The sequence below is a fragment of the Pseudomonas sp. RW409 genome (assembly GCF_003184125.1).
Lineage (GTDB): Bacteria > Pseudomonadota > Gammaproteobacteria > Pseudomonadales > Pseudomonadaceae > Aquipseudomonas > Aquipseudomonas chlororaphis_I.
On the sequence record NZ_QHHP01000002.1, the window covers coordinates 97,676 to 154,875 of the forward strand.

Genomic DNA, 57,200 nt, shown 5'->3' on the forward strand with positions numbered 1-57,200 from the left:
GCCGCCAGGATAACGCGGTGTGCCAGGAATAACGCTTCGCGGGTAAGCCTCGCGCCTACAGAGGCATGAGCCTTTCGGTCGGGTATAAAAAAGGGAGCCCTTTGCAGGGCTCCCTTTTTATGACCGCTCGAATCGCCGTTACAGGCTGGAGATCCGTGCGTGCTGCTCGGCCAGCTTGCCCAGAGCCTGTTCGGCTTCGGCCAGTTTGGCGCGTTCCTTGTCGATCACTTCGGCCGGGGCCTTGTCGACGAAGGCGGCGTTGGACAGCTTGCCGCCGACCCGCTGCACTTCGCCTTGCAGGCGCTGGATTTCCTTGTCCAGGCGCGCCAGTTCGGCACCCTTGTCGATCAGGCCGGCCATCGGCACCAGCACTTCCATCTCGCCGACCAGGGCGGTGGCGGACAGCGGTGCTTCGTCGCCGGCTTGCAGCACGGTGATCGATTCGAGTTTGGCCAGCTTCCTCAGCAGGGTCTCGTTTTCGCTCAGGCGGCGCTGGTCTTCGGCGCTGGCGTTCTTCAGGAACAATGCCAGTGGCTTGCCTGGGCCGATGTTCATTTCGGCACGGATGTTACGGGTGCCGAGCATCAGGCCCTTGAGCCATTCGATGTCGTCTTCGGCGGCCTGGTCGATGCGCGCTTCAACGGCCACCGGCCAGGGTTGCAGCATGATGGTCTTGCCCTGGATGCCGGCCAGCGGCGCCAGGCGCTGCCAGATTTCTTCGGTGATGAACGGCATGAATGGGTGGGCCAGGCGCAGCGCCACTTCCAGTACGCGCACCAGGGTGCGACGGGTGCCGCGCTGGCGCTCGACCGGCGCGTTTTCGTCCCACAGCACCGGCTTGGACAACTCCAGGTACCAGTCGCAGTACTGGTTCCAGATGAACTCGTACAGCGCCTGGGCCGCCAGGTCGAAGCGGAACTGGTCCAGCTGGCGGGTCACTTCGGCTTCGGTGCGCTGCAGCTGGGAGATGATCCAGCGATCGGCCAGCGACAGCTCGTAGGCTTCGCCGTTCTGACCGCAGTCCTCGCCCTTGTCCAGCACGTAGCGCGCGGCGTTCCAGATCTTGTTGCAGAAGTTGCGATAGCCTTCGACGCGGCCCATATCGAACTTGATGTCGCGGCCGGTGGACGCCAGCGAGCAGAAGGTGAAGCGCAGGGCGTCGGTGCCGTAGCTGGCGATGCCGTCGGCGAACTCCTGGCGGGTCTGCTTCTCGATCTTCTTCGCCAGTTGCGGCTGCATCATGCCGGTGGTGCGTTTCTGCACCAGGGCTTCGAGCTCGATGCCGTCGATGATGTCCAGCGGGTCCAGGACGTTGCCCTTGGACTTGGACATCTTCTGGCCCTGGCCGTCGCGTACCAGGCCGTGTACGTACACGGTCTTGAACGGAACCTGCGGTGTGCCGTCTTCGTTCTTCACCAGGTGCATGGTGAGCATGATCATCCGGGCGACCCAGAAGAAAATGATGTCGAAACCGGTCACCAGCACGTCGGTCGGGTGGAAGGTCTTGAGGAACTCGGTCTGCTCCGGCCAGCCCAGGGTGGAGAAGGTCCACAGGCCCGAACTGAACCAGGTGTCGAGGACGTCGTTGTCCTGTTGCAGTGCAACCTCAGGCCCGAGGTTGTGCTTGGCGCGCACTTCGGCTTCGTCGCGGCCGACATAGACCTTGCCCGATTCGTCGTACCAGGCCGGGATGCGGTGGCCCCACCACAGCTGGCGGCTGATGCACCAGTCCTGGATATCGCGCATCCAGGAGAAGTACATGTTTTCGTACTGTTTCGGCACGAAGGCGATGCGGCCGTCTTCCACGGCGGCAATGGCCGGCTCGGCCAGCGGCTTGGTGGAGACGTACCACTGGTCGGTCAGCCACGGCTCGATGATGGTGCCGGAGCGGTCGCCTTTCGGCACTTTCAGGGCGTGGTCGTCGACGCTGACCAGCAGGCCGGCGGCGTCGAACGCGGCGACGATTTCCTTGCGCGCCTGGAAACGGTTGAGACCGGCGAATTCGGCCGGGATCTTGCCGTCGATGCTTTCGTTCAGCGTGCCGTCCAGGTTGAACACCTGGGCAGCCGGCAGCACTTCGGCGTTCTTGTCGAAGATGTTCAGCAGCGGCAGGTTGTGGCGCTTGCCGACTTCGTAGTCGTTGAAGTCGTGGGCCGGGGTGATCTTCACGCAGCCGGTGCCGAATTCAGGGTCGCAGTAGTCGTCGCCGATGATCGGGATGCGACGGCCCACCAGCGGCAGTTCGACGAACTTGCCGATCAGCGCCTTGTAGCGTTCGTCGTTCGGGTTAACGGCCACGGCGGAGTCGCCGAGCATGGTTTCCGGACGGGTGGTGGCGACGATCAGGTAGTCCAGGCCTTCGGCGGTCTTGGCGCCGTCGGCCAGCGGGTAGCGCAGGTTCCACAGCGAACCTTTCTCGTCGTGGTTCTCCACTTCGAGGTCGGAGATCGCGGTGTGCAGCTTGGTGTCCCAGTTGACCAGACGCTTGCCGCGGTAGATCAGGCCGTCTTCGTGCAGGCGCACGAAGGCTTCTTTAACGGCTTCGGAAAGACCGTCGTCCATGGTGAAGCGCTCGCGGCTCCAGTCCACGGACGAGCCCAGGCGGCGGATCTGGCGGCTGATGTTGCCGCCGGACTGATCCTTCCACTCCCAGACTTTCTCGAGGAATTTTTCCCGGCCCAGATCGTGACGATTCTGGCCCTGGGCTTCGATCTGACGCTCCACCAGCATCTGGGTGGCGATACCGGCGTGGTCGGTACCCGGCTGCCACAGGGTGTTGCGGCCCTGCATGCGGCGGAAGCGGATCAAGGCATCCATGATCGCGTTGTTGAAGCCATGGCCCATGTGCAGGCTGCCAGTGACGTTCGGTGGTGGAATCATGATGGTGTACGAGTCGCCCGCGCCTTGCGGGGCGAAGTAATTCTCTGACTCCCAGGTCTGGTACCAGGAAGTTTCAATGGCGTGCGGCTGGTAGGTCTTATCCATGCGCGGCGGGACCCTATTGGCATTTATTCAGGAAAAGCCGGGAAGTATAGCGGAGGGGGGTAGCTGCAAGCCACAAGCGGCAAGTTCCAAGTGACAAGATCGCCATACCCGGCTTTTGCTTGCAGCTTGCGACTTATGGCTTGCCGCTTGTCGCTGCGGCGAGCAGGCGATCCATGCGCGCGTCGAGGCGGCGCTTGATCTCGGTTTCGATGTGCGGGGCGAAGTCGTCGATCACGTCTTGCATGATCAGTTGCGCGGCGGCGCGCAGTTCGCTGTCCAGGTGCAGCAGGGCATCCTGGCTCTTGGGCGCTGGCGCGGGTTTTGGTGTCGGTGCTGGTGCAGGGGCTGGAGCGGCCGCTACAGGAGCAGGTGGCGGTTCGACCACCGGAGCGGGGGCCGGTTGTGGTTCTGCCGGCGCCTCTTCGAGGGTTTCGACGGCAGGCTTGCCGCCGACCATATCGAACAGCAGTGGAATCTGCACTTCGCCGTCGACGGTCTCGGTCAGCAGCGGAGGTTGCAGGTCGTCATCGCCGAGCAGTTGGCGGATGGACTCGAGGTCATCCAGCAGGTGCGCGGACTTTTGCAGCGGTTTGGGAGTGTCCATCGATGGCTCAGAGTCGCTGTAAACGGTGATCTTGCAGAGGATAGCCCTGTTCGCGGTAGAAACGGAAACTCTCGCGAGCAGCCTGGCGGATAGTCGGGTCTTCCACCACCACTTCGGCGATGCGGGCAAACCGCTGGGCAAATGCCGGGACTTTCAGGTCCAGGTTGACCAGCAGGTCATGGTGCTCGCCGGGGTCGTCGCCCAGGCCGAGAACGATCAGGCCATCCGGCTCGCTTTCGGCGGGGCCGTGGGGCACGAAGGTTTCGCCCTTGAAGCGCCACAACCGGGCGTCGAGCTCATCGCGCTGGGCCGCGTCGCTGCAATGCAGGTAGATGCGGTGCCCCATGCGCCAGGCCTTGTCGGTGAGCTTGCAGGCGAAGTCCAGGCGCGCCGAAGGATCCGCGCTGGGAAGGATATAGAAGTCGACTTTGGTCATTGCGGTTCCTGAGCCCGGGAGTGCGCCGCGTGTGGGCGGCGCACCCCGAGGTCATAGGTTTCAGGCTTTGGCGCGGTCCAGCAGGTACTGGGTCAGCAGGGGCACCGGACGGCCAGTGGCGCCCTTGTCCTTGCCGCCGCTGGTCCAGGCGGTTCCGGCGATATCCAGGTGCGCCCAGTTGTACTGCTTGGTGAAGCGCGACAGGAAGCAGGCAGCGGTGATGGTGCCGGCTTTCGGGCCGCCGATGTTGGCGATGTCGGCGAACGGGCTGTCCAGCTGTTCCTGGTACTCGTCGAACAGCGGCAGTTGCCAGGCACGGTCGTCAGCCTGAACGCCGGCGCTCAGCAACTGGCCGATCAACTCGTCGTTGTTGCCCAGGAGGCCCGAGGTATGGGAGCCGAGGGCGACCACGCAGGCACCGGTCAGGGTGGCGATGTCGATCACCGCCTGTGGCTTGAAGCGCTCGGCGTAGGTCAGGGCATCGCACAGCACCAGGCGGCCTTCGGCGTCGGTGTTGAGGATTTCCACGGTCTGGCCGCTCATGGTGGTGACGATATCGCCCGGACGCGAAGCGGTGCCGCTCGGCATGTTCTCGGCGCAGGCCAGGATGCACACCAGGTTGATCGGCAACTTGAGTTCCAGCACGGCGCGCAGGGTACCGAACACGCTGGCGGCGCCACCCATGTCGTACTTCATTTCATCCATGCCGGCGCCAGGCTTGAGGCTGATGCCGCCGGTGTCGAAGGTGATGCCCTTGCCGACCAGGGTGTACGGCTTCTCGGATTTCTTGCCGCCGTTGTATTGCATGATGATCAGGCGTGGCGGCTGGGCGCTGCCCTGGCCCACGGCATAGAACGAGCCCATGCCCAGTTCCTTGATCTTCTTCTCGTCGAGGACTTCGACTTTCAGGGCCTTGAATTCCTTGCCCAGGGCCTTGGCCTGTTCGCCGAGGAAGGTCGGGTGGCAGATGTTCGGCGGCAGGTTGCCCAGGTTGCGGGTGAAGGCCATGCCGTTGGCGATCGCCTTGGCGTGGGCCACGGCGCGCTCGACTTCGGCCAGCGCGGCCTTGATGGTCAGCAGGGTGATTTTCTTCAGGGCGCGCGGTTCGGCTTTCTGGCTCTTGAACTGGTCGAAGCTGTATTCGCCGTCCACCAGGGTTTCAGCCAGCAGGCGGGTCTTGCCGTAGCTGTCGCGGCCCTTGACCACCACTTCGTCCAGCGCCAGCACGGCATCGCTGCCGCCCAGGCCCTTGAGGGTAGCGAGGATGCCACTGACGATCTTGCGGAACGGGCGGTCGCCCAGTTCGGCGTCCTTGCCGGTACCGACCAGCAGGACACGTTCGGCCTTCAAGTTCGGCAGGGCGTGCAACAGCAGGCTCTGGCCGACCTTGCCGTCTAGGTCGCCGCGCTTGAGTACCGCGCCGATGGCGCCGCCACTGAGCTCGTCGAGTTGTTTGGCAACGCTGCCGAGCTTGCGGCCTTCGCCGACGGCGACCACCAGGGTGGCGGTCTTCAACGTTTCCGGGCTAACGCTTTTTACAACCAGTTCCATGTCTGGGTCCCTGAATTAATGGTCAAAGAGCGCAGGGCCAATGCCGTGCGCCAGGCTTGTCATGTCTGTAGCTTTTATTAAGGAGAGGCGTCGGCAGCGGCCAACGACAGGGCCGCCAGTTTGAACCCGGGCGGTCGAGGCTGACAACCCTCCCATGAGCGAACTTCGCCGCTTTAGAGGCCTGCGTGAGCATGCGCAGTGACAGGCGCATGCAATCACAGGATAATGCGCCATCTTTTTTCGGCGGCTCGGCTTCACGGGCCGTGTTTGCTTGTTTGGCCGCCTTAGCCTGACAACCCTGGAGTGTCTGGTTTGATCGTCTTCCGTTATCTATCCCGCGAAGTGTTGCTGACCTTGAGCGCCGTGAGTGCCGTTCTGCTGGTCATCATCATGAGCGGACGTTTCGTCAAATACCTCGCGCAAGCGGCCTCGGGTGCACTGGACCCGGGCTCGCTGTTCCTGATCATGGGCTTTCGCCTGCCAGGCTTCCTGCAACTGATCCTGCCGCTGGGGTTGTTCCTCGGCATTCTCCTGGCCTACGGCCGGCTGTACCTCGAAAGCGAAATGACCGTGCTGTCGGCCACCGGCATGAGCCAGCAGCGCCTGCTGGGCATGACCATGATCCCGGCCGCGCTGGTGGCCCTGCTGGTGGCGTGGCTGAGCCTGAGCCTGGCGCCGCAGGGGGCCAATCAGTTCCAGCTGCTGCTGAACAAGCAGGACGCCATGACCGAATTCGACACCCTGGTGCCGGGGCGCTTCCAGGCGCTCAACGACGGTACCCGGGTGACCTATACCGAACACTTGTCCGATGACCGCGCCAACCTGGGCGGTGTGTTCATCTCGGAAAAACGCCTGAGCCAGGACAAGAAGGACCAGGGCATCTCGGTGTTGGTGGCAGAGAAGGGGCACCAGGACATTCGTCCGGACGGCAACCGCTACCTGATCCTGGAAAACGGCTACCGCTACGACGGTAACCCCGGCCAGGCCGATTACCGGGTCATCAAGTACGACACCTACGGCGTATTGCTGGCCAAGCCGGACGTCAGCGACGAAGTCACCGACCGCGACGCCATGCCGACCCGCGACCTGATCGGCAACCCGGAACTGCGCGCCCATGCCGAGCTGCAATGGCGTATTTCCCTGCCGCTGCTGGTGTTTGTCGTGACCCTGATGGCGGTGCCGCTGTCCCGGGTCAACCCGCGCCAGGGCCGCTTCCTCAAACTGCTGCCGGCGATTCTTCTTTATATGGCTTACCTGACCATCCTGATCGCGGCCCGTGGCTCGCTGGAAAAGGGCAAGCTGCCGCAGGCGCTGGGCCTGTGGTGGGTACACGGACTGTTTCTATTGATTGGCCTCGGATTGCTGTACTGGGAACCCTTGCGTCTGAAGCTGGCGAGCCGCCGCAGCATGAAGGAGGTGGCTCGTGGTTAAGCTCGATCGCTACATCGGCAACAGTGTCCTGCTGGCCATTCTGGCGGTACTGGGGATCATTCTCGGCCTGGCGTCGCTGTTCGCCTTCATCGACGAGATGGGCAGTGTCAGCGACAACTACACCGTGATGGATGTGCTGAGCTTCGTGGTCATGACGGCGCCGCGCCGGCTCTACGAAATGCTGCCGATGGCGGCCCTGATCGGCTGCCTGATCGGCCTGGGCAGCCTGGCCAGCAACAGCGAGCTGACCATTATGCGCGCCGCTGGCGTGTCCATCGGGCGGATCGTCTGGGCGGTGATGAAGCCGATGCTGTTCCTGATGCTGGCCGGTGTGCTGATCGGCGAGTACGTCGCTCCCGCCACGGAAAGCCAGGCACAGGCCAGTCGCGCGCTGGCCCAGGGTTCGGGCGACGCGCAAAGTTCCAAACGCGGCCTGTGGCACCGTCAGGGCGAGGAGTTCATCCACATCAACGCCGTGCAACCCAATGGCCTGCTGTATGGCGTGACCCGTTACCACTTCGACGATCAACGGCACATGTTGTCCTCGAGCTTCGCCCGCCAGGCCCGCTTCGAAGAGAACTACTGGCAACTGAGCGACGTCACCACCACTTATTTCCGTGAAGGCCATACCGAAGTCATCAATACCCCTCAGGAACGCTGGGACGTGGCCTTGAGCCCGCAACTGCTGAGCACTGTGGTGATGGCGCCGGAGTCCCTGTCGATCAGCGGTCTGTGGGGCTATATCCACTACCTGGCCGATCAGGGCCTGAACAACGGTCGCTACTGGCTGGCGTTCTGGGTCAAGGTGCTGCAACCGCTGGTCACCGCGGCCCTGGTATTGATGGCGATTTCGTTCATTTTCGGTCCGTTGCGTTCCGTGACGCTCGGCCAGCGGGTATTCACCGGCGTGCTGGTGGGGTTCACCTTCCGCATCGCCCAGGACCTGCTGGGCCCGTCGAGCCTGGTATTTGGCTTCTCGCCGCTGTTCGCGGTGCTGGTTCCCGCCGGTTTCTGTGCCCTGGCCGGGTTCTGGCTGATGCGCCGGGCCGGCTGACCGGCGCCAATGACGCCACGCGCAAGAGCAACGCCCCTGTCGAAAGACCGGGGCGTTTTGCGTTTATGCACCACTGACAGGCGAACGTGACGCTTGCGTCGTCTATCAGGTACAATTCCCGGCTATTTTTCGGCGGGCTATGCCTGCAGCCTTTTTGAGTGTTGATCCGTGAGTGATTTGAGTCATATCCGCAATTTCTCCATCATCGCCCACATTGACCATGGCAAGTCGACTCTGGCCGATCGCTTCATCCAGATGTGCGGCGGCCTGGCCGAGCGCGAAATGGAAGCCCAGGTTCTGGACTCCATGGACCTTGAGCGTGAACGCGGGATCACCATCAAGGCCCACAGCGTTACCCTCTATTACAAAGCTCGCGACGGCATCACCTACCAGCTGAACTTCATCGACACCCCGGGCCACGTGGACTTCACCTATGAAGTCAGCCGCTCGCTGGCCGCCTGTGAAGGCGCCTTGCTGGTGGTCGACGCCGGCCAGGGCGTGGAAGCGCAGTCGGTCGCCAACTGCTACACCGCCATCGAGCAGGGCCTGGAGGTCATGCCGGTGCTGAACAAGATCGACCTGCCGCAGGCCGATCCGGACCGGGTCAAGGAAGAGATCGAGAAGATCATCGGTATCGATGCCACCGACGCCGTGACCTGCAGCGCCAAGACCGGCCTGGGTGTCGACGAGGTGCTGGAGCGCCTGGTAACCACCATTCCCGCGCCGACCGGCAACATCGAGGATCCGCTGCAAGCGTTGATCATCGACTCCTGGTTCGACAACTACCTGGGCGTCGTGTCCCTGGTTCGCGTGCGCCATGGCCGCGTGAAGAAGGGCGACAAGATCCTGGTGAAGTCCACCGGCAAGATCCACCTGGTGGACAGCGTCGGTGTATTCAACCCGAAACACACCGCCACCACCGACCTGAAGGCCGGTGAAGTGGGCTTCATCATCGCCGGCATCAAGGACATTCATGGTGCACCGGTTGGTGACACCCTGACCCTGAGCTCGACCCCTGACGTCGAAGTACTGCCCGGCTTCAAGCGCATTCAGCCGCAGGTCTACGCCGGCCTGTTCCCGGTCAGCTCCGACGACTTCGAAGACTTCCGCGAAGCCCTGCAAAAGCTCACGCTGAACGACTCGTCGCTGCAATACACCCCGGAAAGCTCCGACGCACTGGGCTTCGGCTTCCGTTGCGGCTTCCTCGGCATGCTGCACATGGAAATCATCCAGGAGCGCCTGGAGCGCGAATACGACCTGGACCTGATCACCACGGCGCCGACGGTGATTTTCGAGCTGCAACTGAAGAATGGTGAGACGATCTACGTCGATAACCCGTCGAAGTTGCCGGATCTGTCGTCCATCGAGGACATGCGCGAGCCGATCGTGCGGGCCAATATCCTTGTGCCGCAGGAGCACCTGGGTAACGTCATTACCCTGTGCATCGAGAAACGCGGCATACAGCACGACATGCTGTTCCTCGGCAGCCAGGTCCAGGTGACCTACGACCTGCCGATGAACGAAGTGGTCCTGGACTTCTTCGACCGCCTCAAATCCACCAGTCGTGGCTATGCTTCGCTGGATTATCATTTCGATCGCTACCAATCGGCTAATCTGGTCAAGCTGGATGTGCTGATCAACGGTGAGAAAGTCGACGCCCTGGCATTGATCGTGCACCGTGACAACGCGCACTACAAAGGGCGTGCGTTGACCGAGAAGATGAAGGAACTGATTCCTCGGCAGATGTTCGACGTGGCAATCCAGGCCGCCATTGGCGGGCAGATTGTGGCGCGGACAACCGTCAAGGCGCTCAGAAAGAACGTACTGGCCAAATGCTACGGTGGTGACGTTAGCCGTAAGCGCAAGCTGTTGGAAAAGCAGAAGGCCGGTAAGAAACGCATGAAGCAAGTGGGTAACGTGGAGATTCCACAAGAAGCCTTCCTTGCCGTGCTCAGGTTGGATAGTTAGGTCCTATGTCGCTAAATTTCCCGCTGTTGCTGGTCATCGCCGTCGCCGTCTGCGGCCTCTTGGCGTTGCTCGATCTGGTCTTTCTGGCGCCGCGTCGGCGTGCCGCCATTACCAACTATCAGGGCAGCGTCAGCCAGCCGGATGGACTGGTCATCGAGAAACTGAACAAGGAGCCGATGCTGGTCGAGTACGGCAAATCGTTCTTTCCGGTGCTGTTCATCGTGCTGGTGCTGCGTTCGTTCCTGGTGGAACCGTTTCAGATTCCTTCGGGATCGATGAAACCGACCCTGGATGTGGGCGACTTCATCCTGGTGAACAAGTTTTCTTACGGGATCCGCCTGCCGGTGATCGACAAGAAAATCATCGAGGTCGGTGATCCGCAGCGCGGCGATGTGATGGTGTTCCGCTACCCGAGCGATCCGAACGTCAACTACATCAAGCGTGTGGTTGGCCTGCCGGGCGACGAAGTGCGCTACACCAGCGACAAGCGCCTGCTGGTCAACGGCCAGTCGGTCGCCGAACAGCTGGTCGGCTCCGAGCCGGGCACCCTGGGCAGCGCGGAGCTCTACAAGGAAAAACTCGGCGCCGCCGAGCACCTGATCCGCAAGGAAATGAGCCGCTACCGGGCCACCCCGGACCGTCAGTGGACCGTGCCTGCCGGGCACTACTTCATGATGGGCGACAACCGCGACAACTCGAACGACAGCCGCTACTGGGATGACCCGAGCATTCCCAAGGACCTGCTGGGCATGGTTCCCGACAAGAATATCGTCGGCAAGGCCTTCGCAGTCTGGATGAGCTGGCCCGAACCGAAACTCAGCCATCTGCCGAATTTCTCGCGGGTTGGCCTGATCAAGTAATCAAACACGGCGCTGTTGAACACAGCGCCGAATGCTTTTCTGGATCTTGCAGAACACCGGCCCGCCAGGTTCGGCAGCCTCCCAGGCGTTACCAGAAGCAGCAGTCAACGATATTCAGGATGTGGATTTGAACACAGCGTTAATTGCCACAGGCATCTCGTGCCTCGTCTCCAAGGTGGTGAAATTCAACCACGAACTCAGCGTGGGTAAACCGTGAGCGTTTCTTTGAGCCGTCTCGAGCGTCAGCTCGGTTACACCTTCAAGGACCAGGAACTGATGGTCCTGGCCCTCACTCACCGCAGTTTTGCCGGGCGCAACAACGAACGGCTGGAATTCCTCGGTGACGCCATCCTCAACTTCGTCGCCGGCGAAGCGCTGTTCGAGCGTTTCCCCCAGGCCCGCGAAGGCCAGCTGTCGCGTCTGCGCGCGCGCCTGGTGAAGGGAGAAACCCTGGCCGTACTGGCCCGCGGTTTCGATCTGGGCGAATACCTGCGCCTGGGTTCCGGTGAGTTGAAAAGCGGCGGCTTCCGCCGTGAGTCGATCCTCGCCGATGCCCTGGAAGCGCTGATCGGTGCGATCTACCTGGATGCTGGCATGGAAGTCGCGCGTGAGCGTGTGCTGTCCTGGCTGACGTCCGAGTTCGACAGCCTGACGCTGGTCGACACCAACAAGGACCCCAAGACCCGCCTGCAGGAGTTCCTGCAGTCGCGTGCCTGTGAATTGCCCCGCTACGAAGTGGTGGATATCCAGGGTGAGCCCCATTGCCGGACGTTCTTCGTCGAATGCGAAATCACCCTACTGAACGAAAAAAGCCGAGGTCAGGGTGTGAGCCGTCGTATTGCCGAACAGGTAGCGGCCGCCGCAGCACTGATTGCCCTGGGCGTGGAGAATGGCCATGACTGATACAACCGCAACACGCTGTGGCTATGTCGCCATCGTTGGCCGTCCGAACGTGGGCAAGTCCACGCTGCTGAACCATATCCTGGGGCAGAAGCTGGCCATCACCTCGCGCAAGCCGCAGACCACGCGGCACAACATGCTCGGCATCAAGACCGAAGGCGCCGTGCAGGCGATCTACGTCGATACCCCCGGCATGCACAAGAGCAACGAGAAGGCGCTGAACCGCTACATGAACAAGACCGCCTCGGCGGCCTTGAAAGACGTCGACGTGGTGATCTTCGTCGTCGACCGCACCAAGTGGACCGACGAAGACCAACTGGTGCTGGAACGTGTGCAGTACGTGCAGGGCCCGGTGATCCTGGCGATCAACAAGACCGACCGCATCGAGGACAAGGCCGAGCTGATGCCGCACCTGACCTGGTTGCAGGAACAGTTGCCGAATGCCGAGATCGTTCCGGTGTCGGCCCAGCAGGGCCACAACCTGGAAGCCCTGGAAGGCCTGATCGCCAAGCACCTGCCGGAAAACGATCACTTCTTCCCGGAAGACCAGATCACCGACCGCAGCAGCCGTTTCCTCGCCGCCGAACTGGTGCGCGAGAAGATCATGCGCCAACTGGGTGCCGAGCTGCCGTACCAGATCACCGTGGAAATCGAAGAGTTCAAGCAGCAGGGCAAGACCCTGCACATTCATGCCTTGATCCTCGTCGAGCGCGATGGCCAGAAGAAAATCATCATTGGCGACAAGGGTGAGCGCATCAAGCGCATCGGCATGGAAGCGCGCAAGGACATGGAGCTGCTGTTCGACTCCAAGGTCATGCTCAACCTGTGGGTCAAGGTCAAAGGCGGTTGGTCCGACGACGAGCGCGCCCTGCGTTCGCTGGGCTACGGCGACCTGTAACTCCTGCGAGCGCTTTGCGCTCAATCGCGAGCAAGCTCGCTCCTACAAGGGAGCGGGTGTGCTGCTCGCGATAATTCCGGACCTGTCACTTTCTCAAGCCTTGAGATCCCCCGACACCTATGTCCAGTAACCCTCCCATCGGCCAGCCCGCTTACGTCCTGCACAGTCGCGCCTATCGCGAGAGCAGTGCGTTGGTGGACTTCCTCACGCCCCAAGGGCGGCTGCGCGCGGTGTTGCGTGGCGCGCGCGGCAAGGCCGGGACCCTGGCACGGCCGTTCGTGCCGCTGGAAGTGGAGTTTCGTGGGCGCGGCGAGCTGAAAAACGTCGGGCGCATGGAAAGCGCGGGAACCTCCACCTGGCTTAATGGCGAGGCGCTGTTCAGCGGCCTCTACCTCAACGAATTGCTGATCCGCCTGCTGCCCGCCGAAGATCCGCATCCGGCGATCTTCGAGCACTATGCAGCGACCTTGCTGGCGTTGGCCGAGGGCAGGGCCCTCGAACCCTTGCTGCGTGCCTTCGAGTGGCGCCTGCTGGACGACCTGGGCTACGGTTTTGCCCTGGACACGGATATCCACGGCGCGCCGATTGAGGCGCAGGGCATGTATCGCCTGCAGGTGGATGCCGGCCTGGAGCAGGTTCAGCTGTTGCAACCGGGCCTGTTCAACGGCACCGAGCTGCTGGCCATGGCGCAAGCCGACTGGAGCGCCCCCGGGGCGCTGGCGGCGGCCAAGCGCCTGATGCGCCAGGCGCTGGCGGTGCACCTGGGCGGTCGGCCATTGGTCAGTCGCGAATTGTTTCGCAAGCCCTAGTCGTCCCATTACGCCAATACGCTCGAATCCTGCCTGGCTTGCTCGTGCGGCCGAACGCCGGCAGTTATTTTCGCCAGCGGACACTATATGCTGTGCACCGAATCTCTAACTCCTCAGGAGCGCTTCCGTGACCACCAGCAATCGCATTCTTCTTGGCGTGAACATCGACCACGTAGCCACCCTGCGTCAGGCCCGGGGTACCCGTTACCCTGACCCGGTCAAGGCGGCGCTGGACGCGGAAGAGGCGGGGGCCGACGGCATTACCGTGCACCTGCGCGAGGACCGCCGGCATATCCAGGAGCGCGACGTGCTGCTGCTCAAGGACGTGCTGCAAACCCGCATGAACTTCGAGATGGGCGTCACCGAGGAAATGATGGCGTTCGCCGAGCGCATCCGTCCGGCGCACATCTGCCTGGTTCCGGAAACCCGCCAGGAGCTGACCACCGAAGGCGGCCTGGATGTCGCCGGGCAGGAGGCGCGGATCAAGGCGGCGGTAGAACGCCTGTCGAAGATCGGCGCCGAAGTCTCGCTGTTCATCGACGCCGATGAGCGGCAGATCGCGGCCTCTCGCCGCGTGGGCGCACCTGCCATCGAGTTGCACACCGGGCGTTACGCCGATGCCGAAACGCCGAGCGAGGTGGCCGAGGAGCTGCAACGCGTGGCCGATGGCGTGGCGTTCGGCCTGGGCCAGGGCCTGATCGTCAATGCCGGCCACGGCCTGCATTACCACAACGTCGAGGCGGTCGCGGCGATCAAGGGCATCAACGAGCTGAACATCGGCCATGCGCTGGTGGCCCATGCGCTGTTCGTCGGCTTCAAGGGTGCGGTGGCGGAGATGAAGGCGCTAATCCTGGCGGCGGCCAGGTAACAGTCTTTGATGCTATCGCGAGCAAGCTCGCTCCTACAGGGTTGGCGGCGTGCACGGAAATAGTGGCCTCCGTCTATCTCTGTAGGAGCGAGCTTGCTCGCGATGCGGTTTAAAGCGGCGGGGTTTCCTGGGTCGGCTTGGTCTTGTCCACGCCCGGCACATGCAGATTGCCTTCGGCCACCTGGTCGCCTTCCAGCTGCGGCTGTGTGACCCAGGTCAGGATGTCGTAGTAACGACGGATGTTGGCGACGAAATGCACCGGCTCGCCGCCCCGGGCGTAGCCATAGCGGGTCTTGCTGTACCACTGCTTCTGTGAAAGACGCGGCAGCATTTTCTTCACGTCCAGCCACTTGTTCGGGTTCAGCCCTTCCTTTTGCGCCAGCTTGCGGGCGTCGTCCAGGTGGCCGCTGCCGACGTTGTAGGCGGCGAGGGCGAACCAGGTGCGGTCCGGCTCTTCGATCTTGTCGTCCAGTTGATCCTTCATGTACGCCAGGTACTTGGCGCCGCCCTGGATGCTTTGCTTGGCATCCAGGCGGTTGGACACGCCCATGGCCTGGGCGGTGTTCTGGGTCAGCATCATCAGGCCACGTACGCCGGTCTTGGAGGTGACGCTCGGTTGCCACAAGGATTCCTGGTAGCCAATGGCCGCCAGCAGGCGCCAGTCGACCTTTTCTTCCTTGGCCGAGGCCTTGAAGTGTTTCTCGTATTTGGGCAGGCGCTGCTGCAGGTGCTGGGCAAAGGTGTAGGCGCCGACATAACCGAGGACGTCCACGTGCCCGTAATAACGGTCCTTCAGGCGCTGCAGGGTGCCGTTCTTCTGCACCTTGTCGAGGAAGTCGTTGATTTCGTTGAGCAGGCTGTTGTCTTCGCCGGCGGCCACGGCCCAGCTCTGGTTGCGGGCATCGCCCAGGTCGAAGGCGACGCGGATATTGGCGAAATACACCTGGTTCATCGCCACTTCGTTGGAATCCACCAGGGTCAGGTCGATCTGCCCTTCGTCGACCATGCGCAGCAGGTCGACCACTTCGACCTCGTCGGACTCTTCATATTGAATGCCGGGGTATTTCAGCTTGAGTTCGGCCAGTTGCTCGGCGTGGGTGCTGCCCTTGAGCACCATGATCTTCTTGCCTACCAGGTCGCCCGCATCGGTGGGGCGGGACTGGCCGTTGCGGTAGATGACCTGCGGGGTGACTTCCAGGTAGGTGTGGGAAAACCTGACTTGCTGCTTGCGTTTCTCGCTGCTGACCAGACCGGCAGCAGCCAGCACCGGGCCGTTAGGTTTACCCAGCTGGTCGAAGAGGTCGTCGAGGTTGTCCGCGGTTTCGATCTTCAGCGTCACCCCCAGATCGTCGGCGAAGCGTTTCACCAGCTCGTATTCGAAGCCGGTTTCACCATTGCGATCCTGAAAGTAGGTGGCCGGGCTGTTACGGGTGACCACCCGCAGCACGCCATCCTCCTTTACTCGCTCCAGTGTGCTGGGTTTCTCAACGCAGGCACTGAGCATCAGGAAGAGTCCGGTTGCGATGAGCCATCGGGCACAGCGCGGACGTAAAGCCATTGGGGAAAACATCTGCGCAGTATACGCAAAGGACAACAACCGCCATATCTCGACAGCGAAGGGCTTGTCTGCTAGAGGTCCCGGCCCCCGGCCAAAGCCCTCGGGAGTGGGCCTTCGCGGCTTGCCGAGAGGGTTCAAATAACCCTTCCGAAGGGGCCGGATAAGCCTTTGTCGCAGGGGGCTGCGCACGGGCCGACGTCTGGCCGTGCTCGGGCGTGCCGTTTCGGGTGCCGTCGCGGGCGGTTTAGGCTAGAATGCACGGCCTCAAAGCACACCCCCTTCCCGAGGCTGTCCCGAAGATGTTGATCCTGCGCGGCGCTCCTGCCCTTTCTGCCTTTCGCCACAGCAAACTCCTTGAGCAACTGAGCCAGAAGGTTCCAGCTGTCAGTGGCCTGTATGCTGAATTCGCTCACTTCGCCGAAGTTACCGGCGTCCTGACCGGCGACGAACAGCAGGTGCTTGCGCGCCTTCTGAAGTACGGCCCAAGCGTACCGGTGCAAGAACCTACCGGTCGTCTGTTCCTGGTGCTGCCGCGTTTCGGCACCATCTCGCCATGGTCGAGCAAGGCCAGCGATATCGCCCGCAACTGCGGCCTGAGCAAGATCCAGCGCCTGGAACGCGGTATTGCCTTCTACGTGGCCGGTGAATTCAGCGACGCGCAAGCGCAGTTGATCGCCGACACCCTGCACGACCGCATGACCCAGATCGTGCTGGGCAACCTGGAACAGGCTGCCGGCCTGTTCAGCCATGCCACGCCGAAGCCGCTGACCGCCATCGACATCCTCGGTGGTGGCCGCGCCGCGCTGGAGCAGGCCAACACCGAGCTGGGCCTGGCCCTGGCCGAAGACGAAATCGATTACCTGGTCAACGCCTTCCAGGGGCTCAAGCGCAACCCGCACGACATCGAACTGATGATGTTCGCCCAGGCCAACTCCGAGCACTGCCGCCACAAGATCTTCAACGCCAGTTGGGATATCGACGGCCAGAGCCAGGAAAAAAGCCTGTTCGGCATGATCAAGAACACCTATCAGATGCACAACGAAGGTGTGCTGTCGGCCTACAAGGACAACGCGGCGGTCATCGTCGGTTCCGTTGCCGGGCGCTTCTACCCGAATCCGGATACCCGCCAGTACGGCGCGGTGCAGGAGCCGGTGCACATCCTGATGAAGGTCGAGACCCACAACCACCCGACCGCCATCGCGCCATTCCCGGGGGCCTCCACCGGTTCCGGCGGCGAGATTCGCGACGAAGGCGCGACCGGTCGCGGCGCCAAGCCGAAAGCCGGCTTGACCGGTTTCACCGTGTCCAACCTGCAGATCCCGGGCTTCGAACAGCCATGGGAAAAGCCGTACGGCAAGCCCGAGCGCATCGTCGACGCCCTGGACATCATGATCGAAGGCCCGCTGGGCGGCGCGGCGTTCAACAACGAATTCGGCCGTCCGGCCCTGACCGGCTACTTCCGTACCTTCGAACAGTCCATCAACACCCCGCGCGGTGAAGAAGTTCGCGGTTACCACAAGCCGATCATGCTGGCGGGCGGCATGGGCAACATCCGCGCCGAACACGTACAGAAAGGCGAGATCACCGTCGGCTCCAAGCTGATCGTCCTCGGCGGCCCGGCGATGCTCATCGGCCTGGGCGGCGGCGCTGCTTCCTCCATGGCCACCGGCACCAGCTCGGCCGACCTGGATTTCGCCTCGGTACAGCGTGAAAACCCGGAAATGGAACGCCGTTGCCAGGAAGTCATCGACCGCTGCTGGCAGCTGGGCGACAAGAACCCGATCAGCTTCATCCACGACGTCGGCGCGGGCGGCCTGTCCAACGCCTTCCCGGAGCTGGTCAACGATGGCGGCCGTGGCGGTCGCTTCGAACTGCGCAATATTCCGAACGACGAGCCGGGCATGGCCCCGCACGAAATCTGGTCCAACGAATCCCAGGAACGTTACGTCCTGGCCGTCGGCGCCGCTGATTTCGAACGCTTCCAGGCCATCTGCGAGCGTGAGCGCTGCCCGTTCGCGGTCGTCGGCGAAGCCACTGCCGAGCCGCAACTGACCGTGACCGACAGCCACTTCGGCAACAGCCCGGTGGATATGCCGCTGGAAGTGCTGCTGGGCAAGGCTCCGCGCATGCACCGTTCGGCCGTTCGCGAGACTGAACTGGGCGACGATTTCGATCCGGCCAACCTGGACATCGCCGAAAGCATCGAGCGCGTCCTGCATCACCCGGCCGTGGCCAGCAAGAGCTTCCTGATCACCATCGGCGACCGCACCATCACCGGCCTGGTGGCCCGTGACCAAATGGTCGGCCCGTGGCAGGTTCCGGTGGCCGACGTTGCCGTCACCGCCACCAGCTTCGACGTCTACACCGGCGAAGCCATGGCCATGGGCGAGCGGACTCCGCTGGCGCTGCTGGACGCTCCGGCGTCGGGCCGCATGGCCATCGGCGAAACCCTGACCAACATCGCCGCTTCGCGCATCGAGAAGATCTCCGACATCAAGCTGTCGGCCAACTGGATGTCCGCTGCCGGTCACCCAGGCGAAGACGCTCGTCTGTACGACACCGTGAAAGCGGTTGGCATGGAGCTGTGCCCTGAGCTGGGCATTACCATCCCGGTGGGCAAGGACTCCATGTCCATGGCCACTCGCTGGAACGACAAGGGCGTCGACAAGAGCGTGACCTCGCCGCTGTCGCTGATCGTGACCGGTTTCGCGCCTGTGGCCGACATCCGCCAGACCCTGACCCCGCAACTGCGCATGGACAAGGGCACCACCGATCTGATCCTGATCGACCTCGGTCGCGGCCAGAACCGCATGGGCGCCTCGATCCTCGCCCAGGTGCACGGCAAGCTCGGCAAGCAGGCTCCGGACGTCGATGACGCCGAAGACCTGAAAGCCTTCTTCGCGGTGATCCAGGGCCTCAACGCCGACGGTCACCTGCTGGCTTACCACGACCGTTCCGACGGTGGTCTGCTGACCAGCGTGGTGGAAATGGCCTTCGCCGGTCACTGCGGCCTGAACCTGAACCTCGACGCCCTGGCCGAGACCTCGACCGAGATCGCCGCCATCCTGTTCAACGAAGAACTGGGTGCGGTGATCCAGGTGCGCCAGGACGCGACCCCGGGCGTGCTGGCGCAATTCAGCGCCGCCGGCCTGGGCGACTGCGTGGCGGTAATCGGCCAGCCGGTCAACAACGGCCATATCAACATCAGCTTCAACGGCGAAAGTGTCTTCGCCGGCGAGCGTCGCCTGTTGCAGCGCCAGTGGGCTGAAACCAGCTACCAGATCCAGCGCCTGCGCGACAACGCCGACTGCGCCGAGCAGGAATTCGACGTCCTGCTGGAAGAAGACAACCCGGGCCTGAGCGTCAAGCTGAGCTTCGACGTCAATCAGGACGTCGCCGCGCCTTACATCAAGAAAGGCGTGCGCCCTCAGGTGGCGGTGCTGCGCGAGCAGGGCGTCAACGGCCAGGTGGAAATGGCCGCGGCGTTCGACCGCGCTGGCTTCAACGCGATCGACGTGCACATGAGCGACATCCTCGCCGGTCGCGTCGACCTCAACGACTTCAAGGGCATGGTCGCCTGCGGCGGCTTCTCCTACGGCGACGTACTCGGCGCCGGCGAGGGCTGGGCCAAGTCGGCGCTGTTCAACAGCCGTGCCCGCGACGCCTTCCAGGGCTTCTTCGAGCGCAACGACACCTTCACCCTCGGCGTGTGCAACGGTTGCCAGATGATGTCCAACCTGCACGAGCTGATCCCGGGCAGCGAGTTCTGGCCGCACTTCGTGCGCAACCGTTCCGAACAGTTCGAGGCCCGTGTGGCGATGGTCCAGGTCCAGGAGTCGAATTCGATCTTCCTGCAGGGCATGGCCGGTTCGCGGATGCCGATCGCCATCGCCCACGGCGAAGGCCATGCGGAATTCGAAAGCGCAGAAGCGCTGCTCGAAGCCGACCTGTCCGGTTGCGTGGCCCTGCGCTTCGTCGACAACCACGGCAAGGTCACCGAAAGCTACCCGGCCAACCCGAACGGCTCGCCGCGCGGGATCACCGGCCTGACCAGCCGCGACGGTCGCGTCACCATCATGATGCCGCACCCTGAGCGGGTATTCCGTGCCGTGCAGAACTCCTGGCGTCCGGAAGAGTGGAACGAAGATGCGGCGTGGATGCGCATGTTCCGTAACGCTCGCGTGTGGGTGAACTAAGGCCCGTGTACAAGCTCAGCTTTTTCGTCCCGCCCAGCCACGTGGAAGTGGTCAAGAACGCCGTATTCGCCGCCGGCGGCGGACGGATCGGCGCTTACGACCAGTGTGCGTGGCAGGTGCTGGGCCAGGGCCAGTTCCGCCCGTTGGACGGCAGCCAGCCGTTTCTCGGGCAGACCGGCCAGGTCGAGCAGGTGCAGGAATGGAAAGTCGAGCTGGTGGTGGCCGACGAGTTGATCCGCAGCGTGGTGATGGCCCTCAAGCAGAGCCATCCCTACGAGACACCGGCTTATGAAGTCTGGCGTCTGGAAGACTTCTAAGGCCCCGCCCATGAAAAAGCCCGCTGAACCGGTAACGGTCAGCGGGCTTTTTTGTGCCGGTTCGCCGCCACCCCCGTAGGAGCGAAGCTTGCTCGCGATAGCGCCCGTCCAGGCGCCATCTTCTTCACTGTGGACCTGATCGCGAGCAAGCTTCGCTCCTACAGCATGCGAGCCCGTCAGACCTTGGCGCTGACCTCGCTGCGGTTGATCAGGATATCCAGCGCCTGGCCCAGGCTCGCGGCCTTTTCCCCGATCAGCAGGTGCCAGACGCCATCGTCGAGCTGGCTCGAGCCCTGGCAGCCAAGGCTCTTCAGCTGATATTCCGACAGCGCCTTGTTGTCGCCCAGTTGCACCCGCAGGCGGGTCATGGCCACGCACTCCAGTTGCAGCACATTGTCGCTGCCACCGAAGGCGTCCAGCCATTTCACGGCTTCCTGGGGCGCGATGCTCACCGCTGCCGGTGCTTCGAAGGCCGCAGCGGCGGGGCCTGGCTGCTCCAGTGGCTTGCCGGCGCTGGGCATGGCCAGGCGAATTTCATCGGCGATGCTGTCGGCCAGCGGGCCGACCACCACTTGCAGGCTGCCGCCCTTGCCGGGACGCACCACGGCCATGGCGCCAAGGGCCTTGAGCTCGCTGTCCGATGCCTTGTTGCGGTCGGCCAGTTCCAGGCGCAGGCGGGTGGTGCAGGCGCCGACGGTGATCAGGTTGTCCGCGCCGCCCAGGGCCCGGATATAGGCACCGGCGCGCTGATTGTTGGTCATGGCGGCTTTTTCGGTACTTGGGGTGTCTTCGCGGCCCGGTGTTTTCAGGTTGAAGCGTTTGATGCAGAAGTCGAAGACCGTGTAGTAGATCACCGCATAGAGCAGGCCCACGGGAAATATCAGCCAGCCGTTGGTGGACTTGCCCCAGCCCAGGGCCATGTCGATGGCGCCGCCGGAGAAGGTGAAGCCCAGGTGAATATTGAGGAAGTTGGTCAGGCCCATGGCGAGGCCGGTCAGCAGGGCGTGCACCAGGTAGAGAAAGGGGGCGAGGAACATGAAGGCGAATTCCACCGGTTCGGTCACCCCGGTGAGGGCCGAGGTCAGGGCCATCGACAGCAGGATCCCGCCCATCACCTTGCGCCGCTCCGGCAAGGCGTTGCGATACATCGCCAGGCAGGCGGCGGGCAGGCCGAAGATCATCATCGGGAACATGCCGGTCATGAACTGGCCGCCCTTGGGATCGCCGGCGAAGTAACGCGAGATATCCCCGGTGACCAGGGCGCCAGTGGTCGGATCGGTGAAGTTGCCGAAGACGAACCAGGCCATGTTGTTGAGGATGTGGTGCAGGCCGGTGACGATCAGCAAGCGGTTGAACACACCGAAGACGAAGGCGCCGAAGCTGCCGCTGTCCAGCAGCAGGGCGCCGAAGCTGTTGATGCCGTGCTGGATCGGCGGCCAGATCAGGCCGAACACTACCCCCAGGCCGACGGCGCTGAAGCCGGTGACGATCGGCACGAAGCGCCGCCCGCCAAAGAACGCCAGGTATTCCGGCAGCTTGATGTCCTTGAAGCGGTTGTACAGGGCGCCGCCCAGCAGGCCGCTGATGATCCCGGCGAGCATGCCCATGTTGATGCTGGCATCGAGCACCTTGAGGGTCGCCACCATCACCAGGTAACCGATGGCGCCGGCCAGGCCGGCGGTGCCGTTGTTGTCCTTGGCGAAGCCCACGGCGATGCCGATGGCGAAGATCAGCGCCAGGTTGGCGAAGATGGTCTGGCCGGCATCGTGGATGATCGCGATGTTCAGCAGGTCGGTGTCGCCCAGGCGCAGCAGCAGGCCGGCGATCGGCAGGATCGCGATCGGCAGCATCAGGGCCCGGCCCAGGCGCTGCAGGCCTTCGATGAATAATTGGTACATGGCGTGTCTCCCGGTGTTCTTGTTGTTCAGCTCAGGGGCCAGTGTTGGTGGCAGGCATGGCGCACCGCCGAGGCACTGCTCAGGTTCAGCAGGTCGTGGCTGAGGCGCTGGCATTCGGCGGCGTCCAGCTGGCGGACCCGCTCCTTGATCTCGCCCACTTGCGGCGGGCTCACCGACAGCTCGCTGACCCCCAGGCCGACCAGCACCGGCGTCGCCAGCGGATCGGAGGCCAGGGCGCCGCATACCCCGACCCAACGCCCATGCCTGGCCGCGCCGGCGCAGGTCTGGGCGATCAGCCGCAGCAGCGCCGGGTGCAGCGCATCGACCCGCGCGGCCAGGCCGGCATGGTCACGGTCCATGGCCAGGGTGTATTGCGACAGGTCGTTGGTGCCGATGGAGAGGAAATCGGCGTATTCGGCCAGTTGCTCGGCGAGCAGGGCGGCGGCCGGGACTTCGATCATCACCCCCAGCTCCGGGCGCTGGCCGATCCCCAGCTCGGCGCACAGGCAGTCGATGCGCTCGCGGATATGCAGCAGTTCGTCGAGCTCGCTGACCATCGGCAGCAGGATGCGGCAGCGTTGCAGTGGGCTGACCTGCAGCAGGGCACGCAGTTGCTGGTCCAGCAGTTCCGGGCGGGCCTGGGCCAGGCGAATGCCGCGCAGGCCCAGCACCGGGTTGGCTTCCACCGGCAACGGCAGGTAGTCCAGTTGCTTGTCGCCGCCGACGTCTATGGTGCGGATGATCACCGCCTTGTCGCCCATGGCATCGAGTACGGCCTGATAGGCCTGGCGCTGCTCCTGCTCATCGGGGGCGGTATGCCGGTCGACGAACAGAAACTCGGTACGCAGCAGGCCGACGCCGTCGGCGCCGTTGGCATGGGCGCCCTGGGCTTCCTGGCTGGAGGCGACATTGGCGGCGACTTCGATCGCCTGGCCGTCGAGGGTCCTGGCCGGCAGCTGGGCCTGTTGCTGTTGTTGCTCGCGCCGTTGCTGGCGCAGCAGATGGCTCTGCCGGACCTGTTCGATACGGGCGGTGTCCGGTGTCAGTTCCAGGCGACCCTGATCGGCGTTCAGCACCACCTGCTGGCCTTGAGCCACATCGACAAGCTCCGAGCCCAGGGCCACCAGGCAGGGCAGGCCCTTGCCCCGGGCCAGGATCGCTACGTGGGAGGTGGCGCCGCCGGCGGCCATGCACAGGCCAACGGCGCCTTGCTCGCTCAGTTGCAGCAGGTCGGACGGGGTCAGTTCGTGGGCTGCGACTATGGCGCCGGCCGGCAGCTGGTAATGCCAGGCTTCGCCGAGCAGGGCGCGCAGCACCCGTTGTTGCAGGTCGCGCAGGTCGTTGGTGCGTTCGGCGAGCAGGGCATTGCCCAGTTGCAGCAGGATCTCGCACTGTTCGCCGATGGCGTCGCTCCAGGCGTGGGTGGCGGCGCGTCCCTGGGCGATGCTCTGGCGGGCGGCGTCCAGCAGCGCCGGGTCTTCGAGCAGGGCCAGGTGGGCGGCGAAGATCGCTTCTTCCTGGTTGTCCTTGCGTTGCCGGGCGTGGTCCAGGGTGCCGCGAATGTCGCTGCGAACCTTTTCCAGGGCCTGGTCCAGCGCCTGCAGTTGTTCCTGGGGCAGGTGACCGCCACTGTCTTCGGGCAGGGTCATGGCGGTCAGGTGAAACAGCGGCCCGCAGACCAGTCCGGGGGCGGCGCAGACACCCTGGATCACCCCGGCTTCGGCGGGGCGCTGGGGTGTGGCGGCCTTCACCGCCGGCGCCGCGGCGTGGGCGTCTTCGGCCAGCGGCGTGGCGAGGGCGTCCAACAGTGCCAGCAGGGCGGTCTTGCAATCCTTACCCTGGCAGCTGACCCGCACCTCGTCCTGCTCGCCGACCCCCAGCCCCATCAGGCTGACCAGGCTGTCGCAGGACGCCGACTTGCCGTTGAAATGCAGTTGCGCCTTGCTGCTGAAACCCTGGGCGGTCTGGCGGATCAGCGCAGCGGGCCGGGCATGCAGGCCACCGCGGTGATTGACCCGGGTATGGCCTTCGACCTCGTCGGTCGAGGTGTCGCTGGCTTGCGCCTGGGCCCCATTGGTCGCGCGCGGAACGATGTGCAGCAGCGGTTCGCCGACTTTCACCGATTTCAGGGTGATGGGCAGGGCCTGGAAGTGTTCGCCGTTGGTCAGGATCATCAGACTGATCAGGCTTTTGCTGTTCCGCGCGACCTGGTCGAGGTCGAAGCGCAGCAGGGCCTGGCCGCTGCTGACCCGGGCGCCTTCCTGCACCAGCATGGAGAAACCCTCGCCTTGCAGTTGGACAGTGTCCAGGCCCAGGTGCAGCAGCAGTTCCGCGCCATTGTCGGCACGCAGGGTCACTGCGTGGCCGGTGCGGGCGGCATGCACCACTACGCCGGCGCACGGGGCATGCAGGGTGTTGTTCAGCGGGTCGATGGCGATCCCGTCGCCCATGGCGCCGCTGGAAAACACCAGGTCGGGGACCCTGGCGAGGGTGAGCACCGGGCCGCTCAAGGGAGCGCCGAGCGTCAGGTCTTTATTGTTGTTGTGCATGGCGCAGTACTCATCCGTTGAAGGAAAGGCTCAGTGGGTGCGGGTCACTTTGCTCAGGTGCCGTGGCTGGTCCGGGTCCATGCCGCGGGCCTCGGCAAGGCTTGCGGCCATGCCGTAGAAACTCTGGATCGCCAGGATCGGATCGAGCGCCGGGTGTTCGGCCCGGCTCAGGGTCAGGTCGCGCTCGGCGATGTCGTCCGGCGCCGCCAGCAGCACCCGGGCGCCACGCTGGCGCATGTCGGCGGCGAGGCTGATCAGGCCGGCCTGTTCCGCTCCCCGTGGGGCGAACACCAGCAGCGGGTAGTTGTCGCCGATCAGCGCCATCGGGCCGTGGCGAACTTCCGCGCTGCTGAAGGCTTCGGCCTGGATCGCCGAGGTTTCCTTGAGTTTCAGCGCGGCTTCCTGGGCGATGGCAAAACCGGCGCCGCGGCCGATCACCATCAGCCGCTGGCTATCGCGCAGGGCCTCGACGGCCGGGCTCCAGTCCTGGATCGCGGCTTCGCGCAGTCCCTGGGGCAGGGCGAGGCCGGCTTCCAGCAATTGCGCGTCCTGTTTCCAGTGGGCGATCAGGCGGGCGCTGGCGCTGAGGGTGGCGATAAAGCTCTTGGTCGCCGCCACGCTGCGTTCGGCGCCGGCGTGCAGCGGCAGGCAGAACTCGCTGGCGGCTTCCAGCGGGCTGTCCTGGGCGTTGACCATGGCCACGCTCAAGGCCCCGCGTTTGCGCAGCAGCCGCATGCTGTTGACCAGGTCGGGGCTCTGCCCGGACTGGGAAAAGGCGAATGCCGCCTGGCCGCTGACCCGCAGCGGCGCCTGTTGCATGGTCACCACCGACATCGGCAAGGACGCGACCGGGAAGCCCAGCTGCTGCATGGTCAGGTAGGCGAAGTAGCTGGCGGCGTGGTCGGAGCTGCCGCGGGCGACGGTCATCACCACTTGCGGCGGCTGGCGGTTCAGGCGCCCGGCCACTTCGATCAGTTGCGGGTCCAGGTGCTGCAACTGGCCTTCGACGGCCGCGGCAGAGGACAGCGCCTCCTCAAGCATTTTTGAAGTCAATGTCTTCTCCTTCGACCATGACGGCGGTCAGTGTGAGTGAGCGATCCAGGCACACGCAGTCGGCCCAGCTGCCGACCTGCAAACGTCCGCGTTCGGCCAGGCCGAGATAATCGGCGGGAAACTGTGACAAGCGTTGCGAAGCTTCGGCCAGGGGCAGGCCGATCTTCACCAGGTTGCGCAAGGCCTGATCCATGGTCAGGGTGCTGCCGGCCAGGGTGCCGTCCGGCAGGCGCACGCCGCCCAGGCATTTGGTCACGGTGTGGCTGCCGAGCTTGTATTCGCCGTCCGGCATGCCGGCGGCCGCGGTGGAGTCGGTCACGCAGTACAGGCAGGGGATCGAGCGCAGGGCCACGCGCATGGCGCCGGGGTGCACGTGCAGCAGGTCGGGGATCAGTTCCGCGTACTGGGCGTGGGCCAGGGCGGCGCCGACTATGCCCGGCTCGCGGTGATGCAGCGGGCTCATGGCGTTGTACAGGTGGGTGAAGCTGGTGGCCCCGGCGTCGAGCGCGGCCACGCCTTCCTCGTAGCTGCCCAGGGTGTGGCCGATCTGCATGCGGATGCCGCGGGCGCTGAGGGCGCGGATCAGCGCGTCATGGCCGGCGATTTCCGGGGCGATGGTGATCACCCGGATCGGCGCCAGGCGCAGATAGGCCTCGACTTCGGCCATCAGCGCGGTATGGGCGAAATTGGGCTGGGCACCGAGCTTGCCTGGATTGATATACGGACCTTCCAGGTGCACGCCGAGCACCCGGGCGCTGCCGCTGGGGCGCTGCTCGCAATATTCGCCGATGGCGCCCAGGACCCGGGTGATCTCCTCGGTCGGTGCGGTCATGGTGGTGGCCAGCAGCGAGGTGGTGCCAAAGCGTACGTGGGTGCGGGTGATGGTCTCGAACGCCGGGGCGCCTTCCATGATGTCCTTGCCGCCGCCGCCATGCACATGCAGGTCGATGAAGCCTGGCAGCAGGTAGGGCAGGTTGTTGTCCGCCGGGTCGCAGGGGCTGCCTTCGATGCCGGTGACCTTGCCGTCCCGGTGGTTCAGGTGGCCGCGAATCCAGCCTTGCGGGGTGAGGATGTTGTATTCGGACATGGGCTGCTCTCTGGGACGGGTTCTTGGCGACTCGGCGGCCTGGCTCAGCGGCCTGGTTTAGCGACGCAGCTCGGCGACGAAGTCGTAGTAGTCGTTGCGGCAATAGGTGTCGGTGACTTCGATCGGGGTGTTGTCTTCGAGGTAGCCGACACGGGTCATCAGCAGCATCGCGGTGCCGGGGGCGATGCCCACCAGGGCGGCGAACTCGGCGGAGGCGTTGATCGCCTGGATGTGCTGCAGGGCTCGGACCACCGGGCGGCCGATGCCATCGAGGTAGGCGTAGAGCGAATCGCCGATGGCGTCCGGCTGGGCAATGATCGAGGCCGGCAGGGTGCTCATTTCGATCGCCATCACCGTGTCGTCGGCTTTGCGCAGGCGCTTGAGGCGCGCCACCTTGTCGTTCGGCGACAGGCCGAGGCGGATCAGTTCTTCGTGGGTCGGCGTGGTGATTTCCCGCTCCAGCCATTGGGAGCCGGGGACGAAGCCCTTGAGGCGGAGCATTTCGCTGAAGCCGGACAGCCGCGACAACGGTTGTTCCAGGCGTGGGGTGATGAAGGTGCCGGAGCCCTGGCTGCGACGGATCAGGCCTTGTTCGAACAGCACTTCCAGGGCCTTGCGCGCGGTGACGCGGGAGATGTTGAGCATCTCGCTCAGGTTGCGTTCCGAGGGCAGGGCCTGTTCGGCTTTCCACTGGCCGGCATGGATCGCGGCTTCAAGGTTGCGCGCCAGTTGCAGGTACAGCGGGGTCGGCTGGGTATCGTCGGGGCGCAGGGCCAGGATGTGGTTCATCTGTCGAGGTTCCGATGCGTTATTGGTTTGTTGTCGCCCGGTAATGTGGCGAAAACTAATACCACTTAAATACCATGTCAACGCCAGTACTACGGCGATGGCGCGCGAGAACGGGAGCTTTATGGGGGTTGGCGGGCTTGGTTTGGGAAAGTGGTATTAGGGCGGTCTGGCCATGAATGCGAAAATCGCAGGGGCGGCGGTTCTTCGAGGGGGAATTGGTATTCACCTTTCGAAGCCGGCGCGGCCTGCGATTTTTTTTGTAACTGAGGTGTTTTAGCGGCGTTTCAGCGAGGAATCAGGGGCGGATTTCGATCATCGTGCCGTCCGGGACCAGGCCCCAGACTTCGCGCATGTCGACGTTGCGCATGGCAATGCAGCCATCGGTCCAGTCCAGGGTGTGGAAGTACTGCTCGGGGTAGTCTTCGCTGTCCGGGGTGCCGTGGATCATGATCATGCCGCCGGGCTCCACGCCCTCGCGGCGCGAACGCGCGGAATCGCTGATGTTCGGGTAGGAAATATGCATGGCCAGGTTGAAGCGGTCGCTGGTCTTGCGCCAGTCCAGCCAGTAGAAGCCTTCCGGCGTGCGCTTGTCGCCTTCCATGAGCTTCGGCCCCTTGGGCTGTTTGCCCAGGGAAATGCGGTAGGTCTTGAAGGGTTTGCCGTCGTTGATCAGTTGCAACTGATGGGCCGACTTGAGGACCAGGACTTTCTCGATGACCTTGCCGTCCAGGGTATCCGTCGCGGAGGCGTGGGAGACAGCGATAACCGAGCAGCAGAAAAGAGCGAGCAACCAGCGCATTGAAACGATATCCCTAAGAGTACACAGGTGCCGCGTACGTTTTGTTGTTTAAGTGAGGGCCGGCTGAGCCAGGGGCGGAATGGACTCGGAGCGCACGGGGTATTGCTCGTTCCGCCGGTCAGCGAAGAAACATTCTAAGGTACGTCCGACCGTGCGAAAAGCCAGCTCGGACCAGGGAATGTCGGCTTCTTCGAAAAGCCGGACTTCCAGGCTCTCTTCGCCGGCGGCGAAATCCAGGTCCGCCAGCTCGGCGCGGAAGAAGACATGCACCTGGCTGATGTGCGGGACGTCGATCAGGGTATAGATGCTCAGGTTGCGGACCCGGGCGCAGGCTTCCTCGAACGTCTCGCGAATCGCCGCCTGTTCGACGGTCTCGCCGTTCTCCATGAAACCGGCCGGCAGCGTCCAGTAACCACGGCGCGGCTCGATCGCGCGCCGGCACAGCAGCACCTGGGTGCCCCAGGTCGGCAGGCAGCCGGCGACTATGTTCGGGTTCTGGTAATGGATGGTCTGGCAGTTGTCGCAGACAAAACGCAGGCGCGAATCGCCTTCGGGAATGCGCTGGGTGACCGGGTGACCGCACTGGCTGCAGAATTTCATGCTGGGTATCCGAAAAGGCTGCGCCTATCTTGGCGTGCACGGGGCTTTGTCGGCAAGTTGTCGTTACGCGACATGGCGTGGATCGGGGGTTGGGCGGTCGGTTTGTTTGGTGCATGATGCAAGGTAGTCGACAGATCGAGAAGACTCATGCTGGACGAGCTACTGCACCGGGTAAGCAACCATACGCCGCGACCGCTGGAGACGGATCGACGTTTCCCCGAGGCTGCCGTACTGGTGCCCATTACCCGCAGTGACGAGCCTGAGCTGGTGCTGACCCTGCGCGCCAAAGGATTGTCCACCCACGGCGGCGAAGTAGCCTTCCCCGGCGGCCGCCGCGACCCGGAAGATCCCGACCTGGTTTTTACCGCCCTGCGCGAAGCCGAAGAGGAAATCGGCCTGCCCCCGGGGCTGGTGGAAGTGATCGGCCCTTTGAGCCCGCTGATTTCCCTGCACGGGATCAAGGTCACGCCTTATGTCGGGGTGATTCCCGATTATGTCGAGTACCTGGCCAATGACGCCGAGATCGCCGCGGTATTCAGCGTGCCGCTGGAGTTTTTCCGCCAGGACCCGCGCGAACATACCCACCGCATCGATTATCAGGGCCGCAGCTGGTATGTGCCGAGCTACCGCTTCGGCGAGTACAAGATCTGGGGCCTGACAGCGATCATGATCGTCGAGCTGATCAACCTGCTGTATGACGCCAAGATCAGCCTGCACCAACCGCCCAAAAGCTTTATCAATATTTGAAGCCATCGCTCGTATGGCCTGAACCCTGCTGTGTACCTGAACCTGCCTGGCCTTGAGGACAACAATATGAAATACCGCCTGGGCGACGCCCGCGTCGAAACCCATCCGCAAAGCTGGGTCGCACCCAATGCCACGCTGGTGGGCAAGGTCAAGCTGGAGGAGGGGGCCAACGTCTGGTTCAACGCGGTGCTGCGTGGCGACAACGAGCTGATCCTGATCGGCAAGGACAGCAACGTGCAGGATGGCACGGTGATGCACACCGACATGGGCTTTCCGCTGACCATCGGCACCGGCGTGACCATTGGCCATAACGCCATGCTGCATGGCTGCACCGTCGGCGACTACAGCCTGATCGGCATCAACGCGGTGATTCTCAACGGCGCGAAGATCGGCAAGAACTGCATCATCGGCGCCAATTCGCTGATCGGCGAAGGCAAGGAAATCCCCGACGGTTCGCTGGTGATGGGCTCGCCGGGCAAGGTGGTCCGCGAGCTGACCGAGCAACAGAAGAAAATGCTCGAAGCCAGCGCCGCGCACTATGTGCATAATTCCCAGCGTTACGCCCGCGACCTGGCCGAGCAAGAATAATGACCACCCCCGAAAAACCCGTTCCCTCGCCCTGCGTGAGCATCTGCGCGCTGGACGATGACGATATCTGCACTGGCTGCCAGCGCACGGTGAGCGAGATCACCCGTTGGAGCCGCATGGACAACGCCGAGCGCCGCGAGGTGCTGGCGCTGTGTCATGAGCGCGCCAAGTCCAGCGGGCTGCTGTGGATGATCGGTACCCAGTCCGGCTAAACGGCTGTCGCGAGCAGCCTCGCCCCAGCCGGAGCGAGCCTGCCCGCGGTATCGGCGCCAGCTCCCGTCTGGTCCATCCCACCCACCTGAAGTACCCTGTGTGCCTTACTGACAGGTACTTTTCGCCCCATGCTCTTCCTGATCGCCTATATCGGCAGTGTCGTGCTGATCAACTACGCCTTTTCCACCGCTCCGCACCTGGACATCATCTGGTCGGCCTGGGGCGGGCTGGTGTTCGTCCTGCGGGACATGGTGCAGACCCGCTTCGGCCATGGCGCGCTCGTCGCCATGCTGGTGGCGCTGGTGCTGTCCTACGTGACCTCCGACCCGGCCATCGCCCTGGCCAGCGCCACGGCGTTCGCGGTCTCCGAGTGCATCGACTGGCTGGTGTTCAGCATCACCAAGCGCCCGCTGCACGACCGCCTGTGGATAAGTTCGGCGTTGAGCATTCCCCTGGACACCTTTATCTTTTTCGGACTGATCGACGCCTTGACCCCGGGCGTGATCCTCACGGCGCTGGGTTCGAAGTTCGCTGGCGTGACCGTGGTCTGGCTGGCCATGGCCTGGCGTGTGCGCAAGGCGGCGTGCGCCAGCTGAGGCCAAAGCGCGCGGTTCATGTAAAATGCCGCGCTTTCTTCCCCATGGGCCGCCCGCCTGGTGCGCGACCCTCGATGATCCGCTCCTTTTTGAGGACCTTCAGATGACCCGTATCGGAACTCCATTGTCGCCAACCGCGACCCGCGTTTTGCTGTGTGGCTGTGGTGAGTTGGGCAAGGAAGTGGTGATTGAGCTGCAACGCCTGGGCGTTGAGGTGATTGCCGTGGATCGCTACGCCAATGCGCCGGCGATGCAGGTCGCCCATCGCAGCCATGTGATCAACATGCTCGACGGTGCCGCGCTGCGTGCGGTGATCGAGGCGGAGAAGCCGCACTTCATCGTGCCGGAGATCGAAGCCATCGCTACCGCCACCCTGGTGGAGCTGGAGTCCGAAGGGTTCACCGTGATCCCGACCGCCCGTGCCGCCCAGTTGACCATGAACCGCGAAGGCATCCGTCGCCTGGCCGCCGAAGAGCTGGACCTGCCGACCTCGCCTTACCACTTCGCCGATACCTTCGAAGACTACCGCAAGGCGGTGGACGACCTGGGCTTCCCCTGCGTGGTCAAGCCGGTGATGAGTTCCTCGGGCAAGGGCCAGAGCCTGCTGCGCAGTGTCGACGACGTGCAGAAGGCCTGGGACTACGCCCAGGAAGGCGGGCGCGCCGGCAAGGGCCGGGTGATCATCGAGGGTTTCATCGATTTCGATTACGAAATCACCCTGCTGACCGTGCGCCATGTCGGCGGCACCACCTTCTGCGCGCCGGTCGGCCACCGCCAGGAGAAGGGCGACTACCAGGAATCCTGGCAGCCCCAGGCCATGAGCCCGAAAGCCCTGGCCGAGTCCGAGCGCGTGGCCAAGGCGGTGACCGAGGCCCTGGGTGGCCGTGGCCTGTTCGGCGTCGAACTGTTCGTCAAGGGTGATCAGGTCTGGTTCAGCGAAGTGTCGCCGCGTCCCCATGACACCGGCCTGGTGACCCTGATTTCCCAGGACCTGTCGCAGTTCGCCCTGCATGCGCGGGCGATCCTCGGCCTGCCGATCCCGTTGATCCGTCAGTTCGGCCCGTCGGCGTCGGCGGTGATCCTGGTGGAAGGCCAGTCGACCCAGACCGCTTTCGCCAACCTGGGCGCGGCCCTGAGCGAGCCGGACACGGCCCTGCGCCTGTTCGGCAAGCCTGAAGTCAACGGCCAGCGCCGCATGGGCGTGGCCCTGGCGCGCGACGAGTCGATCGAGGCCGCCCGGGCCAAGGCGACCCGCGCTTCCCAGGCGGTCGTAGTCGAGCTGTAAAAGCATCGCGAGCAAGCTCGCTCCTACAGGTTCGGCGCAGCCCTTGTAGGAGCGAGCTTGCTCGCGAAGCGATCTTTCAATCGACCTGGTTCAGGTCGTTATTGCGCGTTTCCTTCAGGCACAGCACAGCGATCAGGCTGAGCACCGCTGCCGCCGACACATAGCCGCCGACCCAGCTCAAGCCCCCCATCGCCACCAGCTTCTGGGCGAAGAAGGGTGCCGCCGAGGCGCCGACAATGCCGCCCAGGTTATAGGCCGCCGACGCGCCGGTATAACGCACGTGGGTCGGGAACAGCTCGGGCAGCAGGGCGCCCATCGGGGCGAAGGTCACGCCCATCAGGAACAGCTCGATGCACAGGAACAGCGCCACGCCCCAGGTCGAGCCCTGGGTCAGCAGCGGTTCCATGGTGAAGCCGGAGAGAATCGCCAGCAGGCCGCCGATGATCAGCACCGGCTTGCGTCCGTAACGGTCGCTGGCCCAGGCCGACAGCGGTGTGGCCGCGGCCATGAACAGCACCGCGAAGCACAGCAGGCCGAGGAAGGTTTCGCGGCTGTAGCCAAGGGTCGCGACGCCGTAGCTCAGCGAGAACACCGTCGAGATGTAAAACAGCGCGTAACACACCACCATCGCCGAAGCACCCAGCAATACCGGCAGCCAGTACTGGCTGAACAGCTCGACCAGCGGCATCTTGACCCGTTCCTGGCGGGCGATGGCGTTGGCGAATACCGGGGTTTCGTGGAGTTTCAGGCGCACATACAGGCCGACCAGCACCAGCGCGGCGCTGAGCAGGAACGGAATCCGCCAGCCCCAGGAGCGGAACTGCTCATCGCTCAGGCTCATGGCCAGGGTCAGGAACAGGCCGTTGGCCGCGAGAAAGCCGATCGACGGCCCCAGTTGCGGGAACATGCCGAACCAGGCGCGTTTGCCTTTCGGCGCGTTTTCCGTGGCGAGCAGCGCGGCTCCGCCCCATTCGCCGCCCAGCCCCAGGCCCTGGCCGAAACGCAGCAGGCACAGCAGGATCGGGGCCCAGGCGCCAATGCTGTCATAGCCTGGCAGCACGCCGATCAGCGTGGTGCACACGCCCATCAGCAGCAGCGATGCCACCAGGGTCGACTTGCGGCCGATCCGGTCGCCGAAGTGGCCGAACAGCGCCGAGCCCAGGGGGCGGGCGAGGAACGCGATGCCGAAGGTCAGGAAGGCCGAGAGCATCTGCGCGGTGCCGGACGTCTGCGGAAAGAATACCGGGCCGATCACCAGCGCGGCGGCGGTGGCATACACGTAGAAGTCGTAGAACTCGATGGCGGTGCCGATAAAGCTGGCGGTGGCCACGCGGCTGGCGGAGTTGGTCGGCTGGGCAGGCACGGAGGCGCTGTAAGTGGTGCTGGTCGTCATGCGGTTATCCCTGACAGTCATGTGCTCCATCGGAGCGAATTATTATGGTCGAACACCCAGGGATGTGGGTTTGGCGCGGGCGTGGCTCGGGGTGGGAGCGCAGCCTGCCAGAAGCGGGCAGAGCAGGGCAGAAGCCGCTGGGTGCGGGTAGCACGCGGGTGCTGCGGGGCTTGGGTAAGCGGATCGATTATAGGAAGGCCCCTAACGATTCAACAAGCAGGACTTGTCCCTGTAGCCCTGTAGCCGCTGCCGAGCCTGCGAGGCTGCGATCGGCGGCACAGCCGTCGTAAAACCAGGCGGCGCGGTATTTCAGGCGGATTGTTGTATCCCGGTTAGCGCCCGCTTCGTCGGAATGCCGCCCAGATCGATCGCAGCCTCGCAGGCTCGGCAGCGGCTACAGGGACGAGGGAGCACCTGGCTTGGTGTGCCAGATCAGCACGCGGCTGACCCGGTTTTCCTCGGTCTCGAGGATTTCCAGGCGGTAGCGGCCGATTTTCAGGCAGACGGCGCTGTCGGGAATGGTCTCCAGCGCTTCTGTGACCAGGCCGTTGAGGGTTTTCGGGCCGTCGCTGGGCAGGTGCCAGCCCAGGCTCTTGTTCAGCTCGCGAATCGAGGCGGCGCCTTCGATGACAAAGCGTCCGTCGGCCTGGGGATGGATATGCGGGTTGTCGAGGCTGTGTTCGCTTTCGAATTCGCCGACGATTTCTTCGAGGATGTCTTCCAGGGTGACGATGCCCAGCACTTCGCCGTACTCGTCCACCACCATGCCCAGGCGGCGCTGCTGCTTGTGGAAGTTCAGCAGTTGCAGCTGCAGCGGGGTGCTTTCCGGCACGAAGTAAGGTTCGTGGCAGGCCGCCAGCAGGGCCTCTTTGCTCAGGCTGGCATCCGGCAGCAGGTGGCGGATCTGGCGGGTATTGAGGACCGCCTCGACCTGGTTGATATCGCTATGGAACACCGGCAGGCGGGTGCGTTTGGACAGGCGCAGCTGCTCGATGATCTCGCCGATAGGCTCGTCCAGGTTGATCCCGTCGACTTCGCTGCGCGGGACCAGGATGTCATTGACGGTGATGTTGTCCAGGGCATGGATGCCCGACACCGGGTGCGGGCGGCCGTTGGAATGTTCCTCGGCGTCGTCCGGGTCGGCGGCCTGCTCGTCTTCGCTCTGCTTGACGGCGCCGGCCTTGCGGCTGAAGGGGCGCAGCAACAGCTGGCTGATGCTGTTGAGCAGCCAGGCCGCGGGGTAGATGATCTTCAGCGGCACGCCCAGCAGGGTATTGCCCAGGCTGAGGATGGCGTCCGGATAACGGGTAGCCAGGGTGCGCGGGAGGTAGTCGGCGAGTACCAGCAACACGCTGGTGGCGATCAGGCAGGCCAGCCACGGGCCGTTTTCCGCCCACTGCAGGAGCGCCAGCAAGGTGCTGATGATGACCGCCAGCACCCGGCACAGGGTGTTGCAGAGAATCAGGCTGTCGCGCGGAAAGCTCAGGCGCGCCAGCGGTTTGTCGCCGGAGCGCGAAGCAGTGCGCAGGGTCAGCAGGTGTTGCTGGGCGGCTTCGATGGCGGTGAACAGCCCCGACCACAGCACCAGCAAGGCCAGGACCACGAGCATCGGCTCTATGGGCAGGTTGTCCATTATCGCCGCTCGTCAGATATGCAGGATGTATTCACGGACCAGCTTGCTGCCGAAGTACGCCAGCATCAGCAGGCAGAAGCCGGCCAGGGTCCAGCGAATCGCCTTGTGTCCGCGCCAGCCGAGGCGGTTGCGGCCCCACAGCAGCACGCTGAACACCACCCAGGCCAGGCACGCCAGCAGGGTCTTGTGCACCAGGTGCTGGGCGAACAGGTTCTCGACGAACAGCCAGCCGGAGATCAGCGACAGCGACAGCAGGGTCCAGCCGGCCCAGAGGAAGCCGAACAGCAGGCTTTCCATGGTCTGCAGCGGCGGAAAGTTCTTGATCAGCCCGGACGGGTGCTTGTGCTTGAGCTGGTGGTCCTGCACCAGCAGCAACAGGGCCTGGAACACGGCGATGGTGAACATGCCGTAGGCAAGGATCGACAGCAGGATATGGGCGAGGATGCCCGGTTCTTCGTCGATCACCGGCACCGTGCCGGTGGGCACGAACTGCGCCAGCAGCACGGTCAGCGCCCCCAGCGGAAACAGCAGGACCAGCAGGTTCTCCACCGGAATGCGCGAGCAGGCCAGCAGGGTCAGGGCAATCACCGCGGCGGCGATCAGGCTGGCGGCGCTGAAGAAGTCCAGGCCCAGGCCCACGGGGGTCATCAGGTGGGTCAGGAGGCTGGCGCTGTGGGCGAGCAGGGCAAGGATGCCGAGCGAGACCAGCAGGCGCTTGTTCGTCTTGGCGGCTTGAGCCAGACGAGTGCCTTGATAGAGGGTCGCAGCGGCATAGAGACAGGCGGCGGCGAGGGTGGTTAGCAAGCTGGGTGACAAGGGGAGCATAAATCCTGTTAGGCAAGCCCGAAAGTCGTTGAGTTTGGCATAGAACCGCCACCACACGAAAGACCGCGCAACCAGACGGCGGCTGTGCGTCGCGCGCAGTCTTCGCTATAATCCGCGACCTGCCCACGGAGCACCCTTTATATAAGGGGCCCGAGCCGCCATTACCTCGGTCTACTTAGGGCCTGAAAGGATCGCGCATGTTTGAAAACCTAACCGACCGTCTCTCGCAGACGCTGCGCCATGTCACCGGCAAGGCCAAGCTGACCGAGGACAACATCAAAGACACCCTGCGCGAAGTGCGCATGGCGTTGCTCGAAGCCGACGTCGCCCTGCCGGTGGTCAAGGACTTCGTCAACTCGGTGAAGGAACGTGCCGTCGGCACTGAAGTGTCGCGCAGCCTGACTCCGGGCCAGGCGTTCGTGAAGATCGTCCAGGCCGAGCTCGAAAGCCTGATGGGTGCGGCCAACGAAGATTTGAACCTGAGCGCCGTGCCGCCTGCCGTCGTGCTGATGGCCGGTTTGCAGGGCGCCGGTAAGACCACCACCGCCGGCAAGCTTGCGCGCTTCCTTAAAGAGCGCAAGAAGAAGAGCGTGATGGTGGTATCCGCCGACGTGTACCGTCCGGCGGCGATCAAGCAGCTCGAAACCCTGGCCAATGACATTGGCGTGACCTTCTTCCCGTCCGACCTGAGCCAGAAGCCGGTCGCGATCGCCGAAGCGGCTATTAAAGAAGCCAAGCTCAAGTTCATCGACGTGGTCATCGTCGACACCGCCGGTCGTCTGCACATCGACGCCGACATGATGGACGAGATCCAGGCGTTGCACGCGGCGGTCAAGCCGGTGGAAACCCTGTTCGTGGTCGACGCCATGACCGGCCAGGACGCCGCCAACACGGCCAAGGCCTTTGGTGACGCGCTGCCGCTGACCGGTGTGATCCTGACCAAGGTCGACGGCGATGCCCGTGGCGGTGCCGCGCTGTCGGTGCGTGCGATCACCGGCAAGCCGATCAAGTTCATCGGTATGGGCGAGAAGAGCGAAGCGCTCGAGCCGTTCCACCCTGAGCGTATCGCTTCGCGCATCCTCGGCATGGGCGACGTGCTCAGCCTGATCGAGCAGGCCGAACAGACCCTCGACAAGGAAAAAGCCGACAAGCTGGCGAAGAAGCTGAAAAAAGGCAAAGGCTTCGACCTCGAAGACTTCCGCGATCAGCTGCAACAGATGAAGAACATGGGCGGCCTCGGTGGCCTGATGGACAAGCTGCCGAATATCGGTGGCGTGAACCTGGCGCAAATGGGCAATGCCCAGGGCGCGGCCGAGAAGCAGTTCAAGCAGATGGAAGCCATCATCAACTCCATGACCCCGGCCGAGCGCCGCGACCCTGAGCTGATCAGCGGTTCGCGCAAGCGTCGGATCGCCATGGGCTCCGGCACCCAGGTGCAGGACATCGGTCGCTTGATCAAGCAGCACAAGCAGATGCAGAAGATGATGAAGAAATTCTCCGCCAAGGGCGGAATGGCGAAAATGATGCGCGGCATGGGCGGAATGTTGCCCGGCGGCGGCATGCCGAAGATCTGAAGAATCCACGCCGGCAGCCATGCCGGCGTTTCCCGCGGGGACGCGGGACCTCCAGCAAACCCGCGCTTGGCGGGAGCTGACTCGCCGTTGTTGCCAACGGCCCTATAGCAAATCTGGATGGCAGCCGGTAGGCGCCGGAAAAAGTCATTTGCAAAAGTCCGGATATTCCTTAGAATATGCGGCCTTTCGGGCACCCATGCCCGCTGTGCATTTAGATTTGCAGCACCGACTACAGGAACGATGTTCACATGCTAACAATCCGTCTTGCCCTTGGCGGCTCCAAAAAGCGCCCGTTTTACCACTTGACCGTGACCGACAGCCGCAACCCACGCGACGGTTCGCACAAAGAACAAGTTGGCTTCTTCAACCCGATCGCTCGTGGTCAAGAAGTCCGCCTGTCCGTGAACCAAGAGCGCGTAGCCTACTGGCTGAGCGTTGGTGCACAACCGTCTGAGCGCGTTGCTCAGCTGTTGAAGGAATCGGCTAAGGCTGCAGCCTGAACCCTATGAACGCGACGCCTGCTCCTGCTGATGATTTGATCGTTATCGGCAAAATCTACTCTGTTCACGGCGTTCGCGGCGAAGTGAAGGTTTATTCCTTTACTGATCCGATAAAAAACCTGTTGGATTACAAAACCTGGACGCTCAAGCGCGAAGGTAGCGTGAAACAGGTTGAGCTGGTCAGCGGACGCGGGAATGAAAAATTCCTGGTCGCAAAGCTCAAGGGTCTCGATGATCGTGAAGAAGCGCGTCTTCTGGCCGGTTATGAGATCTGCGTGCCGCGCAACCTGTTCCCTGAACTGACCGACGGCGAGTACTACTGGTACCAGCTGCAAGGTCTCAAGGTCATCGACACTCACGGACAACTGTTCGGGAAGATCGATCACCTGCTGGAGACCGGCTCGAACGATGTAATGGTGGTCAAGCCTTGCGCTGGCAGCCTGGATGATCGCGAACGCCTGTTGCCCTATACCGAGCAATGCGTGTTGGCCGTCGACCTGGCAGCGGGCGAGATGAAGGTGGATTGGGACGCGGACTTCTGAACGTGGCTAGCCTGCGCGTAGAAGTGATCAGTTTGTTTCCCGAGATGTTTTCCGCCATCAGCGACTACGGCATAACCAGCCGCGCGGTGAAACAGGGGCTCTTGCAGCTGACCTGTTGGAATCCGCGAGACTACACCACGGATCGACATCACACTGTGGACGATCGCCCATTTGGCGGTGGCCCGGGCATGGTGATGAAGATCAAGCCCCTGGAAGATGCTCTGGTTCAGGCCAGGCAGGCAGCCGGGGAGGGCGCGAAGGTGATCTACCTGTCGCCCCAAGGCCGCAAACTGACTCAGTCGGCGGTACGCGAGTTGGCGAATGAGGATGCATTGATCCTGATTGCCGGTCGTTATGAAGGCATTGACGAGCGTTTTATTGAAGCTCATGTCGATGAAGAGTGGTCGATTGGCGACTATGTACTCTCCGGTGGCGAGCTGCCGGCGATGGTCCTGATTGATGCGGTTACGCGACTGCTGCCCGGAGCTTTAGGGCATGCGGATTCCGCGGAGGAAGATTCCTTCACGGATGGTCTGCTGGATTGCCCGCACTACACCCGACCGGAGGTGTATGCGGATCAGCGTGTTCCCGACGTGTTGCTGAGTGGCAACCACGCACACATCCGGCGTTGGCGTTTACAGCAGTCCCTTGGTCGGACCTATGAACGACGCGCCGATCTTCTGGAAAGCCGCTCGCTTTCTGGAGAAGAGAAGAAGCTGCTCGAGGAATACATCCGCGAGCGGGACGATAGTTAACAACGTATCGATGGTAGATCCGACGATTTACCTTAGGAGCACAGCATGACCAACAAAATCATTCTTGCACTCGAAGCAGAGCAGATGACCAAAGAGATCCCAGCCTTTGCCCCGGGCGACACCATTGTCGTTCAGGTGAAAGTGAAGGAAGGCGATCGTTCCCGTCTGCAAGCGTTCGAAGGCGTTGTAATCGCCAAGCGTAACCGCGGCGTGAACAGTGCATTCACCGTTCGTAAAATCTCCAACGGTGTTGGCGTAGAACGTACTTTCCAGACCTACAGCCCGCAAATCGACAGCATGGCTGTCAAGCGTCGCGGTGACGTACGTAAAGCCAAGCTGTACTACCTGCGTGACCTGTCGGGTAAAGCAGCTCGCATCAAGGAAAAACTGGCTTAAGTCCAGCTTCCGATGCAGAAAAAAGCAGCCTACGGGCTGCTTTTTTGTTGCCCGTCATTTATCCCCGAAGTGTGTTTCAGGCAGTAGAACCATGAGCCCCCGCGAGCAAGAAATCCAACGCCGGACCGAGCTGTCGGTCACCCGCGTGACCAAGGCGGTATTCCCGTCGACCACCAATCACCACAACACCCTGTTTGGCGGCACGGCGCTGGCCTGGATGGACGAAGTGTCGTTCATCGCCGCGACCCGTTTCTGCCGGTTGCCGCTGGTCACCGTGTCCACCGACCGTATCGACTTCAATCACCCGATTGCCGCGGGCTCCATCGTCGAGCTGGTGGGACGGGTAGTGAAGGTCGGCAACACCAGCCTCAAGGTCGAGGTTGAAGTCTTCGTCGAGAGTATGAGTTGCGATGGGCGGGAGAAAGCCATCCACGGCCTGTTCAGCTTTGTCGCCATCGATGACGACAAGCGCCCGGTGCCGGTGCTGCCGGGGTTTGTCGACTGATCGCGAGCAAGCCTCGCTCCTGCGGGATTTCACCGTTCTGTAGGAGCGAGGCTTGCCCGCGATGGGCTATCAGGCCGCCATATCCTTCTGAATCAACGCCACCAGGGTCCAGCCCGCTGTGGGCTTGAGGGCGCTGTCCGGCGTCACCACATGCACCCAGCCGCTGCTGTCGCGAGCGAACAGCAGGGTCGCCCGTTCGCCGTGCAGCGCCTGGTAATCCTCCCAGCCAAAGCCTTCGGTGAGGTTGGTGCTGTACAGCTCCGCACCCTGTCCCAGCAGGCTGGCCAGTTTGCTGTAGGACAGCGCCTCGCTGCCCAGCAGATGCCCGCGGTGTTCATGGCTGGCCCGGTGCTTGTCGGTGCGCCGGCTTTCCTGGCTGTTGGCCAGGCCGAACAGGCGCTGATGGCCGAAGTCGTGACGGAAGCGCATGGAGGCCAGGGTGTTCAGTTCGCCGGAGGGCGACAGCGCCAGCAGATGGCCAAGCCCCACCAGGTCCAGATGGGCATCGGCGTGTTGCGACGCCGGATTGCCGAAGTAGGTCGGCAGGCCGTCCATGCGCGCGGCGCGGATGTTTTCCCAGCTCGAATCGGTCAGCAGCACGCGACTGCCCAGTTGTTGCAGGGCCTTGCCGATGGTCCGCGCCGGAGCGTTCGCCCCGACGATCAGGAAGCCACTCGGCGCCGGTTCCGCGACTTTCAGCAGGCGGGCCAGCGGCCGCGCGGTGGCGCTTTGCAGCACCACGGTGCCGATGATCACGGCAAAGGTCAGCGGCACCAGCAGCAGCGCGCCTTCATGGCCGGCCTGGTCCAGGCGAATGGCGAAGATCGCCGAGACAGCCGCGGCAACGATGCCCCGCGGTGCGATCCAGGCCAGCAAGGCCCGTTCGCGCCAGTTCAGATTGGAGCCGGCGGTGGATAGCAGCACGTTCAAGGGCCGGGCGATGAACTGGATCACCAGCAGCAGAATCAACACCAGCGGCCCCAGGGCGATCAGCGCATTGAGGTCCAGGCGTGCCGCCAGCAGGATGAACAGCCCGGAAATCAGCAGCACGCTGAGGTTTTCCTTGAAGTGCAGGATGTGCCGGACGTCGACGTCCTTCATATTGGCCATCCACATGCCCATCAGGGTCACGGCCAGCAGGCCGGACTCATGCATCACCTGGTTGGCGCCGATGAAGATGCCCAGCACCGCCGCCAGCGTGGCCAGGTTGTGCAGGTATTCCGGCAGCCACTGGCGGCGCATGATGGTCCCCAGCACCCAGCCGCCGACGATGCCGAACAGGCTGCCGCAGAGAATCACCCCGCCGAAGGTCATCAGGCTGTGCTGCAGGCCCTGGCCCTCGGCGCTGGCGATGATGAAGCTGTAGGCCACCACCGCCAGCAGGGCGCCGATCGGGTCGATGACGATGCCTTCCCAGCGCAGGATGTTGGCGATCGACGCCTTGGGCCGAACCACCCGCAGCATGGGTACGATCACGGTGGGCCCGGTGACCAGGGTCAGGGTGCCGAACAGCAGCGCCAGCAGCCAGTCGAAGCCCAGCAGCCAATGGGTGGCCAGGGTGATCACTGCCCAGGTCGAAAGCGCGCCGATGGTCACCAGCCGGTGCACCACCTTGCCGATCTCGCGCCATTCCGACAGGTGCAGGGTCAGGCTGCCTTCAAACAGGATCAAGGCCACCGCCAGCGACACCAGCGGCATCAGCAGCGGTCCGAACAACGCTTGTGGATCGAGCCAGCCCAGGACCGGGCCGGCGAGAATGCCGCTCAACAGCAGGAACAGAATGGCCGGTAGTTTCAGGCGCCAGGCCAGCCATTGGCAGCCCACTGCCGCCACGCCTATGCCGCCAAAGGCCAACAGAATCTGTTGTTCGTTCATTGAAGCTCCCTGTTCCTTGAAATAGCGGGCTATGAAAGACTAGCGACCCTCTGCACAGTTCACTATTTATTTGCGCCTGGCCTCAAGCCCGCGCCTTTCGAGTATTTATGCCCGCCATCGACCATCCCCTGATAGACCGCTTCCTCGATGCGCTATGGCTGGAAAAGGGCCTCTCGGACAACACCCGCGAGGCGTATCGCAGCGACCTGGCGCTGTTCAACGGCTGGCTGCAGGAAAAGGGGCTGGAACTGGTGAATGCCGGCCGCGAGCTGATTCTCGACCACCTCGCCTGGCGGGTGGAGCAAGCCTACAAGCCGCGTTCTACCGCGCGTTTTCTCTCCGGGGTGCGCGGCTTCTATCGTTACCTGCTGCGGGAAAAGCTGATTGCCGTGGACCCCACGCTGCAAGTCGACATGCCGCAGTTGGGGCGGCCGTTGCCCAAGTCCCTGTCGGAGGCCGATGTCGAAGCCCTGCTGGCCGCTCCCGACCTCAGCGAGGCCATTGGCCAGCGCGACCGCGCCATGCTTGAAGTCCTGTATGCCTGCGGCCTGCGGGTCACCGAGCTGATCAGCCTGACCCTGGAGCAGGTCAACCTGCGCCAAGGCGTGCTGCGGGTGATGGGCAAGGGCAGCAAGGAGCGCCTGGTGCCGATGGGCGAGGAAGCGATTGTCTGGGTCGAGCGCTACATGCGCGATGCCCGGGGCGAGCTGCTCGGCGGGCGGCCCAGCGATGTGCTGTTCCCCAGCCTGCGCGGCGAGCAGATGACCCGGCAGACCTTCTGGCACCGGATCAAGCATCAGGCCAAGGTCGCCGGGATCGGCAAGTCGCTGTCGCCGCATACCTTGCGGCACGCCTTCGCCACCCATCTGCTCAACCACGGCGCCGACCTGCGGGTGGTGCAGATGCTGCTCGGCCACAGCGACCTGTCGACCACCCAGATCTACACCCATGTCGCCCGGGCCCGTCTGCAGGACCTGCACGCCAAGCACCATCCCCGCGGTTGAACCTGTAGCCGCTGGCGCAGCCTGCGTTCGGCGGCGTAGCCGTCGCCAATCTGAAATACCAGGGTGCTTGGTTTTGCGTCGGCTTCGCCGCCGAGCGCAGCCTCGCAGGCTCGGCAGCGGCTACAAGAGCGGCTCTGCGCTGATCGGCAAATGACCGGCTTGGCTCAGCGGGAGCCCGCCAGGCGGGCCTTATGTGGTAGGCTTTGCCGGTTTGCAAAGTGGGCCGTTATGACCCGGTGTTCCAGTACGGGCGTTCTGACCGTCCCATTTGTCCGCCTTCAGGAGTTCCCAATGCGCGTGACCCAGATTATCGCCGCCGCAGCCATTGCGTTGGCCAGTACCTTTGTTATGGCCGATGACGCCGCCGAAAAAGCGATTCGTAAAAGCCTCCAGGGCCTGCAGCTCGAAGTCCCGGTAGAAAGCATCAGCGCCAGTCCGCTGCCCGGTGTCTATGAAGTCAAGCTCAAGGGCAGCCGCGTGCTGTACGCCAGCGCCGACGGCCAGTTCGTGATGCAGGGCTACCTGTTCCAGCTCAAGGACGGCAAGCCGGTCAACCTGACCGAAAAGACCGAGCGCCTGGGCGTGGCCAAGCTGATCAACGCCATTCCGGTCGCTGAAACCGTGGTCTACCCGGCCATCGGCGAAACCAAGACCCACATCACCGTCTTCACCGACACCACCTGCCCGTACTGCCACAAGCTGCACGCCGAAGTGCCTGAGCTGAACAAGATGGGCGTGGAAGTGCGTTACGTCGCCTTCCCGCGCCAGGGCCTGGGTTCGCCGGGTGACGAGCAATTGCAGGCGGTCTGGTGCTCGGCCGACAAGAAAGCGGCCATGGACAAGATGGTCGATGGCAAGGAAATCAAGGCCGCCAAGTGCGCCAACCCGGTTTCCAAGCAGTTCGCCCTGGGCCAGTCGATCGGTGTGAACGGCACGCCGGCCATCGTTTTGGCCGACGGCCAAGTGATTCCGGGCTACCAGCCTGCGCCACAAGTCGCCAAACTGGCGCTGGGCGCGAAATAATCCTGCGTCGTCGAGCCTTTGACGATCATGGCGCGGCGGTTGTGGCCGACGCGTCATTAATAGAGAGCCGTGTGGTTTGCGGCTGTTTTCCACGGCCGACCTAGTGTCGGCCGTTTCATGGGGAGTTCAGAGTGAATCCGGTCAAAGTGGGCATCTGTGGGCTGGGTACCGTCGGTGGCGGTACCTTCAATGTACTTCAGCGCAACGCCGAGGAAATTGCTCGTCGTGCCGGGCGTGGAATCGAAGTGGCACAAATTGCCATGCGCACGCCAAAGCCTCAGTTCCAGACGACCGGTATTGCGATTACCAACGATGTGTTCGAAGTGGCCACGAACCCTGAGATCGACATCGTCATAGAGCTGATGGGCGGCTATACCGTTGCCCGCGAGCTGGTACTCAAGGCCATCGAGCATGGTAAACATGTGGTCACCGCCAACAAGGCGCTTATCGCCGTACACGGTAACGAAATTTTCGCCAAGGCCCGTGAGAAGGGGGTGATCGTGGCGTTCGAAGCCGCCGTGGCGGGTGGTATTCCAGTCATCAAGGCGATCCGCGAAGGCCTGGCGGCCAACCGCATCAACTGGGTGGCCGGGATCATCAACGGCACTGGCAACTTCATCCTCACCGAGATGCGCGAGAAGGGTCGCACCTTCGAAGACGTGCTGGTCGAGGCCCAGGCCCTGGGTTACGCCGAAGCCGATCCGACCTTCGACGTCGAAGGCATCGACGCGGCGCACAAGCTGACCATCCTGGCGTCCATCGCCTTTGGTATCCCGCTGCAGTTCGACAAGGCCTACACCGAAGGTATCACCAAGCTGACCACCGCCGACGTGAACTACGCCGAGGCCCTGGGCTATCGCATCAAGCACCTGGGCGTGGCCCGCCGCACCGATGCCGGCATCGAGCTGCGCGTGCACCCGACGCTGATCCCGGCCGATCGCCTGATCGCCAACGTCAATGGCGTGTTCAACGCGGTGATGGTCAACGGTGACGCCGTCGGTTCCACCCTCTACTACGGCGCCGGCGCGGGCATGGAGCCGACCGCTTCGTCGGTGATCGCCGACCTGGTGGACGTGGTTCGCGCCATGACCAGCGACCCGGAGAACCGCGTGCCGCACCTGGCCTTCCAGCCGGACTCGCTGTCGGCCCACCCGATCCTGCCGATCGAGGCCTGCGAAAGCGCCTACTACCTGCGGATCCAGGCCAAGGATCACCCGGGCGTACTGGCCCAGGTGGCGAGCATCCTGTCCGAGCGCGGCATCAACATCGAGTCGATCATGCAGAAAGAGGTCGAAGAACACGACGGCCTGGTGCCGATGATCCTGCTGACCCATCGGGTGGTGGAACAGCGCATCAACGATGCGATCACCGCGCTGGAAGCCCTGCAGGGCGTGGTCGGTCCGGTCGTACGGATCCGCGTCGAGCACCTGAACTAATCCGCTTCGTTGCGGGAGCCCCGGCGGCTCCCGCTTGAGAACTCTTTTTAGAGGAGCCAGTCATGCGTTACATCAGCACCCGCGGCCAGGCACCGGCCCTGAATTTCGAAGACGTCCTGCTGGCCGGCCTGGCGAGCGACGGCGGCCTGTACGTACCGGAAAACCTGCCACGTTTCACCCAGGAGGAAATCGCTTCCTGGGCCGGCCTGCCATACCACGAGCTGGCTTTCCGGGTGATGCGCCCGTTCGTCACCGGCAGCATTCCGGATGCCGACTTCAAGAAAATCCTCGAGGAAACCTACGGTGCCTTTTCCCACAACGCCATTGCCCCGCTGCGCCAGCTGAACGGCAACGAGTGGGTCCTGGAGCTGTTCCACGGCCCGACCCTGGCGTTCAAGGACTTCGCCCTGCAACTGCTGGGTCGCCTGCTGGACTATGTGCTGGAGAAGCGCGGCGAGCGCGTGGTGATCATCGGCGCCACTTCCGGCGATACCGGTTCGGCCGCCATCGAAGGCTGCAAGCGTTGCGACAACGTCGATATCTTCATCCTGCACCCGCACAACCGTGTGTCCGAAGTGCAGCGTCGGCAGATGACCACCATCTTCGGCGAGAACATCCACAACATCGCCATCGAAGGCAACTTCGACGACTGCCAGGAAATGGTCAAGGCCAGCTTCGCCGACCAGGGCTTCCTCAAGGGCACTCGCCTGGTGGCGGTGAACTCGATCAACTGGGCGCGGATCATGGCCCAGATCGTCTACTACTTCCACGCGGCCCTGCAGCTGGGCGGCCCGGCGCGTTCGGTGGCGTTCTCGGTACCGACCGGCAACTTCGGCGATATCTTCGCCGGTTACCTGGCCCGCAACATGGGCCTGCCGATCAACCAGCTGATCGTCGCCACCAACCGCAACGACATCCTGCACCGCTTCATGAGCGGCAACCAGTACGTCAAGGAAACCCTGCACGCCACCCTGTCGCCGTCGATGGACATCATGGTCTCGTCGAACTTCGAGCGCCTGCTGTTCGACCTGCACGGTCGCAACGGTGCCGCGCTGGCCGCGCTGATGGACTCCTTCAAGCAAGGTGGCGGTTTCAGCGTCGAGCAGGAGCGCTGGACTGAAGCGCGCAAGCTGTTCGATTCCCTGGCCGTGGATGACGCCCAGACCTGCGAGACCATCGCCGAAGTCTTCGCCCAGACCGGCGAAGTGCTCGACCCGCACACCGCGATCGGCGTGAAGGCCGCCCGTGAGTGCCGTCGCAGCCTGGATATCCCGATGGTGGTGCTGGGCACCGCGCATCCGGTGAAATTCCCGGAAGCGGTGGAAAAGGCCGGGATCGGCAAGGCCCTGGAATTGCCGGCGCACCTGTCCGACCTGTTCCAGCGCGAAGAGCGTTGCACCGTCCTGGCCAACGACCTGAAGGCCGTCCAGGCCTTCGTCAGCCAGCATGGCAATCGCGGCAAACCGCTCTGATCGAGTGACATCGATCGTCAACAAGGCCCGTCTCTGACGGGCCTTGTCTTTTTATACACAGGCTGTTTATCGCGACGCGTCTTTAAGGATCGAGCTCAAGGACAGGGCACAAGGACAGGGCGACGCCGCGTCGAGGATCACTCACAGGATGCTTATGTTGCTGCGCCCGGTTTTCCGCACATTGATGGTTTTGGCGATGCTGTCCCTGGCCCCGTGCCTGATGGCGGCGCAGAACCTGCCCTTCAAGCTGGTGCCGGCCTTCGTCCAGCTGCAACCGCTCACCCTGGCTTCGGCCGAACGGCAATGGCTGGCGGGCCGTGGCACCTTGAAGGTGGGCATTTCGATCGACGACTACCAGCCGATCGACATCACCCGCGACCGCAACCGTTACCAGGGCATCAGCGCCGATTACCTGAGCCTGGTCGGCGAACGCCTGGGCGTGTCCCTGGAAGTCCTGGGGTTCTCCGAGCGCGAACAGGCGGTCGAGGCGCTGCGCACGGGGGCGATCGATATCCTGACCAGCGCCAACGGTTATGAGCGTGGCGCCGCGGGGCTGCATTTCTCCAGTGACTACATGCCCGACCGCGCGGTCGTGGTGGTGCGCCGGGACGAGGCGGAAATTCCCGAAGACCTGGCTGGCAAGAAAGTGGTGCTGCTGGAGGGCTATGCGGACGCCAAGATTGCCCATGCGGCCTATCCCCACAGCCAGATCATTCTTTCGCCCAATCTGTACAGCGGCCTGGAAGCCCTGAAACAGGGGGATGTCGATGCCTTTATCGGCAATGAAGTGATCGTCCGAGCCTACAAGGCGCTGCGCCCTTACCTGGGGTTGCAGGTCCGCACCGAAAGCCGGCTGCCGCCGATCGGCTTTGCCTTCGCCACGCGCCAGACCGACCCGCTGCTCGGCCGCCTGATCGAACAGGCGCTGCAAAGCATCGACGACTCCACGCGGCGGGAGATCCTGGCCCGCTGGACCACCGGGCTGGGTGCCAGCACTGGCGACGAGCGGATCAAGCTGAGCAAGCAGGAGCGCGCCTGGCTGCTCGAGCATCAGCATGTGGTAGTGGCGTCCCAGCAGTTTCCGCCCTACGTGTTCAAGGATAAGGACGGCCAGTGGGCCGGGCTGAATATCGACCTGCTCAACCGCATCTCGAGGATGACCGGGCTGCAATTCGTCCAGGAGGAAACCTTCTCCACGGCCCACACCCTGGATCTGCTGCTCAAGGGCCGGGCGCAGATGAACACCACGCTGTCGGCCAACGATGAGCGCTGCGGCTTCCTCGACTTCACCCATGCCTTTGGCGGTTCGGCCTGGGTGTTCGTGGTGCGCGCCGACGACATCCAGCTCAATACCTTCAACCAATTGGCCGGCAAGGTCCTGGCGCTTCCGGCCAAGCATGCGCTGGAGAGCTACGTCCGGCAGAACTACCCGAAGGTCCACCTGCGTCTGGTCGACACCTACCTGGAGGCGCGGGCCCTGGTGGCCAGCGGCGAGGCCGACGCGACCATCCAGAACGAAGTCGAGGTGCAGGGCTACCCGGCGAACGGCCTGCGCATCGGCCGCAGCGTCGAGGGCAAGTGGTCGGCCGACGAATTGTCGGTGCGCCGGGACCAGCCCGAGCTGCTGAGTATCCTGAACAAGGCCCTGGAAGCCTTCCCGGTGGCCGAGCTCAGCGCCATCCGCCTGAAATGGCTGGGGGTGACGCCGGTGCCGGTGCCGATGTGGCAGCGAGTGCCAGCGTGGATCTACTGGGTCACCTTTACTGCGATCCTGTTCGGCCTGCTGTCCCTGGCCTGGAACACCCGGCTCAAGGGGCAGATCCGCCAGCGCCTGCAAGCCGAGCAACGGCTCAACGACCAGCTGGCGTTCAAGCGCGCCTTGCTCGACGGCATCCCCAACCCGATCTTCGTCCGCGACCTGGCCGGACGCCTGATCACCTGCAACAAAAGCTACGAAACCCAGACCGGCATGCGCCTGGAACAGATCAAGGGGCTGTGCCTGACCGAGCTGGATGTGTTGCCCGAGGCCACGGCCCGGCAGCTGCACCGCGAGTTCCTGGAGCAGCTGGAGTCGCAGGAGTCGGTGTTCGTCGACCGGCAGATCGAATCCAGGAACGGCCCGGTGCAGGTCTATCAATGGACGGTGCCGTTCTACAGCGCCCAGGGCGAGTTGCAGGGGCTGCTGGGGGGCTGGATCGACATCACCGAGCGCAAGCGCCTCGAGGAAGAGCTGCTGGAGGCGCGTCGCGCGGCGGATCAGGCGAACTACGCCAAGAGCGCCTTTCTCTCGACCCTGAGCCATGAGATTCGCACGCCGATGAACGCGATCATCGGTTTGCTGGAGCTGGAAAAGGAACAGGCGCGCCTGCGCGGCATGCCGTTTTCCGATGCCTTGCGCGTGGCTTATCAGTCGGCGCAGGAGCTGGTCGGCCTGATGGGCGACAACCTCGACCTGGCCAAGATCGAGGCCGGGCATATGCAGCTGGCGCCGCAGACCGTGGCCCTGCGAGGCTTCTTCGAAGACATACAGCAATTGTTCGAGGTCACCGCGCGCAACAAGGGGCTGCACCTGACGCTGGCCTTCGACAAGGCGGCGGACGGCTTCTACTGGCTCGATCCATTGCGCCTGCGCCAGGTGCTGCACAACCTGCTGAGCAATGCCCTGAAGTTCACCCAGGTCGGCGAGGTGCGGGTATCCGTCGAGCGCCAGGCAGATGAGCATGGCGCCGATCGCCTGTGCATCAGCGTGGCCGACACCGGGCCAGGTATCAGCCCGGAGAAACAGGCGAGCCTGTTCGATCCGTTCATTCAGGCCCATGTGCAGACGACGCCGGAGCAGGGCGGAACCGGCCTGGGCCTGAGCATCTGCAAGCAACTGGTGGAGCTGATGGGCGGCCGCATTCTGCTGCAAAGCCAACCCGGCGCGGGGACCCGCGTGACCCTCGAGCTCTATCCGGAGCAAGTGGTCGAGGCTTTCAGCCAGTCGCCCCAGGTGACCAGCGAGCGTCCGCAGAGCCGTCGCATGTCGGTGCTGGTGGTCGATGATGTGCGGGCCAATCGCATGGTGCTCAGCCAGCAACTGATGTTCCTCGGGCACAAGGTGGTGGCGCTCGACAGCGCCGAGGCGGCGTTGGCGCGCTGGCAGGGCGAGGCGTTCGACCTGGTGATGAGCGATTGCCACATGCCGGGCATGAGCGGTTATCAGCTGAGCGAAGCGATACGTGAGATCGAGGTCCGGGAAGGGCGCGACGCCTGCCCGCTGATCGGCTGCACCGCCAATGCCTTCGAGGATGAACAGCAGCGCTGCGAGCAGGCCGGCATGGACGAGCTGCTGGTCAAGCCGGTGACCCTGGACCGGCTGGCGCAGATGCTTGCGCGTTTCTTGCCGCCGCCATCCTTTGATATCCAGACCCTGCGCAGCATGACCCAGGCCGACGAGCCGATCCTGCAACGCATGCTGCGCGAGCTGTGGAGCAACCTGGGGCAGGAGCAGGTGGCCCTCGAGTCGGCGGTGCTGGAGCAGGACTGGGCGCGTATCGGCGCGTCCACCCACCGCCTCAAAGGGGTCTGCTGCCTGATCGATGCGCTGCCGCTGGCCCAGGTCTGCATCGACCTGGAGGGCGTTGCCCGGGCCCGCTCGACGGCGGTGCTGGCGGAGCACTGGCTGCGTCTTAAGGAAGCCATCGGTTGCTTGCGCAGCGATATCGAGCCGCACCTGGGTAGCGATTAAGACTTGTCTTATGGGGCGACCTGCCCTCTGCGATTAACGTACCGGCCCGCTGCGGATTCTCGCCGCTCTCGCCGTATCGGAGGTCGTTGCATGCACTCGTTGAAAGTGCTCGTTCTTGAAGACAATTCGTTCCAGTTGATGGCCCTGCACCAGATGCTCAACGCCAACGGCGTGTTCAACGTGTTGAACGCCGAAAGCGTTGCCGCCGCCCGGCAATCCCTGGACAGCAAGGGGCCGGTGGACATCGCCATCTGCGATCTGTACCTGGAGCAGGCCGACGGCCTGGAGCTGATTCGTTACCTGGCGGAGCAACAGCGGGCGAAGGCGCTGATCATTCTCAGCGACGCGCAAGCGGATGTCCGCGAAGGCGCCGCGGCCATGGCCCGGCAGCAGGGCCTGAATGTGCTGGGCTGCCTGCCCAAGCCGGCTTCGGTGACCCTGGTCAATGAACTGCTGAGCCTGTACCAGCAATGTTTCGAGCCGGGCCCGCAAGCCTTGTCGCTGGCCCAGGTGCGCGAAACCCTGGGGCTGGATGTATTCCAGCCTGAAGTGCCGACTGCCGAGGAAGGGCAGGCGGCGGTACTGCGCCATGGGGTCGCGCACTTTCAGCCGGTGGTCAGCCAGGACGGCGAGGTCCAGGGCGTCGAGGCGCTGGCCCGCTGGCAGCATCCGGAGCATGGCCTGATGCTGCCCGCCGAGTTCCTCCCGGTGATCGAGTTCGCCGGGCTGGAAGAAGCCTTCACCTGGCTCATGCTGGAGCAGGCCATGCAGCTGTCGGCCGGGGTGCGCCTGGTCATGGGCCGTTCGCTGGCGATCTCGGTGAACATCCCGGTGGGCATGCTGGAACTGCCGAACTTCGCGCGCCAGCTGGAAGCCCTGCTGCGCCGTTTTGAAGTACCGGCACGCCTGCTGACCCTGGAAATCGTCGAGACCACCGAGCTGCAAACCGACACCGCCCATGTCGAGGCCCTGCTGCGCCTGCGCATGATCGGTTGCAAGCTGTCGATTGGCGACTTCGGCACCGGTGGCACCAGCCTGCAGCGCCTGCTGGAGTTGCCGTTCACCGAGCTGAAGATCCCGCCGGCCTTTGTCTGTGGGCTGGCGGCCGATGAGCGCAAGTCGGCGGTGGTGGCCGGCGCCATGAGCATGGCCCGGCGCATGTCGCTGGGGTTGGTGCTGGCCGGTATCGAGAGCGCCGCCGACTACGAGGCGGCCAAACGGCTGGGGCAGGCGCGCCTGCAAGGCTGCTTCATCGCCGAACCCATGAGCGCGGTCGCCGTGCGTCAGTGGATCGCCCGGCGCGTGAGGGCCGACCTCGGCGAAGAGATGGGCTGAGCCTGAGTTCAGGCCAGCCCGTGTTCCTGCACGTAGATGTACAACGCCGCGGCGCTGGACAGGCCGAGCTTGCGCATCGCGCTGACCTTCTGGGTGCTGACGGTCTTTTTGCTGCGGCTGAGCTTGGCGGCGATTTCCCCGACCGTCAGCCCGGCCGCCAGCAGGCGGATCACTTCGAGTTCGCGGGGCGACAGCTGTTCCCCGGACAGCAGGCGATCCGGCCCGACCTCGCCCGCCAGGCTGAGGAGTTGCTGGATGGCCTGGGCGACGAACACCTTGTTGCGACGCACATGGCTGATCGCCGCCGGCAGCTCATCGGCCAGGCTGGCCTTGCTCAGCAGGCCCATGACGCCCAGGTCGAGAATCGAGCGGAACAGCCCGGCGTTGTTGAGCATGGTCACCACCACGATCGGCAGCTCGGGGTGATGCCGGCGCAGTTGCTCGATCAGGCGCAGGCCGTCGTTCTGCTGCTCTCCCGGCATCATGAAGTCGGTGACCAGGACTTCGCAGGGACAGCTTTGCAGCAGTTCGCCGAGGGCGGTCGGGGAGCTGGCTTCGCCGACGATCTCCAGGTTGTCGTCGCGCTCCAGCACCGCCCGCAGGCCGATGAGGAAAATCGGGTGATCGTCGGCCAGGACGATCCGCAGTTTTTTATTGATTGTTTGATTCAAGACTCGCTCCGGTGAGAAGGCAGCATTTTGGCCAGGCCCAGCAGCCGGGCAACCGTCATCGCTGCGCCGCCGGGCTTTGCCAACCGCTTGAGGAGAGGGCCCCCATGGCCACAACCCCACCTGCCAGAAAGACCTGCGCAAGGCCTGAAAATCCGCCCCGGGAGCAGGTTGCGATGCCGGTCCGGATCGACCCTCGGCGCTACTCCTGCCAACAGGCGGTATCGCGCTACAAGAAGGTCGAGGCGCTGATCGATCAGCCGGCACCGTCGCGTTCGTTTCTGGTTTGAAGTGCCGATTCTAGTCTGATACGGGCTGTTTTTTATCTGTCATGTTTTGCGGGCATGCTGGATCAACTCAGGTCGGCAACCGCCAGCGGTTGCGAACTTTCTTCTCTGGGCGGTGGTCACTTGAATGCCAGAAAGCTACCGGCATTGGTGTATTCGAGCCTTAATTCCAGCTATTGAGTGGTGATCGAGATGGAAAGTATCAGCCTATTGTTGGGTGAAGCTTTGAGCCCGTATCAGGTAACTCTGACCCCGCGCGCGCAAGGGGAATGCCTGGTGACCCTGAAGAATGCCTTGGGGGCCATCGTGGTCGAGCGTGAGTTCAACCAGGTCCAGTTGACCGACAAGCGCCAGTTGACCGATGTCGTCGACGGCCTGCATCGCGACGTATTGATCGCCGAAGGTCGCCTGGAACCCTGTGTCATCGCGGCCTTGCGCAATGTGGCCCAGGAGAAGGCGTTCGACAGCGCACGCTGATTGGAAATTTTCGGGAACCTTCGCTTCAGCCCATCAGTCAGACCCTTGGCAACAGGATCGAGCATTGTGCTCCGGTGCTTGTCGCTTGTTGCACGGGTCTGCTTGCAGACCACGTTTAACCCCGAGTCGTCTCCCCACTGCTCGGGGTTTCTTTTTGCCCGGATTTTTTAGCGCTGCGGCGCGTCGTGGAAAAACGCCAGGGCATCGCTGCGGTATTGCTCGCGCAGCGACGGTTCCAGCCACTGGGCATAAAGCTCCAGCAAGGTGTCCGGGCGCAGTTCGAGCAGCGCCCGGTTGATGCGCTCCACCGCCTGGCGGCCCTGCGCTGTGTTCGAACAGCCGACGTTCACCGATTGATACTTGGGCATGCCCTGGATCGGGTAGAACTCCAGCTCGTTCGGATCGATCCCTTGCTGTTGCGCCTGGAAACGAATCTCCGGCTGGTAGCCGATCAGGGCTTTGAGGCGTCCGTGCCTTTGCATCTGCAGCAGGTTGCCGATGGCGCTGTTGCCGTAGTGGGCCATCAGGGCTCCGGGCGGCGCCTGTGCGAGCAGGCTGTCGATCTGCTCGCCATAACTGCGCTCGGCCACCACGCCAACGTTGTGCGGGGCGCTGGCCAGGAGCGCACGCAAGTCGATCTGGCCGTCGTGGATAAACGGCTGCACGCCATCACGGTCTTTGCGACGCACCGCCAGGCCGTTGCTGAACACGCGAAAACTGGTGATGGAAAACGCGATCCACTGTGCCCGCTGCAGGTTGAACATCAGCGCCGGATCGCAGACGAAGGGTTGCTCCCGGAGCATCTGCATGCCCCGGGCGCGGTTGACGTGCACGATCTGGTGGTCGTACTCCGGCAGGCTGGCCATCAGCACAGGCAAGGCCTGGTCGATCACCCCGCGGCCTTTTTGCGGGCCTTCGAAAATCGTCGTTGGCGGCAGGTCGCGCAGGACCCAGATCAAGGTGTTCCTGGCCTGGCTGACCTGGGGCCAGGTGCCGAGTGCCAGCAACATACAAAACACACCTATCCCGCGAATCATTCGCCCGCCACTGCATGGGTTCATCAGGCTGCTGATCCTTGTCGGTAAAACTCTCATTGTCGCGAAATCGTGTTCAACGCTAGATCGCGCCGCTGTCACGCAGGCTTTTGATCTGCTGCTCGTCGTAACCCAGGGCGCCCAGCACCTGGGCATTGTGTTCGCCGAGCGCGGGGCCGACCCATTCGGACGAGCCTGGGGTGTCCGAGAGTTTCGGCACGATGCCGGGCATCTTGAATGCCTTGCCGTCCGGCAGCTTGGCCTGGAGGAACATCTCCCGGGCGAGAAACTGCGGATCGCTGAACATGTCCTCGGCGCTGAAGATACGGCTGGCGGGGACTTCCGCCTGGTTCAGCAATTCGAGCACGCGCTCCAGCGGCAGCGAATTGACCCAGCGATCGATGACCCCATACAGCTCGTCGCGCCGGCTGTCGCGACCGTCGTTGCTGGCCAGGGCCGGGTCGTTGGCCAGATCGTCGCGGCCGATCACCTGCATGAAGCGCTTGAAGATCGCATCGCCGTTGGCGCCGATCTGCACGTGCTTGCCATCGGCGCTGGTGTGAATGGAGGAGGGCGTGATGCCGGGCATGATGTTGCCGGTGCGTTCGCGGATGAAACCGAAGACGTCGAACTCCGGGACCATGCTTTCCATCATGGCGAAGATCGCTTCGTACAACGCCACGTCCACCACCTGGCCCTGGCCACCGTTGACCTCGCGGTGCCGCAGGGCCATCAGCGCGCCGATCACACCCCAGAGGGCAGCAATCGAGTCGCCGATGGAAATGCCGGTGCGCACCGGCGGGCGGTCCTCGAAACCGGTGATGTAGCGCAGCCCGCCCATGGACTCGCCGACCGCGCCGAAGCCGGGCTGGTCCTTCATCGGCCCGGTCTGGCCGAAGCCGGACAGGCGCACCATCACCAGCTTGGGGTTGAGCGCGTGCAGGGTGTCCCAGCCCAGGCCGAGTTTTTCCAGGACCCCGGGGCGGAAGTTCTCGATCAGGATGTCGGCCTCCGCCAACAGCTTCTTCAGCACCTCCAGGCCGTCCGGGTGCTTGAGGTTCAGGGTCAGGGACTGTTTGTTGCGTGCCTGGACGAACCACCACAGCGACGTGCCTTCATACAGCTTGCGCCATTTGCGCAGCGGGTCGCCGCCATCGGGCGATTCGACCTTGACCACCTCGGCGCCGAATTCGGCGCAGATACGCGAGGCGAACGGGCCGGCGATCAGGGTGCCGAGTTCGACGACTTTCAGGCCGGCAAGGGGTTTGGCGGTAAGCGGCATGGAAGATCCTTGTAGGACAAAGATTGGACGGTAGAGCGTTTTAACATAGCCCGGCGCTCCCTCGCCAAAGGATGATGGTGCGCGATTCGTGGATTGGCCCGTGCATCGGTTAGACTTGCCGCCTTTCCTCGTATCAAGAAGCCCCGTCCATGGCCCAGCCGTCTACCACCTACAAGTTTGAATTGAACCTGACTGACCTCGATCGCGGGGTGTACGAAAGCGTCAAGCAAACCATCGCCCGCCATCCGTCGGAAACTGAAGAGCGCATGACCGTGCGCCTGCTGGCCTACGCCCTTTGGTACAACGAACACCTGTCGTTCGGTCGTGGCCTGTCGGAAGTGGATGAGCCGGCCCTGTGGGAAAAAAGCCTGGACGACCGTGTGCTGCACTGGATCGAAGTCGGCCAGCCGGACGCCGAGCGCCTGACCTGGTGCTCGCGCCGTACCGAACGCACCAGCCTGCTGGCCTACGGCAGCCTGCGCGTGTGGCAGACCCGGGTAGTGGACGCGGTGAAGAACCTGAAGAACCTCAATATCGCCGGCGTGCCCCAGGACGTCCTGGAAGTCCTGGCCAAGGACATGCCGCGCGTTATCAAGTGGGACGTGATGATCAGCGAAGGCACGATCTTCGTCACCGACGATCGTGGCCAGCACGAAGTCCAGCTGGAATGGCTGTTGGGCGAGCGCTGAGTTCGCCACGCCGCGCGCTGTTTCGCTGTATCCCCCGTATCGAAGAGAAGCTTCTGTCACCCCATGCGTATCGAACCTCGTGAGTTGCCCGCCACCCTGCCGTTTCTCGGTGATCTGCCGCCGTTG

51 protein-coding genes (1 of these 51 cut by a window edge) are annotated in these 57,200 nt (G+C 63.6%); 32 read left to right on the top strand and 19 right to left on the bottom strand.

Going from position 1 to position 57,200, the window contains the following annotated elements; genetic code table 11:
• Nucleotides 1-138: 138 nt before the first annotated feature.
• The 4 genes from DK261_RS00570 to DK261_RS00585 form a co-directional block, all read right to left on the bottom strand.
• Entirely contained in the window at nucleotides 139-2,985 is a 2,847-nt protein-coding gene (locus tag DK261_RS00570) for a valine--tRNA ligase (RefSeq protein WP_009047118.1), read from the bottom strand.
• 133 nt (nucleotides 2,986-3,118) lie between these two features.
• Complete coding sequence (locus DK261_RS00575; protein WP_038630662.1) at nucleotides 3,119-3,589, bottom strand: hypothetical protein; 471 nt, start codon at nucleotides 3,587-3,589, stop codon at nucleotides 3,119-3,121.
• Nucleotides 3,590-3,596: 7 nt separating this feature from the next.
• Nucleotides 3,597-4,025 (bottom strand): DNA polymerase III subunit chi, encoded by a 429-nt coding sequence (locus tag DK261_RS00580; protein WP_007932146.1) that lies wholly within the window; start codon nucleotides 4,023-4,025, stop codon nucleotides 3,597-3,599.
• A 60-nt stretch (nucleotides 4,026-4,085) separates the two neighbouring features.
• Nucleotides 4,086-5,576, bottom strand: a complete 1,491-nt coding sequence (locus DK261_RS00585) for a leucyl aminopeptidase (RefSeq protein WP_110175154.1) — start codon at nucleotides 5,574-5,576, stop codon at nucleotides 4,086-4,088.
• A 312-nt stretch (nucleotides 5,577-5,888) separates the two neighbouring features.
• On the opposite strand from DK261_RS00585, the gene lptF reads away from it, so the two are divergent.
• From lptF to pdxJ, 9 genes are all read left to right on the top strand, one after another.
• Nucleotides 5,889-7,007 carry an LPS export ABC transporter permease LptF gene (gene lptF, locus DK261_RS00590; protein ID WP_009047122.1) on the top strand — a complete coding sequence of 373 codons (1,119 nt, stop codon included), beginning with the start codon at nucleotides 5,889-5,891 and terminating at the stop codon, nucleotides 7,005-7,007.
• Nucleotides 7,000-8,061, top strand: a complete 1,062-nt coding sequence (lptG, locus tag DK261_RS00595; RefSeq protein ID WP_016702720.1) for an LPS export ABC transporter permease LptG — start codon at nucleotides 7,000-7,002, stop codon at nucleotides 8,059-8,061. The genes lptF and lptG overlap by 8 nt, the downstream gene beginning before the upstream one ends.
• Before the next feature lie 168 nt (nucleotides 8,062-8,229).
• Nucleotides 8,230-10,029, top strand: coding sequence for a translation elongation factor 4 (lepA, locus tag DK261_RS00600; protein ID WP_007932152.1), 1,800 nt, complete (start codon nucleotides 8,230-8,232; stop codon nucleotides 10,027-10,029).
• Between the two features lie 5 nt (nucleotides 10,030-10,034).
• A complete protein-coding gene (gene lepB / locus DK261_RS00605) occupies nucleotides 10,035-10,889 on the top strand; it encodes a signal peptidase I (protein ID WP_007932153.1) in 855 nt (284 codons plus the stop codon).
• A gap of 31 nt (nucleotides 10,890-10,920) precedes the next feature.
• Nucleotides 10,921-11,106, top strand: a complete 186-nt coding sequence (locus tag DK261_RS00610) for a hypothetical protein (RefSeq protein WP_110175155.1) — start codon at nucleotides 10,921-10,923, stop codon at nucleotides 11,104-11,106.
• A complete protein-coding gene (rnc, locus tag DK261_RS00615) occupies nucleotides 11,103-11,792 on the top strand; it encodes a ribonuclease III (protein ID WP_009042306.1) in 690 nt (229 codons plus the stop codon). Before DK261_RS00610 ends, rnc begins: the two co-directional genes overlap by 4 nt.
• Nucleotides 11,785-12,687, top strand: coding sequence for a GTPase Era (gene era, locus DK261_RS00620; RefSeq protein ID WP_025806538.1), 903 nt, complete (start codon nucleotides 11,785-11,787; stop codon nucleotides 12,685-12,687). Before rnc ends, era begins: the two co-directional genes overlap by 8 nt.
• Nucleotides 12,688-12,806: 119 nt before the next feature.
• Entirely contained in the window at nucleotides 12,807-13,496 is a 690-nt protein-coding gene (gene recO / locus DK261_RS00625) for a DNA repair protein RecO (protein WP_009047125.1), read from the top strand.
• Nucleotides 13,497-13,623: 127 nt separating this feature from the next.
• Complete coding sequence (gene pdxJ / locus DK261_RS00630; RefSeq protein ID WP_009047126.1) at nucleotides 13,624-14,364, top strand: pyridoxine 5'-phosphate synthase; 741 nt, start codon at nucleotides 13,624-13,626, stop codon at nucleotides 14,362-14,364.
• Between the two features lie 109 nt (nucleotides 14,365-14,473).
• Here pdxJ and mltF read toward each other — a convergent pair whose 3' ends face one another.
• Nucleotides 14,474-15,934, bottom strand: coding sequence for a membrane-bound lytic murein transglycosylase MltF (gene mltF / locus DK261_RS00635; protein WP_009047127.1), 1,461 nt, complete (start codon nucleotides 15,932-15,934; stop codon nucleotides 14,474-14,476).
• Between the two features lie 287 nt (nucleotides 15,935-16,221).
• Here mltF and purL point away from each other — a divergent pair, with 287 nt between their 5' ends.
• Nucleotides 16,222-20,118, top strand: a complete 3,897-nt coding sequence (gene purL / locus DK261_RS00640) for a phosphoribosylformylglycinamidine synthase (protein ID WP_110175156.1) — start codon at nucleotides 16,222-16,224, stop codon at nucleotides 20,116-20,118.
• A gap of 5 nt (nucleotides 20,119-20,123) precedes the next feature.
• Nucleotides 20,124-20,435 carry a YqfO family protein gene (locus DK261_RS00645; RefSeq protein WP_009047129.1) on the top strand — a complete coding sequence of 104 codons (312 nt, stop codon included), beginning with the start codon at nucleotides 20,124-20,126 and terminating at the stop codon, nucleotides 20,433-20,435.
• A gap of 176 nt (nucleotides 20,436-20,611) precedes the next feature.
• Here the strand turns inward: DK261_RS00645 and nagE are convergent, their stop codons facing one another.
• The 7 genes from nagE to DK261_RS00680 all read right to left on the bottom strand — a co-directional run bounded on the left by nagE (nucleotide 20,612) and on the right by DK261_RS00680 (nucleotide 29,210).
• Nucleotides 20,612-22,333: an N-acetylglucosamine-specific PTS transporter subunit IIBC gene (nagE, locus tag DK261_RS00650; RefSeq protein WP_016702723.1), complete on the bottom strand. Its 1,722-nt coding sequence runs from the start codon at nucleotides 22,331-22,333 to the stop codon at nucleotides 20,612-20,614.
• Nucleotides 22,334-22,359: 26 nt separating this feature from the next.
• On the bottom strand, nucleotides 22,360-24,882 hold the full coding sequence (ptsP, locus tag DK261_RS00655; protein WP_110175157.1) for a phosphoenolpyruvate--protein phosphotransferase: 2,523 nt from the start codon (nucleotides 24,880-24,882) through the stop codon (nucleotides 22,360-22,362).
• 30 nt (nucleotides 24,883-24,912) lie between these two features.
• Entirely contained in the window at nucleotides 24,913-25,935 is a 1,023-nt protein-coding gene (locus tag DK261_RS00660) for an SIS domain-containing protein (RefSeq protein WP_009047132.1), read from the bottom strand.
• On the bottom strand, nucleotides 25,916-27,022 hold the full coding sequence (gene nagA, locus DK261_RS00665; protein ID WP_009047133.1) for an N-acetylglucosamine-6-phosphate deacetylase: 1,107 nt from the start codon (nucleotides 27,020-27,022) through the stop codon (nucleotides 25,916-25,918). Before nagA ends, DK261_RS00660 begins: the two co-directional genes overlap by 20 nt.
• Nucleotides 27,023-27,079: 57 nt before the next feature.
• Nucleotides 27,080-27,811, bottom strand: coding sequence for a GntR family transcriptional regulator (locus tag DK261_RS00670; RefSeq protein ID WP_016702727.1), 732 nt, complete (start codon nucleotides 27,809-27,811; stop codon nucleotides 27,080-27,082).
• 295 nt (nucleotides 27,812-28,106) lie between these two features.
• A complete protein-coding gene (locus tag DK261_RS00675; RefSeq protein WP_009047135.1) occupies nucleotides 28,107-28,610 on the bottom strand; it encodes a murein L,D-transpeptidase family protein in 504 nt (167 codons plus the stop codon).
• 48 nt (nucleotides 28,611-28,658) lie between these two features.
• The gene (locus tag DK261_RS00680; protein WP_009042316.1) at nucleotides 28,659-29,210 is read right to left on the bottom strand and encodes an NUDIX hydrolase; all 552 of its coding nucleotides are present in this window, start codon (nucleotides 29,208-29,210) and stop codon (nucleotides 28,659-28,661) included.
• Nucleotides 29,211-29,357: 147 nt separating this feature from the next.
• On the opposite strand from DK261_RS00680, the gene DK261_RS00685 reads away from it, so the two are divergent.
• From DK261_RS00685 to purT, 5 genes are all read left to right on the top strand, one after another.
• A complete protein-coding gene (locus DK261_RS00685; RefSeq protein ID WP_009047136.1) occupies nucleotides 29,358-29,957 on the top strand; it encodes a CoA pyrophosphatase in 600 nt (199 codons plus the stop codon).
• A gap of 66 nt (nucleotides 29,958-30,023) precedes the next feature.
• Entirely contained in the window at nucleotides 30,024-30,545 is a 522-nt protein-coding gene (locus DK261_RS00690; RefSeq protein WP_009047137.1) for a gamma carbonic anhydrase family protein, read from the top strand.
• Nucleotides 30,545-30,757 (top strand): DUF1289 domain-containing protein, encoded by a 213-nt coding sequence (locus DK261_RS00695; protein ID WP_016702729.1) that lies wholly within the window; start codon nucleotides 30,545-30,547, stop codon nucleotides 30,755-30,757. The genes DK261_RS00690 and DK261_RS00695 overlap by 1 nt, the downstream gene beginning before the upstream one ends.
• Before the next feature lie 129 nt (nucleotides 30,758-30,886).
• Nucleotides 30,887-31,354, top strand: coding sequence for a VUT family protein (locus DK261_RS00700; RefSeq protein ID WP_016702731.1), 468 nt, complete (start codon nucleotides 30,887-30,889; stop codon nucleotides 31,352-31,354).
• Between the two features lie 103 nt (nucleotides 31,355-31,457).
• Nucleotides 31,458-32,639 carry a formate-dependent phosphoribosylglycinamide formyltransferase gene (gene purT, locus DK261_RS00705; RefSeq protein ID WP_009047140.1) on the top strand — a complete coding sequence of 394 codons (1,182 nt, stop codon included), beginning with the start codon at nucleotides 31,458-31,460 and terminating at the stop codon, nucleotides 32,637-32,639.
• Nucleotides 32,640-32,715: 76 nt separating this feature from the next.
• Here the strand turns inward: purT and DK261_RS00710 are convergent, their stop codons facing one another.
• The 3 genes from DK261_RS00710 to DK261_RS00720 all read right to left on the bottom strand — a co-directional run bounded on the left by DK261_RS00710 (nucleotide 32,716) and on the right by DK261_RS00720 (nucleotide 36,490).
• Complete coding sequence (locus DK261_RS00710) at nucleotides 32,716-34,032, bottom strand: MFS transporter (RefSeq protein WP_028681724.1); 1,317 nt, start codon at nucleotides 34,030-34,032, stop codon at nucleotides 32,716-32,718.
• Nucleotides 34,033-34,426: 394 nt separating this feature from the next.
• Nucleotides 34,427-35,665 carry a transporter associated domain-containing protein gene (locus tag DK261_RS00715; protein WP_101281863.1) on the bottom strand — a complete coding sequence of 413 codons (1,239 nt, stop codon included), beginning with the start codon at nucleotides 35,663-35,665 and terminating at the stop codon, nucleotides 34,427-34,429.
• A gap of 12 nt (nucleotides 35,666-35,677) precedes the next feature.
• Entirely contained in the window at nucleotides 35,678-36,490 is an 813-nt protein-coding gene (locus tag DK261_RS00720) for an inner membrane protein YpjD (protein ID WP_007927682.1), read from the bottom strand.
• Between the two features lie 197 nt (nucleotides 36,491-36,687).
• Here DK261_RS00720 and ffh point away from each other — a divergent pair, with 197 nt between their 5' ends.
• The 6 genes from ffh to DK261_RS00750 all read left to right on the top strand — a co-directional run bounded on the left by ffh (nucleotide 36,688) and on the right by DK261_RS00750 (nucleotide 40,762).
• On the top strand, nucleotides 36,688-38,064 hold the full coding sequence (gene ffh, locus DK261_RS00725; protein WP_007927681.1) for a signal recognition particle protein: 1,377 nt from the start codon (nucleotides 36,688-36,690) through the stop codon (nucleotides 38,062-38,064).
• A gap of 248 nt (nucleotides 38,065-38,312) precedes the next feature.
• A complete protein-coding gene (gene rpsP, locus DK261_RS00730; protein WP_007927680.1) occupies nucleotides 38,313-38,564 on the top strand; it encodes a 30S ribosomal protein S16 in 252 nt (83 codons plus the stop codon).
• Between the two features lie 5 nt (nucleotides 38,565-38,569).
• Entirely contained in the window at nucleotides 38,570-39,106 is a 537-nt protein-coding gene (gene rimM, locus DK261_RS00735) for a ribosome maturation factor RimM (RefSeq protein ID WP_007927679.1), read from the top strand.
• 2 nt (nucleotides 39,107-39,108) lie between these two features.
• Complete coding sequence (gene trmD, locus DK261_RS00740; RefSeq protein ID WP_007927678.1) at nucleotides 39,109-39,861, top strand: tRNA (guanosine(37)-N1)-methyltransferase TrmD; 753 nt, start codon at nucleotides 39,109-39,111, stop codon at nucleotides 39,859-39,861.
• A 45-nt stretch (nucleotides 39,862-39,906) separates the two neighbouring features.
• Nucleotides 39,907-40,257, top strand: a complete 351-nt coding sequence (gene rplS, locus DK261_RS00745; RefSeq protein WP_009047143.1) for a 50S ribosomal protein L19 — start codon at nucleotides 39,907-39,909, stop codon at nucleotides 40,255-40,257.
• Nucleotides 40,258-40,348: 91 nt separating this feature from the next.
• Nucleotides 40,349-40,762 carry an acyl-CoA thioesterase gene (locus tag DK261_RS00750; protein WP_007927676.1) on the top strand — a complete coding sequence of 138 codons (414 nt, stop codon included), beginning with the start codon at nucleotides 40,349-40,351 and terminating at the stop codon, nucleotides 40,760-40,762.
• 69 nt (nucleotides 40,763-40,831) lie between these two features.
• Here the strand turns inward: DK261_RS00750 and DK261_RS00755 are convergent, their stop codons facing one another.
• Nucleotides 40,832-42,637: a sodium:proton antiporter gene (locus DK261_RS00755; protein WP_110175158.1), complete on the bottom strand. Its 1,806-nt coding sequence runs from the start codon at nucleotides 42,635-42,637 to the stop codon at nucleotides 40,832-40,834.
• A 107-nt stretch (nucleotides 42,638-42,744) separates the two neighbouring features.
• Between DK261_RS00755 and xerD the strand changes: the two genes are divergently transcribed.
• The 6 genes from xerD to DK261_RS00785 all read left to right on the top strand — a co-directional run bounded on the left by xerD (nucleotide 42,745) and on the right by DK261_RS00785 (nucleotide 52,637).
• Nucleotides 42,745-43,641, top strand: a complete 897-nt coding sequence (xerD, locus tag DK261_RS00760) for a site-specific tyrosine recombinase XerD (RefSeq protein WP_016702737.1) — start codon at nucleotides 42,745-42,747, stop codon at nucleotides 43,639-43,641.
• 291 nt (nucleotides 43,642-43,932) lie between these two features.
• Nucleotides 43,933-44,664, top strand: a complete 732-nt coding sequence (locus tag DK261_RS00765; protein WP_007927673.1) for a thioredoxin fold domain-containing protein — start codon at nucleotides 43,933-43,935, stop codon at nucleotides 44,662-44,664.
• 131 nt (nucleotides 44,665-44,795) lie between these two features.
• Nucleotides 44,796-46,100 (top strand): homoserine dehydrogenase, encoded by a 1,305-nt coding sequence (locus DK261_RS00770; RefSeq protein WP_009047147.1) that lies wholly within the window; start codon nucleotides 44,796-44,798, stop codon nucleotides 46,098-46,100.
• A 62-nt stretch (nucleotides 46,101-46,162) separates the two neighbouring features.
• On the top strand, nucleotides 46,163-47,572 hold the full coding sequence (gene thrC / locus DK261_RS00775; protein ID WP_016702738.1) for a threonine synthase: 1,410 nt from the start codon (nucleotides 46,163-46,165) through the stop codon (nucleotides 47,570-47,572).
• Between the two features lie 154 nt (nucleotides 47,573-47,726).
• Nucleotides 47,727-51,302 carry an ATP-binding protein gene (locus tag DK261_RS00780; RefSeq protein ID WP_038630675.1) on the top strand — a complete coding sequence of 1,192 codons (3,576 nt, stop codon included), beginning with the start codon at nucleotides 47,727-47,729 and terminating at the stop codon, nucleotides 51,300-51,302.
• 90 nt (nucleotides 51,303-51,392) lie between these two features.
• Entirely contained in the window at nucleotides 51,393-52,637 is a 1,245-nt protein-coding gene (locus DK261_RS00785) for an EAL domain-containing protein (RefSeq protein WP_110175159.1), read from the top strand.
• Nucleotides 52,638-52,645: 8 nt separating this feature from the next.
• Here the strand turns inward: DK261_RS00785 and DK261_RS00790 are convergent, their stop codons facing one another.
• Nucleotides 52,646-53,308 (bottom strand): response regulator transcription factor, encoded by a 663-nt coding sequence (locus DK261_RS00790; RefSeq protein WP_009047151.1) that lies wholly within the window; start codon nucleotides 53,306-53,308, stop codon nucleotides 52,646-52,648.
• Between the two features lie 104 nt (nucleotides 53,309-53,412).
• Between DK261_RS00790 and DK261_RS32770 the strand changes: the two genes are divergently transcribed.
• Together DK261_RS32770 and DK261_RS00795 are read left to right on the top strand one after the other, a co-directional pair.
• Nucleotides 53,413-53,595, top strand: a complete 183-nt coding sequence (locus DK261_RS32770) for a hypothetical protein (protein ID WP_124301179.1) — start codon at nucleotides 53,413-53,415, stop codon at nucleotides 53,593-53,595.
• A 189-nt stretch (nucleotides 53,596-53,784) separates the two neighbouring features.
• On the top strand, nucleotides 53,785-54,069 hold the full coding sequence (locus DK261_RS00795) for a DUF3509 domain-containing protein (protein ID WP_016702741.1): 285 nt from the start codon (nucleotides 53,785-53,787) through the stop codon (nucleotides 54,067-54,069).
• A 167-nt stretch (nucleotides 54,070-54,236) separates the two neighbouring features.
• Here DK261_RS00795 and DK261_RS00800 read toward each other — a convergent pair whose 3' ends face one another.
• Both DK261_RS00800 and DK261_RS00805 read right to left on the bottom strand, forming a co-directional pair.
• On the bottom strand, nucleotides 54,237-55,079 hold the full coding sequence (locus DK261_RS00800) for a TIGR02285 family protein (RefSeq protein WP_009047153.1): 843 nt from the start codon (nucleotides 55,077-55,079) through the stop codon (nucleotides 54,237-54,239).
• Nucleotides 55,080-55,185: 106 nt separating this feature from the next.
• Complete coding sequence (locus tag DK261_RS00805) at nucleotides 55,186-56,385, bottom strand: CaiB/BaiF CoA-transferase family protein (RefSeq protein ID WP_023969736.1); 1,200 nt, start codon at nucleotides 56,383-56,385, stop codon at nucleotides 55,186-55,188.
• A gap of 149 nt (nucleotides 56,386-56,534) precedes the next feature.
• On the opposite strand from DK261_RS00805, the gene DK261_RS00810 reads away from it, so the two are divergent.
• Nucleotides 56,535-57,074, top strand: a complete 540-nt coding sequence (locus DK261_RS00810; protein WP_007923023.1) for a YaeQ family protein — start codon at nucleotides 56,535-56,537, stop codon at nucleotides 57,072-57,074.
• A gap of 63 nt (nucleotides 57,075-57,137) precedes the next feature.
• Nucleotides 57,138-57,200: the 5' end (the start) of a single-stranded-DNA-specific exonuclease RecJ gene (gene recJ, locus DK261_RS00815; RefSeq protein WP_009047155.1), read on the top strand. Its footprint extends 1,647 nt past the window's final position; only the first 63 of its 1,710 coding nucleotides appear in the window; the start codon lies at nucleotides 57,138-57,140; its stop codon lies off the right edge, out of view.

Bases quoted from the DNA above. Each gene is read 5' to 3' on its own strand.
- DK261_RS00570 (WP_009047118.1), bottom strand. From the start codon at position 2,985: ATGGATAAGACCTACCAGCCGCACGCCATTGAAACTTCCTGGTACCAG.
- DK261_RS00575 (WP_038630662.1), bottom strand. From the start codon at position 3,589: ATGGACACTCCCAAACCGCTGCAAAAGTCCGCGCACCTGCTGGATGAC.
- DK261_RS00580 (WP_007932146.1), bottom strand. From the start codon at position 4,025: ATGACCAAAGTCGACTTCTATATCCTTCCCAGCGCGGATCCTTCGGCG.
- DK261_RS00585 (WP_110175154.1), bottom strand. From the start codon at position 5,576: ATGGAACTGGTTGTAAAAAGCGTTAGCCCGGAAACGTTGAAGACCGCC.
- lepB (WP_007932153.1), top strand. From the start codon at position 10,035: ATGTCGCTAAATTTCCCGCTGTTGCTGGTCATCGCCGTCGCCGTCTGC.
- DK261_RS00610 (WP_110175155.1), top strand. From the start codon at position 10,921: ATGCTTTTCTGGATCTTGCAGAACACCGGCCCGCCAGGTTCGGCAGCC.
- era (WP_025806538.1), top strand. From the start codon at position 11,785: ATGACTGATACAACCGCAACACGCTGTGGCTATGTCGCCATCGTTGGC.
- recO (WP_009047125.1), top strand. From the start codon at position 12,807: ATGTCCAGTAACCCTCCCATCGGCCAGCCCGCTTACGTCCTGCACAGT.
- mltF (WP_009047127.1), bottom strand. From the start codon at position 15,934: ATGTTTTCCCCAATGGCTTTACGTCCGCGCTGTGCCCGATGGCTCATC.
- purL (WP_110175156.1), top strand. From the start codon at position 16,222: ATGTTGATCCTGCGCGGCGCTCCTGCCCTTTCTGCCTTTCGCCACAGC.
- nagE (WP_016702723.1), bottom strand. From the start codon at position 22,333: ATGTACCAATTATTCATCGAAGGCCTGCAGCGCCTGGGCCGGGCCCTG.
- ptsP (WP_110175157.1), bottom strand. From the start codon at position 24,882: ATGCACAACAACAATAAAGACCTGACGCTCGGCGCTCCCTTGAGCGGC.
- nagA (WP_009047133.1), bottom strand. From the start codon at position 27,022: ATGTCCGAATACAACATCCTCACCCCGCAAGGCTGGATTCGCGGCCAC.
- DK261_RS00670 (WP_016702727.1), bottom strand. From the start codon at position 27,811: ATGAACCACATCCTGGCCCTGCGCCCCGACGATACCCAGCCGACCCCG.
- DK261_RS00675 (WP_009047135.1), bottom strand. From the start codon at position 28,610: ATGCGCTGGTTGCTCGCTCTTTTCTGCTGCTCGGTTATCGCTGTCTCC.
- DK261_RS00680 (WP_009042316.1), bottom strand. From the start codon at position 29,210: ATGAAATTCTGCAGCCAGTGCGGTCACCCGGTCACCCAGCGCATTCCC.
- DK261_RS00685 (WP_009047136.1), top strand. From the start codon at position 29,358: ATGCTGGACGAGCTACTGCACCGGGTAAGCAACCATACGCCGCGACCG.
- DK261_RS00690 (WP_009047137.1), top strand. From the start codon at position 30,024: ATGAAATACCGCCTGGGCGACGCCCGCGTCGAAACCCATCCGCAAAGC.
- DK261_RS00695 (WP_016702729.1), top strand. From the start codon at position 30,545: ATGACCACCCCCGAAAAACCCGTTCCCTCGCCCTGCGTGAGCATCTGC.
- DK261_RS00700 (WP_016702731.1), top strand. From the start codon at position 30,887: ATGCTCTTCCTGATCGCCTATATCGGCAGTGTCGTGCTGATCAACTAC.
- purT (WP_009047140.1), top strand. From the start codon at position 31,458: ATGACCCGTATCGGAACTCCATTGTCGCCAACCGCGACCCGCGTTTTG.
- DK261_RS00710 (WP_028681724.1), bottom strand. From the start codon at position 34,032: ATGACGACCAGCACCACTTACAGCGCCTCCGTGCCTGCCCAGCCGACC.
- DK261_RS00715 (WP_101281863.1), bottom strand. From the start codon at position 35,665: ATGGACAACCTGCCCATAGAGCCGATGCTCGTGGTCCTGGCCTTGCTG.
- DK261_RS00720 (WP_007927682.1), bottom strand. From the start codon at position 36,490: ATGCTCCCCTTGTCACCCAGCTTGCTAACCACCCTCGCCGCCGCCTGT.
- ffh (WP_007927681.1), top strand. From the start codon at position 36,688: ATGTTTGAAAACCTAACCGACCGTCTCTCGCAGACGCTGCGCCATGTC.
- rpsP (WP_007927680.1), top strand. From the start codon at position 38,313: ATGCTAACAATCCGTCTTGCCCTTGGCGGCTCCAAAAAGCGCCCGTTT.
- rimM (WP_007927679.1), top strand. From the start codon at position 38,570: ATGAACGCGACGCCTGCTCCTGCTGATGATTTGATCGTTATCGGCAAA.
- rplS (WP_009047143.1), top strand. From the start codon at position 39,907: ATGACCAACAAAATCATTCTTGCACTCGAAGCAGAGCAGATGACCAAA.
- DK261_RS00750 (WP_007927676.1), top strand. From the start codon at position 40,349: ATGAGCCCCCGCGAGCAAGAAATCCAACGCCGGACCGAGCTGTCGGTC.
- DK261_RS00755 (WP_110175158.1), bottom strand. From the start codon at position 42,637: ATGAACGAACAACAGATTCTGTTGGCCTTTGGCGGCATAGGCGTGGCG.
- xerD (WP_016702737.1), top strand. From the start codon at position 42,745: ATGCCCGCCATCGACCATCCCCTGATAGACCGCTTCCTCGATGCGCTA.
- DK261_RS00765 (WP_007927673.1), top strand. From the start codon at position 43,933: ATGCGCGTGACCCAGATTATCGCCGCCGCAGCCATTGCGTTGGCCAGT.
- thrC (WP_016702738.1), top strand. From the start codon at position 46,163: ATGCGTTACATCAGCACCCGCGGCCAGGCACCGGCCCTGAATTTCGAA.
- DK261_RS00780 (WP_038630675.1), top strand. From the start codon at position 47,727: ATGTTGCTGCGCCCGGTTTTCCGCACATTGATGGTTTTGGCGATGCTG.
- DK261_RS00785 (WP_110175159.1), top strand. From the start codon at position 51,393: ATGCACTCGTTGAAAGTGCTCGTTCTTGAAGACAATTCGTTCCAGTTG.
- DK261_RS32770 (WP_124301179.1), top strand. From the start codon at position 53,413: ATGGCCACAACCCCACCTGCCAGAAAGACCTGCGCAAGGCCTGAAAAT.
- DK261_RS00795 (WP_016702741.1), top strand. From the start codon at position 53,785: ATGGAAAGTATCAGCCTATTGTTGGGTGAAGCTTTGAGCCCGTATCAG.
- DK261_RS00800 (WP_009047153.1), bottom strand. From the start codon at position 55,079: ATGTTGCTGGCACTCGGCACCTGGCCCCAGGTCAGCCAGGCCAGGAAC.
- DK261_RS00805 (WP_023969736.1), bottom strand. From the start codon at position 56,385: ATGCCGCTTACCGCCAAACCCCTTGCCGGCCTGAAAGTCGTCGAACTC.
- DK261_RS00810 (WP_007923023.1), top strand. From the start codon at position 56,535: ATGGCCCAGCCGTCTACCACCTACAAGTTTGAATTGAACCTGACTGAC.